We start from the raw sequence: 57,671 nt of genomic DNA, 5'->3' as shown, positions 1-57,671 counted from the left end.
GCCTGTTTCAGCTGTAACCGGAGTGTATCTGTTCCGGCTGCCAGTTGTGCATCCTGCAACTGTGTTTGCAGTGTTATCAGTTGTGAGCGCAGCGGTGCGGTAGTCTGCTGTTTTACTGTGTAGTTATCTGATAATTGGCTGAGTGTGGCGATCAGTGTTTTCTGTTGTTGTTCGTTAGCCCGTTGTTTCTCAGAAATAAGGCGTATTTGTTCACTGTTTTTATACCTGTCCTGCAACTGATGCTGCCATTGTGCTATTGCTGCCGGAAGCGTTTCTCTCTGATGGTTTTCATTGTGCCAGAGCAGGTTGCGTTCGTGTGTACTGCGTATCAGTGCCAGCTTTTCCTGTAACTGAATCGTTTGAGATTGCAGTTCCTGCTGTTCAGTCTGTGAGTTCTGATGTTGCTGTTGCTGTGTACTCAGTTGGTTACTGAGCAGCTGTAATTGATTATCCAGCGGACGAATTTCATTTTCTGCCAGTGTTTCCAGTTCCTGGCAGTGCAGGCGATGCGCATTTAATGCAGTTTGTTGTGTTTCATACTGTGCGCCCAGGGCCGAAAGTTCCGGGATTACCGTTTCCGTTATTTGCTGCAACTCCTGTAAACGGGCATCCAGTTGTGCGTTCATTTCCCTGCTGCGTATCAGTGCGTCCCTTGCGGGGCGCAGTTTTTCTGCCGGTCGCCCTCTGTGTAATACAATGAGCTGTGGCTGTGCGTCCTGAACCTGTTGCATGACAGCGGCATGCTGTTGTTGGTGCTGTGTGGTTTCTGTATTAAGCTCATTTTTTTGCTGCCACCAGCGGAGTACAGTTTGTATCTCCGTTTGCAGATTACGCTGTGTTTTTTTCTTCCGTTTGCAGAGAATCAAGTTCATCGCGACACTGCTGATATTGTTCAGGTGTCAGCAGACGGATGGCCGATGCCTGTGCTTCCAGCCTGTCCAGTTCATGGCGGGCTTCTTTGTGTTGTTCAAATACCTGGCGGGAGATAATCCGGTAGATTTCAGTCCCGGTTAGTTCTTCGAGTAAATCAGCCCGTTCATTATCATCAGCATTTAAAAAAGCGGCAAAATTTCCCTGTGATAACAGAACAGAACGGGTAAAACGGGCAAAGTCCAGCCCGGTTATCTGAATGATGGTTTCCCGCACCTGTGTCAGTTTATCGGACAATATTTTTCCGGTGGCGCACTCTGCCACTTCTGCTTTCGGTGCCTGGAGGTTGCCGTCAGCTTTATCTCTGGCGCGGCGCTGGCTCCAGAAGGCGCGGTAGGCTTTCCCTTTTACAGAAAATTCGACCTCAGCAAGACATTCTGCGGTATGGCGTGTCATCACATCATTGTGGGATGCGGACGTTTCCACCCGGGGAGTCCTGTGATAAAGCGCAAGGCAGATAGCATCAAGCAGTGTTGTTTTTCCGGCACCGGTAGGGCCGGTAATGGCAAATAAACCGTTACTGGCGAAAGGCTCTGCTGTGAAATCAATTTTCCATTCGCCCTGAAGGGAATTAATATTTTTGAAACGTAATGTCAGGATTTTCATTCGCTTTTTACCTTCTGATCCTCACTGACCTGCTGACAGACCTGCCGGAAAAGCGTGGTCAGGCGGGGAATAGCGTCTTCTTCAGTATCACTGAGCGCCAGTCGGCGCGCAAAAACCTCTTCTGTGGTGAGCTCATTCAGGGTTTCTTTGAGAATATCACTCTCCTGCCACTGTTGTTTGCGGCGCTCCCGGCGCAGAAGTACCACTTCTGCGGCGTAAGGTTCAGTCAGTGCCTGAATGCGTTTCTGTATATCCGGCAGATAATCCCGCCCGGCAATTTCGATATCCAGCCAGACCGGTTGTATTTTTTCATCCCGCAAAGGAAATTGTGACAGCGCGCGGCTGATAGTATCAAGATCGCCTTTCAGGCAGACCATCGGCTGAAAACAGGGAACCGTAACCGGCTCAATATTGGTGATTTGTGTGTCATTTAAGGTCAGCAGAAAGACACTTTTTTCCTGCCCTGTTTCATCAAAACTCAGCGGAACCGGTGAGCCACTGTAGCGGACAGTGCCGCTGTCACCGATATTCTGAGCGCGGTGAATATGACCGAGTGCAATATAATCAGCAGGCGGAAATGCCCCTGCCGGAAATGCTTCCAGGGTGCCGATGTAAATATCCCGGACTGAATCTGTGGTTTTGGCTCCCACGGTGGTCAGATGCCCGGTCATAATGATCGGGACATCAGCACTCAGTTCTGTACGTTTTGCCATAGCTTTGTCATAAAGTGACTGATAATAAAGCTGTATCGCGTTCAGCAGTGCCTGCTGTTTTTCACTTTCTGATTGTCCTGCCTGACTCAGCAGAATATCGCGGGGACGCAGAAACGGAATTGCACAGACAATCGCACCGGGTCGTTTTTGCTTGTTATACAGTACGATAAGATCCTGCTCCGGATCAGGGCGGGCGACGACATTCACATTCAGGCAGGCAAGTAATTCACGGGACTCATTAAGTGTTGCCACCGCATCATGATTACCGGCAAGTACAATCAGATGACAACCGGTACGTTGCAGTTTTGCGACAAATTGATTATAGAGTTCCCGGGCGTAGCTCGGTGGTGAGGCGGTATCAAAAATATCACCGGCAATAATAAGCGCATCAACCTGTTGTTTTTCAATCAGGTTGATCAACCAGTCTGAAAACTGCTGATGCTCATGCAGCCGGTTTTTGGTGTAAAAATATTGCCCCAGATGCCAGTCTGATGTGTGAATTATCTTCATTAATTATTGATCCCTGTCCGGAAAACGACCCGTGTGTGCAGTTTGCTGCCCACGGAAAACAGAGTATAACGGAAATCCGTCTGCAAAAAGAGATGCTGGACATTTATCCAGCTTTTTTCGATACCCCTCGCATTTTTTGTGTAATGTGTCATTTTGGGGACATCACCTGTGCGGTACAGTCAGACGTATCGGACGATATTCATAAATCTGTCACAAAAGTGACGCATAATCGCGGCACTGTCTGATGAAATGAAATTAACGGTAAACAGGGGTAGTCATGGCAAGACGGATTTTAGTCGTTGAAGATGAAGCACCTATCCGTGAAATGGTCTGTTTTGTGCTGGAACAGAACGGGTATCAGCCAATTGAGGCTGATGATTATGACGCGACAATTGCCCGTCTGGTCGAGCCGTTTCCGGATATGGTGCTGCTTGACTGGATGATCCCGGGCGGCACCGGTATCCAGATTATCAAATATATGAAGCGTGATAATCAGCTGCGCGATATACCGGTAATGATGCTGACCGCCCGCGGAGAAGAGGAAGATCGCGTGAAGGGGCTGGAAACCGGCGCGGATGATTATCTGACTAAGCCGTTCTCACCAAAAGAGTTGGTTGCCAGGGTTAAAGCTATTCTCCGCCGTATTTCCCCGATGGCGGCAGATGATCTCATCGCTATGAACGGGCTGACACTCGATCCCGCCTCTCACCGCGTGACAAGTAATGATAATCCGCTGGATATGGGGCCGACAGAATTTAAATTGCTGCACTTTTTTATGACACACCCGGAGCGGGTTTACAGCCGGGAGCAATTGCTGAACTATGTCTGGGGTGAAAATGTTTATGTTGAGGATCGTACTGTGGATGTGCATATCCGCCGGTTGCGTAAGGCACTGGAAACAGGCGGTCACGACAAAATGATACAGACTGTCCGTGGTACGGGTTACCGTTTTTCCGTGCGTTACTGATTATAAACCGCAAGAGGATTGCGCGTGCTAGAGCGTCTTTCGTGGAAAAAAATTGTGCTGGAATTACTGGTTTTCTGCCTGCCGGCACTTATTTTGTCGCTTTTTTTCGGATTTACCGGTTGGTTTCTTGCCGCAGCGTTATTTGCGGTAACACTCTGGCATGGATATAACTTACTGAAATTATCGGACTGGCTGTGGCTGGATCGCAGTGTGTTGCCACCGCCCGGACGTAGCAGCTGGGAGCCGATTTTTTACGGTATTTATCAGCTGCAGCAACGTAACCGCAAGCGCCGCCGGGAACTCGCCACATTAATTAAACGTTTTCGCAGTGGTGCAGAATCGCTGCCTGATGCGGTAGTGATGATGACAGAAGACGGCAATATCTTCTGGTGTAACCGTCATGCTCAGAATTTATTAGGTTTCCGCTGGCCGGATGATAACGGGCAGCACATCTTTAACCTCCTGCGTTATCCGGATTTCAGCCGTTACCTTACACACGGTGATTTTTCCCTGCCGCTGACCCTGGAACTGAATAACGGCACCATGGTGGAGCTGCGCATCATGCCGTATGCTGAGGGACAGATACTGATGGTGGCGCGTGATGTAACAGAAAAACGCCGCCTCGAAAATTCCCGCCGTGACTTTTTTGCCAATGTCAGCCATGAGTTGCGCACTCCGCTGACTGTTTTACAGGGCTATCTTGAGATGCTGGCTGATCAGGATTTTGATAACCCGATGAATAAAAAGGCCATTATAACCATGCAGGCACAAACCCGCCGTATGGACGGAATGGTGAAGCAGTTATTGCAGTTGTCAAAAATTGAGGTGGCGGTTAAAACAGAGTTTGATCAGCCTGCAGATATTCCCGGAATGCTGATGATGCTGCAACAGGAAGCGCAGACGCTGAGTCACGGACTGCATGATATCCGCTTTGATACAGATGAAAAACTGAAGATTTTCGGTGATGAGGATGAACTGCGCAGCGCCATGTCGAATCTGGTGTATAACGCCGTGAATCATACTCCGGAGCATACCCGGATTGATGTCAGCTGGGCGGTACGTAACGGAAATGCTGTTTTCAGTGTTAAAGATAATGGTCCGGGAATTCCGGCGGAGCATTTGTCCCGTCTGACAGAACGTTTTTACCGGGTGGATAAATCCCGTTCCCGGCAGACCGGCGGTTCGGGGCTGGGGCTGGCGATTGTCAAACATGCGTTACAGCATCATCACAGCCATCTGGATATTGTCAGTAAACCCGGACAGGGTGCGGAGTTCAGTTTTACTATCCCGGCTAAATTTATCGTTAAATCCTCTCACTGAAAGCGGCTCCGGCCGTTTAGTGCTGTAATTGGTGTAATATTCAGCATATATTAACCTGCTGTTTAAATTTTAAACAAATCATATAGTGTTTATTGAAGCTTACATAACAGCAATCGCTGCTTTGGAAATAGAGTGCGGCAGAAAGTTCTGGTTTTAGCTTTGACTCTTGCCTTTTTCCGCTATAAACGCTCTACTTGTAGTGCGTTATTGGCTAATATCACTGTTTTTTAATTATAATCACTATAGTTATTTATTTTAAATGAATAATGTTTTGCTAATGATTTGTTAAACCAGCAGGAGATATCGTCAGTGGCAAATCAGGGGGTTGGATTTTATTTTCCGATATTTTCATTAAATAGTTAACATTAAACTAACAATAACAGACAAAAATAATATGGCGCATCGTTTAACTTCGAGAGATATTTTAGCCTTAGGTTTTATGACCTTTGCGCTCTTTGTCGGGGCAGGGAATATTATATTTCCGCCAATGGTCGGATTACAGGCCGGTGAAATGGTCTGGACGGCAGCAGCCGGCTTTCTGATAACCGGCGTCGGCTTACCGGTACTGACTGTAGTTGCACTGGCAAAGGTCGGTGGAGGCGTTGAGGCGCTCAGTTCGCCTGTGGGGAAATATGCCGGGCTGTTGCTGGCATTTGTAGCGTATATGTCTGTCGGTCCGCTTTTTGCGACACCACGCACAGCAACCGTATCTTATAAAATCGGGATCGCGCCGCTGGTCGGCGGGGAATCTGATATTTCACTGCTTATCTACAGCCTTGTCTATTTTGCCTGTGTGATCGGCATTTCATTGTATCCGGGTAAATTGCTGGACAGCGTCGGGCACGTACTTGCACCGGTAAAAATGCTGGCGCTGGCAATCCTGGGTATTGCGGCTGTGATGTGGCCTGCCGGTGACCCGATTATGGCAACGCCGGAATACAAAGAAATGGCGTTTTCCAACGGATTTATCAATGGTTATCTGACCATGGATACTCTGGGTGCGATGGTTTTCGGTATTGTGATAGTGAATGCCGCACGTTCGCGCGGAGTGGAAAACTCCTCTCTTCTGACCCGTTACACCATGTGGGCGGGGCTGATTGCCGGTGTTCTGCTGACCTTGGTTTATCTGGCACTGTTTAAGTTAGGGGAAAACAGCGGGTCAATTATCCCGAATCCGGCAGATGGCGCAGAAATTTTACATGAGTATGTGCAGTATACCTTCGGCAACTACGGCAGTTTCTTCCTTGCGGTACTGATTTTTGTCGCCTGTATGGTAACGGCGATTGGCCTGACCTGTGCCTGTGCGGAGTTCTTCAGTCGTTATCTGCCCATTTCGTACCGGCCACTGGTGTTGATCCTCGGCGGTTTCTCTATGGTGATTTCAAACCTGGGACTGAGCAAACTGATTGCATTTTCCTATCCGGTACTGGTATCGATTTATCCACCATGTATTGTGCTGATTTTACTCAGCTTCACATTGAGATTCTGGAAGAAACCGGGCCGTGTGGTTGCACCTGCGATGCTGGTCAGCGTGATTGTCGGCACGATGGGCGCACTGAATGCGACCAAGATATTCAACCCTTATATACCGTCATGGATTGAGTCATTGCCGTTTTATAAATATGATCTGGCATGGCTTGCGCCGACACTCGCAGTACTGGTTGTGTCCATTGTGATTGACCGGGTGATGGGTGCGGAGCCGGAGACGGTTCAGAAACACGCCTGACAAAATGATGACTTACAGAAAATACTCTGCTCCGGCGGAGTATTTTTTTATCCGAATTTAGGGCATAAAAAAACCAGCCCTGAGGCTGGTTTTTTGTATCTTTTAACTGCCGGAAATTACAGCTTGCCGGAGTTCTTTTTCAGGTAGTCAGCAACGCCTTTCGGAGACGCGCTCATACCTTCCTGACCTTTTTCCCACTGTGCAGGGCACACTTCGCCATGCTCTTCGTGGAACTGCAGCGCATCGACCATACGGATCATTTCATCAACGTTACGGCCCAGCGGCAGGTCATTGATAACCTGGTGGCGGACAACACCATTTTTGTCGACCAGGAAAGAGCCGCGCAGTGCAACACCCGCTTCAGGATGTTCAACACCGTAAGCTTTCATGATGTCGTGTTTGATATCTGCAACCATCGGGTACTGAACCTGACCGATACCACCCGCATCGATAGCGGTGTTACGCCATGCGTTATGAACAAACTCTGAGTCCATAGATATGCCGACCACTTCCACACCACGTTTTTTGAACTCTTCATAGCGGTGATCAAATGCGATCAGCTCTGAAGGACAAACGAAGGTGAAGTCCATTGGCCAGAAAAAGATAACAGCCGGGCGGCCGTTCAGGTGTTTTTTCAGATTAAAATTATCAACAATCTCACCGTTACCAAGAACGGCTGCAGCTGTAAAATCGGGGGCTTGACGGGTTACCAGAACCATAATTTACTCCTGTAAGATTAATAGAGTATGGCAAAAAACAGCAGATAGAATAAGGAATTTGAGACAGGTATTAAAGTGCATAATACCGATTAATATAATAGGTTTTACCTATCAATACTTCCTTGTTCTATCTGTTACCTAAATAAGATAGAGCTATTTGGGTAAAGTTCAAGTGCTAATTGTGTGAATGAACGTAAAAACCGTTACTGTGATGTAGAGGACTTTGTTACAGACTCCATCATTTGTGGATAGAAGCGGAAGAAAATATCCTCAAGAGACTGATAGTTATTAATAAAATCGTAATCGGTCTCTTTGAGTGCCGCCAGTTTCGGGCGACGGCGTGCCATACCTGCCAGCACTTGTCCGATATACGGCACTTCCTGATAGCGGATTAGCCAGCGCTGCGGCCACATAAATTCATTCATTTCCTGAAATTTCAGCGGTGTAAAAGCGAGCTGCGGCTCAATAACGGTACGGACATGCTGTGTGAAATCAGTGAGTGGGATGCCCGGTACAATGTCAGACCAGTGGCGTGACAGAAAGTGATCCCAGACAACATCCAGGGTTATCGGCGCATAGCGGCGCAATTCCGGTCTGAACAATTGCCGGGCTTCTCTGACCAGCGGGTGGGAATCTGTCAGTGTGTCCACCCTGCGGTGCAGGCGGATCCCTTGTGCTACCGCAGCACTGTACTGATCTTCCGGTGCACCGCGGACAAAATCAGCCATCAGATTACCGAGAAGACTACTATTTGCCAGTGAGGCAAGGTGAAGATGAGCGAGAAAATTCATATACCGCAACCTCTTATTCTGTCATCCGACGGGTTATTTCTTGCACCCCGGCCTTGCTGGCACTAGACTGTTGCGCCTGTTTTTCATTTTTAAGACACAATGAAGAAGCCGAGATTTTATGCGTGTTGCCGATTTTACTTTTGAACTGCCGGACGAACTGATTGCCCGTTACCCGCAAGCGGAGCGGAGCAAGTGTCGTTTGTTATCACTCGATGGCGTCAGTGGTGAACTGAACCACGGTATCTTCACCGATGTGCTCGATAAACTCAATCCCGGTGATCTGCTGGTATTTAATGATACCCGTGTAATACCTGCCAGGATGTTTGGCCGTAAAGCCTCCGGCGGAAAGATTGAAGTGCTGGTGGAGCGGATGCTGGATGATCATCGCGTTCTGGCGCATGTCCGCGCATCCAAAGCCCCGAAGCCCGGCACAGAGCTGCTGCTGGGTGACGATGAAAGCGTGAAAGCGACAATGACAGTGCGCCATGATGCGCTGTTTGAAATCCGGTTTGATGATGAGCGGGATGTACTGACTATTCTGAATCAGATTGGTCATATACCGCTGCCGCCTTATATTGACCGCCCGGATGAAGCCTCTGATCGCGAGTTATACCAGACTGTGTATAATGACCGCCCGGGAGCCGTGGCAGCACCGACAGCCGGACTGCACTTTGATGAACCACTGCTGGCGGCACTGCGCGAAAAAGGCGTGGAAATGGCATTTGTCACGCTGCATGTCGGCGCAGGCACATTCCAGCCGGTCCGTGTGGATAAGATAGAAGAACACATCATGCATTCCGAATATGCGGAAGTGCCGCAGAATGTAGTTGATGCTGTGCTGGCGTGTAAGGCGCGGGGTAATAAAGTGGTCGCGGTCGGTACGACCTCGGTGCGCTCGCTGGAAAGTGCGGCGAAAGCCTCACCGGATGCACTGATTGCACCGTTCTTTGATGACACGCAGATCTTTATTTATCCGGGGTATGAATATCAGGTGGTTGATGCCCTGATAACCAATTTCCATCTGCCGGAATCAACTCTGATCATGCTGGTATCTGCTTTTGCCGGTTATCAGCACACGATGCAGGCGTATGATGCGGCGATACAGGAACGTTACCGGTTCTTCAGCTACGGGGATGCGATGTTTATCAGCCGCGACCCGCAGGCGAAATTTGAAAAAGTCGGTCACGACGACTGATATACTGTACATTTGTACTATACGTGACGTGCAACATACATCCGGTAGATTTCAGCGACTGCTGACTGACTGCCGAAAATTACACACCATCAGACTGTTTTTCTGATGCCGGAGGTTTTGTGAAATATGAACTGCAAACGACAGACGGCCGTGCGCGCCGTGGTCGCTTAATTTTTGATCGTGGCGTTGTTGAAACGCCGGCGTTTATGCCGGTGGGTACATACGGCACAGTGAAAGGGATGACACCGGAAGAAGTAAAAGAAACCGGTGCGCAAATTTTATTAGGTAATACTTTCCACCTGTGGCTGCGTCCCGGTCAGGAAGTTATGAAACTGCACGGCGATCTTCATGACTTTATGCAGTGGAAAGGTCCGATTCTGACTGACTCCGGCGGTTTCCAGGTCTTCAGCCTGGGTGCGACGCGTAAAATTAAAGAAGAAGGCGTTCATTTCCGTAATCCGATCAACGGGGAAAAAATCTTCTTAAGTCCTGAGAAATCGATGGAAATTCAGTACGATCTCGGGTCTGATATCGTGATGATTTTCGATGAGTGCACACCGTACCCGGCTGATTGGGATTATGCGAAGCAATCCATGGAAATGTCTCTGCGCTGGGCACAACGCAGCCGTCAGCGCTTTGATGAACTGGAAAATCCGAATGCATTGTTTGGTATTATCCAGGGCAGCGTTTACGAAGATTTACGTGATGTCTCCGTGAAAGGGCTGGTGGAAATCGGTTTTGATGGGTACGCTGTCGGCGGTCTGGCTGTCGGCGAGCCGAAAGAAGATATGCACCGTATTCTTGAGCACGTCTGTCCGCAGATACCGGAAGACAAACCACGCTACTTAATGGGCGTGGGTAAGCCGGAAGATCTGGTTGAAGGCGTGCGCCGTGGTATAGATATGTTTGATTGCGTGATGCCGACCCGTAACGCCCGTAACGGACATTTGTTTGTGACGGACGGTGTGGTTAAAATCCGTAATGCCAGGTATAAATCTGATGTATCCACGCTGGATGCAGAATGTGATTGTTATACCTGCCGCAATTATACGCGTGCTTACCTGCATCATTTGGATCGTTGTAATGAAATCCTTGGCGCACGCTTAAATACCATTCATAATCTACGCTACTATCAGCGTTTGATGGCGGGTATCAGACAGGCTATCGAAGAGGGTCGTCTGGAAGCATTTGCCGCTGAATTTTACCAGCGGATCGGGAAACCCGTTCCGCCGTTAAGTGCGTGATTTCCCCGAAACGGGATCACCTGACGATGCATAACATAGGCGATGTATCGTCAGCAGGTTTATCTGCCTGATAATTATGTGAATAACAAGAGGATAGTTTGATGAGTTTTTTCATTTCTGACGCAGTAGCATCGACAGGTGCGGCAGCTTCACAGGGCAGCCCGATGTCCCTGATTATCATGCTGGTCGTGTTTGTCCTGATTTTCTACTTCATGATCCTGCGCCCGCAGCAAAAGCGCTCCAAATCGCACAAGAGCTTAATGGACTCTATCGCCAAAGGCGATGAAGTGTTAACTACCGGTGGTCTGATCGGTCGTGTGGCTAAAGTGTCTGACACCGGCTACATCGTTCTGGAACTGAACGAAACAACTGAAGTAACCATCAAACGTGATTTCGTCGCAGCAGTTTTACCGAAAGGTACGCTGAAAGCGCTGTAATCTTTTATCTCTGATTTTCCCGAAGGGACTGCCGTGTTAAACCGTTATCCTTTGTGGAAGTATCTGATGCTGATCGCTGCGATCCTCATCGGTTTGCTTTATGCACTTCCAAACCTGTATGGTGAGGATCCGGCTGTTCAAATCACTGGCGCGCGGGGAACCGCCGCCAATGAACAGACCCTGGATCAGGTCCGAACCATCTTAGAAAAAGACCAAATTGCGAGTAAATCGATTGCACTGGAAAATGGTGTAATTCTTGCCCGTTTCTCAAATCCGGATATTCAGTTACGTGCCCGCGAAGAGCTGATGAAAGGCTTAGGTGAACAATACGTTGTTGCACTTAACCTGGCAGCCGCGACACCGAAATGGCTGAGCGCCGTCGGTGGTGAGCCTATGAAACTGGGTCTCGACCTGCGTGGTGGTGTTCACTTCCTGATGGAAGTGGATATGGAAACCGCGCTGGGTAAACTGCAGGAGCAGAATCTCGACAGTGTCCGTTCGATGCTGCGTGAGAACAATATTCCGTTTGCCTCTATCCGTAAAGCGGCTGATTACGGCGTGGATGTCCGCTTCCGTGATGATGAATCACGTTCTGAAGCCAGTTCTGTTTTATCAAAACGCCTGCGTGATCTCGTCTTTAAAAACGGACCTGATAATACGCTGAGTGCCGTGATGAGCGGTGAGCGCCTGAGTGAAGCGCGCAGCTATGCTGTCATGCAGAATATCACTATCCTGCGTAACCGTGTGAACCAGCTGGGTGTTGCTGAGCCGTTAGTTCAGCGCCAGGGTGCGGATCGCATCGTGGTCGAATTACCGGGTATTCAGGATACCGCCCGTGCGAAAGAAATTCTCGGGGCGACTGCCACACTGGAATTCCGTCTGGTAAACAGTACGGTGGATCCGGCGGCGATTGAAGCCGGTCGTATTCCGGGTGACAGTGAAGTGAAATACACCCGTGACGGGCGTGCGGTTGCAATGTACAAACGTGTGATTCTGACCGGTGACCATATTACGGACTCCACTTCTCAGAGTGATGAATACGGACAGCCGCAGGTCAGCATCTCGCTGGACAGTGCCGGTGGTAACACCATGTCCAATTTCACCAAGGATAATCTGTATAAGCCGATGGCAACGTTGTTTGTTGAATACAAAGACAGCGGACGCAAAGATGCCAACGGGCGATCTATCCTTGAGAAAAGTGAAGAAGTCATCAATATCGCGAATATTCAGTCCCGCTTAGGGTCGAGTTTCCGTATCACCGGGATTGATGACGGTAACGAAGCGCGTCAGTTATCACTGTTACTGCGTGCAGGTGCTCTGATTGCGCCGATTCAGATTGTGGAAGAGCGGACTATCGGCCCGACCTTAGGCCTGCAAAATATCGAGCAGGGTCTGGAAGCGTGTCTGTGGGGGCTGATGGCCTCAATTTGCTTCATGGTGATTTACTACCGCAAATTTGGTCTGATCGCGAGTAGCGCGTTAATGGCAAACCTTGTCCTGATTGTAGGGGTGATGTCGCTGTTACCGGGTGCGACGCTGACCATGCCGGGGATTGCGGGGATCGTCTTAACCCTTGCCGTTGCCGTCGATGCGAACGTACTGATAAATGAACGTATCAAAGAGGAACTGCGCAACGGACGCTCTGTCCAGCAGGCTATCCACGAAGGGTACAAAGGCGCGTTCTCAAGTATTATCGACGCAAACTTAACCACACTGATTACGGCGGTTATTCTCTACGCAGTCGGTACCGGTTCGATTAAAGGGTTTGCGATTACGACAGCCATTGGTGTGGCAACCTCCATGTTTACAGCAATTATCGGAACACGCGCCATCGTGAACCTGCTGTATGGCGGTAAACGTATTAATAAGCTGTCTATTTAAGGAGCACGTTGTGGCACAGGATTATACTGTTGAACAATTAAACCATGGTCGCAGAGTCTATGACTTTATGCGCTGGGACAACGTGGCATTTACGATATCGGCTCTGCTGCTGATTGCATCAATTGCAATTATCGGCGTGAAAGGGTTCAACTGGGGTCTGGATTTCACCGGGGGGACGGTCATTGAGGTTAATTTCACTCAGCCGGCTGATCTCGATAAAATCCGTGAAACAGTCGCTCAGGCTGGTTTCAAAGATCCGCTGATTCAGAACTTTGGCAGCAGCCGCGATATTATGGTGCGTCTGCCTCCTGCAGAAGGGACAGCAGGACAGGAACTCGGTAAAACAATTATCAATGTCATTAATACAAACATTGATGAAGGCGCGGTTGTTAAGCGTATCGAGTTTGTCGGCCCGAGCGTGGGTGCGGAACTGGCTCAGACCGGTGCGATGGCACTGATCGCCGCTCTCATTTGTATCCTTCTTTATGTGGGGATGCGCTTTGAGTGGCGTCTGGCGATGGGTGCGGTTATCGCACTGGCGCATGACGTTATCATCACGCTGGGTATCTTGTCGCTGTTTCATATTGAGGTGGATCTGACCATTGTGGCATCGTTGATGTCGGTTATCGGTTACTCCCTGAATGACAGTATCGTGGTATCTGACCGTATCCGTGAGAATTTCCGTAAAATTCGCCGTGGTACGTCTTATGAAATTATGAACGTCTCGTTAACTCAGACATTAAGCCGTACGATCATGACATCAGCAACAACACTGTTAGTGGTTCTGATGCTCTATATCTTCGGTGGTGCGATGCTGGAAGGCTTCTCACTGGTGATGTTGATCGGGGTTTCTATCGGTACGATTTCATCAATCTATGTTGCATCGGCACTTGCCCTGAAACTGGGGATGAAGCGCGAGCATCTGATTATCCAGAAAGTCGAAAAAGAAGGCGCAGATCAGGAATCCCTGCTGCCGTAACTTCTGTCGCAAAAAATAGAAAACACCCTGTATGTGTATGCATGCAGGGTGTTTTTTATATATAAACAGGGTAAACTACCGTAACAGTTCATTGACCCGCAGGATAATTTATGCATTGCCCATTTTGTTCCGCCGTTGATACAAAAGTCATCGACTCCCGTCTGGTGGGTGATGGTTCTCAGGTACGCCGCCGCCGTCAGTGCCTGGAATGTCACGAACGTTTTACGACATTTGAAATCGCCGAACTGGTGATGCCGCGCATCATTAAAAGTGATGACAGCCGCGAGCCTTTCGATGAAGAAAAATTGCGCAGGGGAATGCAGAAAGCCCTGGAAAAGCGCCCTGTCAGCTCTGACAATATTGAAGATTCCCTCAGCCACATCAAATCACAGCTACGCGCTACGGGCGAGCGGGAAGTCTCTGCTAAGTTTGTCGGCGAACTGGTGATGGGTGAGCTGAAAAAACTCGATAAAGTGGCTTATATCCGTTTTGCGTCTGTTTACCGCAGTTTTGAGGATATCCGTGAGTTTGGCGAAGAGATCGCGCGGTTACAGGACTGAAAATATGATGCAATCTGATGAGTTTTATATGGCGCGGGCGCTTGAATTAGCGGCGCTCGGGCGTTTTACCACGGCACCGAATCCGAATGTCGGGTGTGTGATTGTCCGCGATGGTGAGATTGTTGGCGAAGGGTATCATCAGCGTGCCGGAGAGGCACACGCAGAGGTGCATGCGCTGCGCATGGCGGGTGAAACGCCCGTGGTGCGACCGCTTATGTCACACTGGAGCCGTGCAGTCATCACGGTCGTACGCCGCCGTGTGCCCAGGCTCTGGTTAATGCGGGCATTTGTCGTGTGGTGGCTGCCATGCAGGATCCGAATCCGCAGGTTGCCGGGCGCGGGCTGTATAAATTGCGTGAAGCCGGAATTGAGGTCAGTCACGGCGTATTGATGCAGGAAGCGGAAGCGCTGAACAAGGGCTTTTTTAAGCTGATGCGTACCGGTTTTCCGTATATTCAGCTGAAAATGGCGGCATCTGTTGACGGCAAAACGGCACTGGCAAATGGTAAGAGTCAGTGGATCACCTCGAAAGCCGCGCGGCAGGATGTGCAGCAGTTCCGCGCGCAGGCAGGGGCGATTCTGTCGACCAGCGCCACGGTACTGGCAGACGATCCCGGTCTGACGGTCCGTTATGATGATTTCCCTGCAGCATTACAAAAAGCGTATCCGCAGGAAGATATCCGCCAGCCGGTACGGATTATTACAGATAGTCGCCAGCGCGTAACAGCACAGCACCGCGTAACACAATTGCCGGGTAGTTGCTGGCTGGCGCGGACACAGTCTCAGCCGGATGAGTGGCAGGGTAATGTGGAAGAGATTATTCTGCCGGAGAACGGCACCGGGGTTGACCTCGTGCTGCTGATGATGCAACTCGGCAAGCGCGGTATTAATACTGTCTGGACAGAGTGCGGATCGCATCTGGCAGGGGCATTACTGAAAGCCGGGCTGGCAGATGAAATTGTATTATATCTGGCACCGAAAATTCTGGGCAGCGGTGCGCAGGATCTCTTTACCCTGCCGCCGCTCACCCATCTGCGGGATGCACCGGAGTTCAGAATTGACGATGTTACGCAGGTGGGACCGGATATCCGCCTGCGGTTGATCCCTGTATATTAATCACTGAATTTACGCCGGAATTTAATTTTTATACCGGAGTTTGAAAAACACAGGCGCGGTAGTGCAAAGAATGTGGTAAAATCCGCGCCCCACAGTATGAAACTCGTAAGAAGGAAAGGCTATGAACGTCATTAAAGGTGTTGTCAGTGCGCCCGGTGCGCGTATCGCTATCGCAGTCGCCCGCTTTAACAACTTCATCAACGACAGCCTGTTAGACGGCGCGGTTGATGCCCTTGAGCGAATCGGTCAGGTCTCCTCTGAGAATATTACAACGGTCTGGGTACCGGGTGCTTATGAACTGCCGCTGGCAGTCAAAACACTGGCTGAAACCGGAAAATACGATGCCATTATTGCACTGGGAACCGTGATCCGCGGTGGTACAGCGCATTTTGAATATGTCGCCGGTGAATGCAGCTCCGGATTATCGGCTGTCGCCATGAACAGTGCGATTCCGGTAACGTTCGGGGTTCTGACCACCGAAAGTATCGAACAGGCCATTGAACGTGCGGGAACCAAAGCCGGTAACAAGGGAGCGGAAGCTGCCATGACCGCGCTGGAAATGATCAATGTGATTAAAGCCATCAAAGGCTGAATTTAGATTTAAGTCAAGGGGATATGTGTGAAACCAGCAGCTCGTCGTCGTGCTCGTGAATGTGCCGTTCAGGCGCTTTATTCGTGGCAGTTATCCGGCAATAATATTGCGGATGTCGAAGTGGAATTTCTGTCAGAGCAGGATGTCAAAGACGTTGATGTCGCCTATTTTCGTGAGCTGCTTTTCGGCGCAGCAACGAATGCAGTGCGTCTTGATGCACTGATGGCACCGTTCCTTTCCCGTCAGCTTGAGGAATTAGGTCAGGTCGAAAGAGCCGTTTTACGCCTGGCGATGTATGAATTAAGCTACCGTGAAGATGTCCCTTATAAAGTGGTTATCAATGAAGCTATCGAGCTGGCAAAAGTGTTCGGCGCGGAAGACAGCCACAAATTTGTGAATGGCGTGCTGGATAAAGCAGCACCCAATGCCCGTAGTAAAAAGTGATCATCTGACGCTTTCATGAACGGACATACATGAACTGATATAAAGAAGGCCGGTAAAACCGGCCTTTTGTCTTTTATCTGACCGTGGAATTTCTGATTATGGCCTGTGGTGAATTTGATCTCATCCGACGTTTTTTTGACCGGCAGCACTATTACCGCCGGGACGTCGAGCTGGGGATTGGCGATGACTGCGCACTGATGTCAGTGGCGGAAAAACAGCAGCTTGCTGTCAGTACCGATACCCTGGTCAGCGGCATTCATTTTCTGCCTTCTGTCTCTGCCCGCGACCTGGCGTGGAAATCCCTTGCTGTGAATTTAAGTGATCTCGCCGCCGTTGGCGCTGATCCGGCATGGGTTTCACTTGCGCTGACATTACCCACCGTTGATGAAGACTGGCTGGGCGAATTCAGTGACAGCTTCTTTGAGCAGCTTAATTATTATGGCATGCAACTGATTGGCGGCGATACCACGCGCGGACCGATGAGTCTGACCCTGACTGTTCATGGTCTGGTGCCTGCCGGACGCGCCCTGAAACGTGCGGGTGCGCGTAACGGTGACTGGATCTATGTGACCGGTACTCTGGGTGACAGTGCCGCCGGGCTGGCTATTTTGCTGGAGCAATTACAGGTGACAGATCCGGCTGCCCGCGAGTTTTTCCTGAAACGCCATCTGCGCCCGCAACCCCGGATTTTGCAGGGACAGGCATTACGTAACCTGGCAACATCGGCGATTGATCTCTCAGACGGATTGATTTCTGACCTTGGTCACATTCTCAAAGCCAGTCGCTGCGGGGCAAAAATCGATTTGGATATGCTGCCGTTGTCGCCTGAAATGAAAGCGAATGTTGACCCGGAACAGGCACTGACCTGGGCACTGTCAGGCGGGGAAGATTATGAACTTTGTTTCACTATCCCAGAGATAAACCGGGGCGCGCTGGAAATGGCACTGGCTCATACGGGGGCGCCGTTCCGCTGCATTGGTCAGATGAAACCGGAAAGTGACGGGATACGCTATTTCAGTCAGGGCAAAGAAGTAACGCCATCACTGAAAGGGTTTGATCATTTTGCTGAGAAAGTGACGGCGGAATAATATAAAACGCGGTATACCGATAGTTACCTATAGTTATCAAAACCAAAAAACCTGCGAAAGCAGGTTTTTTGGTTTCAACTAACTGCTACTAATCAGGCTTTCGCCAGATAGGCTTCAATTGATTGCTGAATATGCTCAGCATCCAGCCCCATATCGCGGCGGATCTCTTCCTGATCGCCCTGCGGAACGTAGATATCAGGTAGTCCGATATTCAGCACCGGCACCGGTTTGCGCTGTGCCATCAGAAATTCATTCACACCACTGCCCGCGCCACCCATAACCGCATTTTCTTCAATGGTAACGAGTGTGCCATGGCGTGCTGCCATTTCCAGGATCAATGCTTCATCCAGCGGTTTGACAAAACGCATATCAACGACAGTTGCATTCAGGTTTTCAGCGGCCTTCAGGGCTTCTTCCAGCAATGTACCGAATACCAGAATAGCTGTTTTTTCACCTTCACGGCGGACAACACCTTTGCCGATTTCAAGCTCGGTAAAAGGTTGCAGAGTCGCACCACAGCCACTGCCGCGCGGATAGCGGACAGCAACCGGACCTTTACTGTAGTGATGACCGGTGTGCAGCATCTGGCGGCACTCGTTTTCATCGCTCGGGGTCATTATGACCATATTTGGCAGTGTGCGCAGGAAAGAGAGATCAAACGCGCCCTGGTGAGTAGGACCATCGTTGCCGACAATCCCTGCACGATCGATAGCAAACAGCACCGGCAGCTTCTGAATCGCCACATCATGAATAACCTGGTCATACGCGCGTTGCAGGAAGCTGGAGTAAATTGCCACCACCGGTTTGTAGCCACCGATAGCAAGACCTGCCGCAAATGTGACGGCGTGCTGCTCGGCAATCGCCACATCAAAATATTGTTCCGGGAAGGATTTGGAAAAGCGCACCATGCCTGAGCCTTCACGCATGGCAGGGGTGATCGCCATCAGTTTCGGGTCGTGCTCTGCTTCTTCACATAACCAGTCCCCGAATATTTTGGAAAAACCCGGTTTTGAGGATTTGCTTTTCGGCAGTGCGCCGGTTGACGGATCAAACTGCGGCACAGCATGCCAGCTGATTGGATCTTTCTCGGCGGGTTCATAACCACGACCTTTCTTGGTCATAATATGCAGAAATTGCGGCCCTTTCAGGTCGCGCATATTTTTCAGGGTCTGGATAAGTGACACCACATCATGACCATCGACCGGGCCGATGTAATTAAAGCCCAGCTCTTCAAAGAAGGTGCTCGGAACAACCATTCCTTTAATGTGTTCTTCCGTTTTTTTTCAGCAGATCTTTGATAGGCGGCAGACCGGAGAAGACTTTCTTTCCGCCTTCACGCAGCGTGGTGTAGAGCTTGCCGGAGAGCAGTTGCGCCAGATGATTATTCAGTGCGCCGACATTTTCGGAAATCGACATCTCATTATCATTGAGAATAACCAGCATGTCGGATTTGATATCCCCGCCGTGATTCATTGCTTCAAATGCCATACCTGCCGTAATCGCACCGTCACCAATCACACAAACGGTTTTGCGGTTGCGGTTTTCGCGGGCAGCCGCAACAGCCATCCCGACACCGGCACTGATCGAGGTCGAAGAGTGCCCGACACTCAGCACATCATATTCGCTCTCTTCCCGCCACGGGAACGCATGCAGCCCGTTTTTATGGCGGATAGTGTCAATGCGGTCGCGCCGCCCGGTCAGAATTTTATGCGGATATGCCTGATGACCGACATCCCAGATCAGATTATCAAACGGCGTCTGATAAACATAATGGAGTGCCACAGTCAGTTCAATCGTGCCCAGACCGGATGCAAAGTGCCCGCTGGAACGGCTGACACTGTTTAACAGATACTGGCGGAGTTCGTCACAGAGCTTGGGTAAAGTCTCTTTCGGTAACAGACGCAAATCATCAGGCGTCTCAACGAGTGCCAAAGTCGGATATTTAGCGATATCAATACTCATGTAATGCTCACTAATTCTTATTAAAGTTTCTGAAAATGCCGGAACGTACCAGCAGTATTAGCTGTTGCGTTCAATCACAAAGTTAGCAAGTTCACGCAGGGTTGCTGTGTTGTAATGATGTTCTTCAAGTTGTGAAAGCGCAGTCAGTGACTCTTTATAAAGCGCCTGTGCTTTATTCTGAGCCTCTTTTAAACCAAGCAGTGACGGATAGGTACTCTTTCCGTGAGCGGCATCACTACCCTGGCTTTTTCCGATAACATCGGTATGACCGATGACATCGAGGATGTCATCCTGAACCTGAAACGCCAGACCGATAGCCCGGGCGTAAGTATCAAGAGCCGGTAATACAGTATAGCCTGCTTCACCGGCGCTCATAGCACCCATGCGGACAGACGCACGGATTAAAGCACCGGTCTTGTGGTTATGTATTTGTTCCAGCGCATAAATATCGACATTTTTACCTTCGGCTGCCAGATCAAGCGCCTGTCCGCCGCACATTCCGCCTAAACCGGCAGCATCTGCCAGTTCAGCAATCATTGCAAGACGATCAGCAGGACGGACATCGGGCATCGGGCGGCGGGCGAGAACAGAGAATGCCAGGGTTTGCAGTGCATCGCCTGCCAGAATGGCATTAGCCTCACCGAAAGCAACATGGCAGGTCGGTTTACCACGGCGCAGAGTATCATCATCCATTGCCGGTAAATCGTCGTGGATCAAAGAATACGCATGGATACACTCGATGGCCGCTGCCGGTGCATCCAGGTTTTCGGTGGTAACACCAAACATCTCTCCCACCGCATACACCAGGAAAGGGCGCAGGCGTTTTCCGCCGAGCAGTGCGCCGTAGTGCATGGCTTTTCCCATGTCTGTTGCGGCGAAAGGCAATGTGGTCAGAATATCGTCGAGGACACTGTCAATGTGCTCCCTGGTATGCGCCAGTTGAGTGCGGAATGTGTCGGGTGTTTGTTCAGGCATGATTATTCTCATTCACACAGGTTGCAGCCGGAAACCGGGTTGTCAGTCTTCATCAGATGAAAAGTCGCTCAGCGGCGTATTTTCATCATCATTAAGCAGGATTTGCACCCGCTGTTCCGCCGCCATCAGGGTTTTCTGGCTGGTGCGGGTCAGTGCGATACCGCGCTCAAATTCACCGAGTGCCTCTTCAAGCGGCAGATTACCGGCTTCCAGGCGGGTGACAATCCCCTCAAGCGCATCAAGTGAGGCTTCAAAGGTCAGAGCGTCTGTTTTTGCAGCAGATGTTTTCTTTGTCATAGTCTGTTTTTCGCTGATGTTACATTTATGTCGCAAATAAATTCCAGTTTACACTTTCCGGTGAAAATTGTGGCCCTCATTTACGATTTTTACGGGGCAGATCGGGATATAGTGATATACTGCCGCCTTTCAAATTCATCAACGGAGATTGCCGTTTATCTGATACCGGCCGCTCTGTCCCTTGCAAATCAATATGATAGCCATTAAACCGTTATGAAGTTTATCATTAAATTATTTCCTGAAATTACCATCAAAAGCCAGAGTGTACGCCTGCGCTTTATTAAAATTCTGAACAGTAATATCCGCAATGTGCTGAAAGATATTGCAGACGATGTGGCTGTTGTCCGTCACTGGGATTTTATTGAAGTCCGCGTGAAGAAAGAAGAGCTGGGCGAAGGGGTTGCTGACCGCCTGACCCGCATTCCGGGCATCCACCATATTTTACAGGTGGAAGATCGCGCATTTACAGACCTGCACAATATTTATGAACAGGCTTTTGAGATGTATGGCGCGTCACTGGAAAACAAAACATTTTGTGTTCGTGTGAAGCGCCGGGGCAAACATCCGTTTACCTCCAGTGAGGTTGAGCGTTATGTCGGCGGTGGTCTGAACCAGCATATTGCATCAGCAAAAGTGAAACTGACCCATCCGGATGTCACTGTGAATCTGGAAGTGGAAGACGATAAGCTGATCCTGGTGGTTCGTCGTCTGGAAGGTATCGGCGGTTTCCCTATCGGGACACAGGAAGAGGTATTGTCGCTGATTTCCGGCGGGTACGATTCCGGGGTTTCCAGCTACATGCTGATGCGCCGTGGCTGTCGTGTGCATTACTGCTTCTTTAATTTAGGCGGTGCCGCACATGAAACGGGCGTGAAACAGGTGGCTTATTACCTGTGGAACCGTTTCGGCAGCTCGCATAAAGTCCGTTTTGTGGCGGTGAATTTCGAGCCGGTCGTGGCAGAGATTCTGGAAAACGTAGATGACGGTCAGATGGGCGTGGTACTCAAACGCATGATGGTGCGCGCGGCATCTGCTGTGGCACAGCGCTACGGCGTGCAGGCGATTGTTACCGGTGAGGCACTGGGGCAGGTATCCAGCCAGACCTTAACCAATCTGCGCATGATTGATAACGCGACAGACACCCTGGTGCTGCGTCCGCTTATCTCTCATGATAAAGAAACCATTATTAATGTTGCCCGCGAAATCGGTACGGAAGATTTTGCCCGCGTCATGCCGGAATTCTGTGGCGTTATCTCGAAAAACCCGACAGTCAAAGCCATTAAAGAAAAAAATCGAAGCGGAAGAAGAAAAATTCAACTTTGCGATCCTTAATGATGTTGTCGCTGCCGCGCAAAATATTGATATCCGGGAAATTACAAAAAATCCGCCGCAGCAGGTAACAGAAGTTGAGATGGTTTCAGTGCTGTCTGCCGCTGACGTGGTTCTGGATATCCGCTCGCCGGAGGAACAAGAGTCACATCCGCTGGTAATTGAGGGCGTGGATGTCAGATTACTGCCATTCTATAAACTCAGCTCACAGTTTGGTGATTTACCAAAAGAGACAGATTACCTGTTGTACTGTGACCGGGGTGTGATGAGCCGCCTGCAGGCACTTTATTTGCTGGAGCAGGGTTTCACGAATGTGAAAGTATATCGTCCCTGAACCGTGAATAAATGAAATATCTGACCCTGTGCGTGAAAACACGGGGTTTTTTATACCCTTATTCATTCAAACTGCAGGTGTGTTGGCCGCACTCAGCTAACCGGGTCACATACTTGTGTATGCTCCCCGGCTATCTTCCCTTGCCGCCTGCCTGCATCTTGAATGACGTTGGGTATAACTATGTAAATAATCATTTTCAGAATAAAATGATACTCGTTTATGCATAAGCATATTATGTTCTTTCGACATGCGATATTTTTTTACTGACCAGGGATCCGGGATGAAAAACGCTATACAGCAGACGTCGTTCAGCCGTTATATTTATCTTTTTATTATTATCATGGCCATTTTACAGGGCGTTGTTCTGTATGCGGCGACGGATTATACGCTGCGAAATTATATCGGGTTGCCTGCTCCTGTTGTTTATCTGCCGATGTTACTGGCAATATTTGTGCCGTCAGTGAGCAGCTATCTGGTCACGAGCCTGAAATCAGCACTGTTTTATCTCTTTCTTGCATGTGCTGTTCTGCTTATTGTCTGGATTAACTTCTGGTACGGCGGAGAGGCAAAATTAGCAAGTGAGTCTAATTCATTCACTGCAATAGTGATGCTGACCCTGCTGTTTTTCTTTCTGCTGCCGTGGCTGCAATTACGCCTGAGTACCGGGGTTCGCAATCCTGACTATCTCAGCTTAATTAACAGTTATATCCGGAACGCGGTATTAGGTGTCCTTGCCTGTGTGATTGGTGGGATCGTTGCCGGGATCATTAAACTGGCCGGTTTTTTGTTTGGCATTGTGAATCTCACCTATCTCAGTGAAATATTTGATAATGCACTGATTTACTGGGTTGGTTTTTGTCTGGGTTTTAATATCAGCCTGGTCTTTATGCGCTCAGCCTTTGATTTTCAGGCAGGAAAAATCGCCGGTTATGTTGCCCGGGTTCTGTTACCGGTACTGAATATTATTGCTGTGATATTTATTGCAGGGCTTATATTCTCTGCCGGTACAGGGGCACGGATAGGCGGGCTGGATTCATTTACCATGCTTTGGTTCCTGATCCTGAATATTATTCTGCTGAATCTGGTGTATGGTGCAGGCCCGGAGCCATTCCGTTTCCGGAGCTGGCTGAATCATTTTGTGTTGTTCAGTATCGTGTTACTGAATATTTTCTCTGTACTGTCGCTGTACGGGATCCTTACGCGCGTCAATCAATACAGCTGGAGCATGAGCCGGTTGTATGCATTTACCCTTGCGCTGTTTTTAACCGCGATTATCCTCGCATACAGCATTGCTGTACTCAGCCGCCGCAGTAACTGGGCTGGATTATTAGGCACTATCAATAAAGCAGGGATATTAGTTTTGATTGCCGGAATACTGGTGATCAGCAGCCCGCTGGCTGATTTTAACCGTATTTCAGTGAACAGCCTGATGACGGCAATCGGTGACGGAAAAATCAAGATAAATTCTGATCTGAAATACCGGCTTGAATCCCTGGGTCGTCGTGGTGAAGCAGCGCTTGCCACACTGGAGGCTTCCCCGAAATACAGTACGGAACTGGAGCGTTCGCCTTATGAGCAAAGCGAAACCGTTACCCTGAAAGAAGTTCTGCTTATTGCCAAAAACAGCCCGGCACTGCCGGACAGCTGGTGGACGGGTAAGCCTGATTTCCCGGACAGTTGGTACTGTAAGCAGGAAAAAACAGAATCTGAGTGCCTCGGATTTATGGCAGATGTGAATAAAGACGGGGAAAATGATGTGGTTGTCTGTTATTACGAGCCGCGGATATCTTCGTTTTCCTGCTATGTCTGGCAGAGGATAACCGTGGTGACGGAAGAAGGGACAGAAACGGATGAGTGGCAGCGGGTGGATTCGCAGGAGAGTAAATTTATGTCTTCAGAAGTGCGGAAAAATAACTGGGATGCACTCAAAGAAGGGCGTTTTTCACTGAAACCGAAAGAGTGGCAGCAGATAGAGACATACTGATTTTATTTCAGACAGTAAAACGCCCGGCAGGATAAATGCCGGGCGTTTGTTATTTTAATCAGTGATCACCCGATATCGGTTAAGTAGGATCCTGATAGTTCCAAATCCCCGGAGGCAGAACCAGTTCGCCGGCAACACGCGCCGCTGTTTCCTGTCCGCACAGGCGCTCAATCAGGCGCAACGCGAAATCAATCGCGGTCGCAGGTCCCTGGCTGGTCAGCAGATTTACCCGCTCATCAAAATAAACGCGTTGGTTAATCCACTGATTTGCAGGAATTTTATCCTGTAATGCAGGGTAGCCGGTCATATTGCCGAGGGGAAACAGTTGGTGAGTCACCAGGATAACGGAGGGTGCCGCACAGATGGCCGCCACAATTTTCTCTTCACACTGCATCCGGCGGATTTTTTCAATCACCAGCGGGCTGTCCCGCAGGTTTTCCGCCCCTTTTAATCCGCCCGGCAGCACAATGGCATCAAATGGCTCATCGGCAACACGCACCAGCGGCAGGTCTGCCTGTAAGCGAATCCCCCGTGAGCCGGTGATAAGGCAACCGCCATCATTATTGGCACTGGCCAGTGTTACCTGAATTCCAGCCCGGATGAGTAAATCAGCCGTGGTGACGGTTTCAATTTCTTCGCAGCCGTCAGCGAGACAAATGAGAACTGAAGGGGGCATTGTGTTCCTCTTTCTGTTTTACGAGGCTGTAAACGTGAATGTTTTCCGGCAGTAAGATTCCGTGATAACGGGCGCGCTGCAACAGATAGCCGGTAATATAATCAATTTCAGTATAGCGGCCATAGAGAATATCCTGGCGCATTGATGAACTGCTGTCTGCTGTTTTTTCAATTACATGCAGGATATATTCATAGATATCAGTACTGTCGGTATGAATACCTTCCCGCTGCATCACAAGGGCGACTTCATCACACAGTTCGCGGATCTGTGGCAGATGCGCCATCAGCCCGCCATTTTTGCAGTCATAGATGACTGTCAGCGGGGAAATAACACAATTCACCGCCAGTTTTTGCCAACTGGCAGCATCAATTTCGTTATGCCAGGCAACGTCAGGCAAGGCATCATGCAGAATATCAGCCAGATAACCGTAGTTACGGGCGCGATCATTGACCGGACCAATGTGGGTCATGCCACGGCGGGTGTGATGAAGTAAGCCATTTTCTTCAAATGCACCATGAGAGGTGACACCGGTCAGCAGTGGATTGGTTACCCGGGATAATTCACGGGCAACGCCCATGCCGTTATGAAGTAACAGCACAGGGCAGGATTCGGGGATTTGCGGCAATAACTGGTTGACAGCCTCTGAAGCCTGCCAGGCTTTCAGACAAACCAGCAGTAATTCGGTTTCAGCCAGGAATTCCGGGTCATTCGTGGTAAATTGACCGTAGAAAGGTTCTCCGTTAAGAGAATCAATATTTACATTCAGATAGGGTTGGGGAATGCGCAGCCATCCCTGCACCTCATGATTGCCGGACAGTGCAGCAAGCCAGAGTTTCCCGATTGCGCCACAACCCAGTACTGTTATTTTCATAAGGACTCCGGACAGTGAAAAAGATGTGAGCAACATCACTGAATAGTACCACTTTTATATCGGTGCTGCCTTAGTAAATACAGCGGTAAATATAGTGCTTTTGTTGGTTTGATAAACCCGGTATTATGCCGGTCAGTTGAATATAGGGAGATCATACAATGCCATCATTTGATATTGTTTCTGAAGTTGAATTACATGAAGTGCGTAACGCCGTGGAAAATGCGCAGCGTGAAGTGACCAGTCGCTTTGATTTTCGTAATGTGAGCGCCACAATTGAACTCAATGAAAAAAAATAACAGTGTTAAAGTGACCAGTGAGTCCGATTTCCAGGTTAACCAATTGATTGATATTGTTCGCGAAAAACTGGCAAAGCGCGGAATTGAAGGCGCATCCCTGACAGTTCCGGATGAATTGGAACACAGCGGAAAAATGTACAGTGTGGAAGCCACATTGCTGCAGGGTATTGATACAGTGCTGGCGAAAAAAATCGTCAAACTGATTAAAGACAGTAAGCTGAAAGTTCAGACGCAGATTCAGGGCGAAGAAGTCCGTGTTACGGGGAAAGCCCGTGATGATTTGCAGGCTGTTATGGCGCTGGTGCGTGGAGGAAAATTGGGGCAGCCGTTCCAGTTTAAAAATTTCCGCGATTAAGCATTGCCCGGCAACCCGTTTTACAGGTTGCCGGTTTTTGATTATCCCTGTAGCACGGCTTCCAGTTGGCTGCGGTTCGATAATTTTGTGTCAGTCTTGATATACGCTGCCCGTTCCTCTTCAATAATCACCACATCACTGACCCCGGGTTGCCCGCGCAATATATCTGCGATTAATTGATAATTAGTATCATTTTTGGGTAAGTCCAGCCGAATGCTGCTGACATACGGCGGTTGACGCAGTGTAATACTGACTGCCAGCCAGATAAGTGTCAGAACAAGCCCGCCGCCGAACACAGCGAAAGCACCGTTTATGTTATACAGCAACCCGCCGAGGCTGCCGCCGAGCGCAACGCCGAGAAACTGACTGGTGGAGTAGATCCCCATTGCCGTACCTTTATATCCGGCGGGGGCTTCTTTACTGATAAGGGAGGGTAAAATAGCTTCCATCACATTGAATGCAATAAAGAAAATTTGCAGCCCGAGATAAAGTAACCAAAGGTTTTTCCCGGCCAGCAAAAAGGTGACTTCTGCCAGCATCATCATCACGACACAACAGATAAACACCTGCTTCATTTTCCGGTATTTTTCTGCGTAAATAATGAACGGCAGGACGGAAACAAAGGCAATCAGCATGGTATAGAGATAGGCTTTCCAGTGTAATGCACGATCAAGTCCCGCATCGCTCATGACCAGCGGAAGAGCAACAAAGGTTGCCATCAGCAGAGTATGGAGTGCCAGGATCCCGAAATTCAGCCGTGTGAGTTGTTTATCAAGCAAGACCTGCTTTATTGCACCTTTAACAATAGCGGTTTCGCGGTTTTTCCGGTGCTCCGGATTATCCGGCACAACATACAGCGTGACGATAATGCCGAGAAACGCGAGCAGGGCAACGCCCTGAAATAATCCGCTCAGACCGACGATATCCGCGAGGATCGGTCCCAGAACCAGCGCAACAGCAAAGGTGATACCGATACTTATCCCGATAAAAGCCATCGCTTTTGTGCGGTTTTGCTCGCGGGTAACATCAGAAAGAAGAGCCATTACAGCCGCAGAAATAGCCCCCGCGCCTTGCAGGGCACGACCGGCAATGATGCCGTAAATAGAATCACTGAATGCGGCGACAAGGCTGCCGGCAATAAAAATAATCAGCCCGGCGATTATCAGCGGCTTGCGTCCGATCCTGTCTGAGAGCAGACCGAAAGGGATTTGAAAGATAGCCTGAGTCAGACCATAAACACCAATAGCAAAGCCTGTCAGGGTGCTGGTGGCATCTTTAAGATCAAGACCGAAAGTGGTGATAACGGGGAGTACCATGAACATGCCGAGCATGCGCAAAGAAAATACCGAGCCTAACCCCCAGGTCGCACGACGCTCGGACGGGGTCATTTTATTATCGTTCATGGAGTAACCTCAAAAAGACAGACACCACATTCTAATGAGATTTGCGGTTTTTGCTAAACACAAAATGGCAGGGGAACCCTGCCATTTTGTTATTACAGAGAACGGGTATTAGCGGACGTAAGCCAGCAGAGTCTCATTAGCGACACCCGGGTCCACTGACATCATGACACTGAGTGACGTAATGGCGACGATGGAGAATACAAACAGCTTACGCGCCCACAGGCGATCGTTAGTTGTTTTATAGCCCGACAGCGCCATTCCCAGCCACCACACACTGACTGCCGCCGCGACAATCAGGTATTTATATCCCGCGTAACCACTGATGGCGAGCATCAGAGTGGCAAACATAAAGGCGATGATGTACAGGATAATGTGGTTTTTCGCCACAGAGATACCTTTAATCACCGGCAATACAGGGATATTGGCCGCCTGGTAATCTTTGAAACGGAAGATGGCAATTGCATACGAATGCGGCATCTGCCATAAACTGAAGATTAACAACAGGATAAGCGCACCGGTATCAAACTGCCCCGTCACTGCACAGTAACCGATGACCGGCGGAGCGGCACCGGATAAGCTACCGACCAGCGTACCGTAAACGGATTTGCGTTTCATATAGAGGCTGTAAACCCCGACATAAATAACAAACCCGACAACCGCAATCAGCATAGCAACCGCATTGGCAGCGACCAAAAGCAGCACCATACCGGCAATACCCAGTACAGAGGCATATACCAGACTGACTTTAGGGTCAATCAACCCCCTGACCAGAGGGCGGTTTTTAGTGCGCTCCATGACCGAATCAATATCGCGGTCAATATAATTGTTAAATACACAACCGGAGGCCACGACCAGTGAAACACCGAGCAATGTTGCCATGAACAGAGGGTAATCAATATCGCCTTTGGAGGCGAGCAGGAATCCCCCTATCACGGAAATCAGGTTTCCGAAAATAATTCCCGGCTTGGTGACCTGCAGGTATTGCTTAATCATATAGGCAACCTTTAATCAACCATCATATTGATGTTCAGGTTGTACATAATCCACAGCGAACCAATTACCACGATACCGATAATGAGGAGAGTGAACAGGAACGCAATCAGGTTCCAGCGCTCTTCAGAGGCGGTATTCATGTGTAAGAAGCACACCAGGTGAACCAAAATCTGTACAACGGCGCTAATGACGACGGTCGCCAGAATCACGGATGGTGATGCTGTGCCCTCGATAACCATGTAAAACGGCACTACTGTCAGAATGACGGACAGAATAAAGCCAATCAGATAAGTTTTCACACTACCGTGGCTTGCACCGGTATTTGCTGTATTTGAATGACCCATTACAGTGCCCCCAACAGATAAACAACGGTGAACACACAAATCCAGACAACGTCCAGGAAGTGCCAGAACAGGCTCAGGCAGCTCAGGCGCGTCTTGTTCACTTCCGTGAGTCCGCGGCGGCTGTTCTGGATAATCATGATAATTATCCAGATAAGACCGGCGGTAACGTGAATACCGTGTGTTGCGACCAGGGTGAAGAAGCCGGACAGGAAGCCGCTGCGATCAGGACCATAACCTTCACTGATTAATTCATGGAATTCATAGATTTCCATTGCCACGAAACCGAGGCCGAGCAGGAAAGTAACGAATAACCACAGATTAACCTGACTGACCTTGTTACGGTTCATCGCCAGCATGGCAAAACCATAGGTAATACTGCTGAATAACAGCAGGAAGGTTTCAACCAGAACGAACGGCAGATTAAAGATATCTTTGCCGGCCGGGCCGCCCGCAGTACCGTCTTTCAGTACCACGTAGATGGCGAAAAGACTCGCAAACAGAATAAGGTCACTCATCAGGTAGATCCAGAATCCGAAGACTTTGGTCGCGCCTGCATCGTGATGCCCATGATCATCATGGGCGTTATTATGTTGAGTCAGGGTATTAGTTGACATTATCCGCACCTGCCTTGCTCAGTTGTTCGTAGTGGGCGTTCTCGATTTTTTTCGACTTCCGCCACAGGAACATAGTAATCCACATCTTCATCGAAGCTTTTTACAATCCAGGTCACGATCATACCGGCGAAACCGACAATCGCGAGCCACCAGATATGCCAGATCATGGCGAAACCAAAGATCAGGCTGAAACCGGCGATAATCACACCTGCTGCCGTATTTTTCGGCATATGGACATCTTCATATTTTGCAGGGCGTTTGTAAGCGGTACCTTTTTCTTTCATGTCCCACCATTCATCGCGGGACTGAACATCCGGAACTTGCGCAAAGTTATAGAACGGCGGTGGTGATGATGTCGCCCACTCCAGTGTACGTCCGCCCCAAGGGTCACCGGTCAGGTCACGGTTCAGGTCACGATCACGGATACTGACGTAGAACTGAATAACCTGGCACAGAATACCGACACCGATAATCGCCACACCAACGGCTGCAATAACCAGCATGGTATGGAATACCGGGTCAATGTTCTGGCTGATGCGACGGGTCATTCCCATAAAGCCCAGCACGTAGACCGGCATAAAGGCAACGAAGAAACCGATGAACCAGCACCAGAATGCGCGGACACCCCATTTTTCGTTCAGCGTGAAACCGAAGGCTTTAGGGAACCAGTAAGCCGTACCGGCAAAGCATCCGAAGACCACACCGCCGATAATCACGTTATGGAAGTGTGCAATCAGGAACAGGCTGTTATGAAGTACAAAGTTTGCACCCGGCACTGCCAGCAGAACCCCGGTCATACCACCGACAGAGAAGGTGATAATGAAGCCGATAGTCCAGAGCATAGGTGTTTTCAGTTCAATGCGGCCCTGATACATGGTGAACAGCCAGTTAAATATCTTCACGCCTGTCGGAATGGAGATAATCATCGTGGCAATACCAAAGAAGGCATTGACGTTTGCACCGGAACCCATGGTAAAGAAGTGATGCAGCCAGACGATAAAAGAAAGCACGGTAATCGCGATGGTTGCCCACACCAGTGAGGTGTAGCCGAACAGACGTTTTTTCGAGAATGTCGCAGTGACTTCAGAGAAGACCCCGAATACCGGCAGAACCAGGATATACACTTCCGGGTGACCCCATGCCCACACCAGATTGATGTACATCATCATGTTGCCGCCCATATCGTTGGTAAAGAAATGGGTGCCCATGTAACGGTCAAGCGTCAGGCCGGTTAAGGTAACAGTCAGAATCGGGAATGCAGCGATAATCAGGATGTTGGTACAGAATGCCGCCCAGGTAAAGACCGGCATTTTCATCATCGACATACCCGGTGCGCGCATACGCAGCACGGTGGCAAAGAAGTTAACCCCGGTCAGCAATGTACCTATACCGGAAATCTGAAGACTCCACAGCCAGTAATCCACCCCGACACCCGGGTTATATTCAAGCCCGGATAATGGCGGATAAGCCAGCCAGCCGGTCTGTGCGAACTCACCGACACCCAGTGAAATATTCACTAACAGGACGCCGACGACAAAGAACCAGAAACTCAGGGAGTTCAGGAACGGGAAGGCAACATCACGCGCACCAATCTGCAGTGGCACAACCAGGTTCATCAGACCAACAACAAATGGCGTAGCCACAAAGAAGATCATGATAACGCCGTGAGCGGTAAATATTTGATCGTAATGCTCAGGCGGAAGGAACCCAGCTTCACCGGCGGAAGAAAGTGCCTGCTGGGCGCGCATCATAATGGCGTCCGCGAAACCACGGATTAACATCACCAGTGACACGATGATGTACATAATACCAATTCTTTTATGGTCAACAGTCGTTAACCATCCGGTCCATAACCACGTCCATTTACGGAAGTAGGTGATTAAACCGAGGACTGCAAGACCACCTAATACGATACCGAGTAACGTCACAACGACAATCGGTTCATGCAGGGGAACTGCATCCAGTGTTAATTTTCCGAACATGCTTTACCCCTTATTCCCGGTATGAGTTGCCGCAGGCATATGACCGCCATGCTCATCTGCACTCATATCCATCATTGAATGGCTTTCGCCTTCCTGCATTTTCGCGCTGCCATGACCGGCATGACCAAATTTGTTAATGGTGTCCACAAACAGGTTTGGCTTGACGGTTGAGAAGTAGGCGACCGGGTTATTAACGCTCGGTTTTGCTAATGCATTGAACGCGTCAGTGGTGTTCAGGGTATCCGGTGAAGCTTTCACTTTGGCAACCCATTCATCAAAGGCTTCGCGTGTCGGGGTGGCGGTTGCGGTAAATTTCATGTCAGAGAAACCATGACCGCTGTAACTCGCGGAAATCCCCTTATACACACCCGGTTCATCAGCAATAAGATGCAGTTTGGTTTGCATGCCGGCCATTGCGTAAATCTGGCCGCCTAACTGCGGAATGAAAAATGAATTCATTACAGAGTCAGAGGTGATTTTGAAATTGACAGGAACACCGACCGGGAATGCAATCTCATTCACAGTGGCAATACCTTGATCCGGATAGATAAATAACCATTTCCAATCCATAGAAATAACCTGAATAGTGACAGGTTTCTGATCACTGACCAGGGGTTTGTAAGGATCCAGTTCGTGGGTGGTTTTCCACGTAATTGTTCCCAGAATCAGAATGATAATGATTGGAACGGTCCAGACGACAAGTTCAATTTTGTTTGAATGTGCCCAGTTAGGACGGTAAGTTGCTTTTTTTGCTTCCCGGTAGCGCATGGCAAAAACAATTGTCATGATAATGACCGGAATGACCACAATAAGCATCAGACCAATTGCAGTTAAGATCAGCGTTTTCTGCTGCGCTCCGATAGTGCCTTTTGGATCCATCAACACCATGTCGCACCCGCCTGATAAAAGCGTGGCTGCGAGCAGCATGACTATCCCGATACTCTTTTTGTAGTTCATAAGCTCATCCAACGACCCCAAAAATAAAGGTGCTCAGTACTATTGTCGTTTCATCAGTCCGCACATATTACGGCAAGGTAGGATTAGTGTAAATATATGTAATAGAATTACATCAGTTGTTGGCTCTTTATGTTAAAAGGATCACAAGTAGGTAATTCTTTGTGTAAAAGTAAAATAAAAAACTTACTTTTAACAAACACGGGACAAGTTGATGTTTAAGCTTAGATTAGGGAGTGCAATACCGAAAGGAGATGACACTAATTATTACACTTTATATGACAGATTAGTGAAAATTTTCTATTCAGAAACAAGTTTTTAGTAAGAATACGGGGGCTTTTTTCCCCCGTGGTCTGAAAATATGATCTAGAAGTTATATTTAATACTATAAACTATTGCCTGCTGATAGAAATCTTCACCTAATTTATTATCAGCATAGCGGTACTGGATACCGGTCGTGACAGACGGAACCGGTGTCCACCACAAGGCGAGCGCCCCATTGATACCATTTCGTCCGCCATTGCCGTAACGTTCGTTGCGGTTAAATTCCATTTCATGCCAGTTGGTGACACTGAATTTTTCATTCCACAGATTGAAGTCATATCCGGCAACCCAGCCAAGTACATAGCCGTTGTTACCACTGTAAAACGTTTGATCAACATAGTGGAGTGCCGCGAATGGCTTGAGCCATAAACCGTGGAAATCGGTGTTGTACCCGATCCCGTAGAGTGTATTTACTTCATGGAAATTGCCGCCGTTACCCGGCAGGGAATAGGTGCCGTAAACATGTCCGTAGGCGTTAAAACCGCTGTCACCCAGATAGAAGCGACCCGTGGTTTTGAACGTGTAGCGTTGATTATCACCGGCATCAGAATCTGTTTTACTGTTAAACGGGTTTTCCAGATCGAAGAAGCCGTAAAGTTCGCCCCAGGAGTAACCGGCACCGCCTTCAAGTTCCAGGTAAGCAAAGTCGTCTTTATGCGAACTGTTTCCGCTCTTATGCGTCGTGTGCGAAGTCCAGTCCAGGTAGTTCATACTGACGTTTGCAAATCCCCATTGATACTCAGCCTGCGCAGAAAACGCGGCGGTTGCAGCGATGATGGCCGCAATAGTCGTTTTTTTTCATAATTTGTCAGCTATTTATTTTGTAGTTAAAGAGTTAAGAAGTCAGAAATAACAACGGAGAATATAGGGTGAAGAGGTGAAAAGGAGAACCCAGGATGTGATGCATTTGTGGTTTTGAATGTAATTTCAGGAAATAAATTATATTAAATGTGATTAATATCTAAAAAATGACAATAAAAAAGCCAGTCTAAACTGGCTTTATAAACTATTGATTGAATTTTTTCCGGTATTAGTAACAGCCTCAGGTCAGCTTATCCCGGCGAAGTGCGCAATAATCAAGCAGCCCGCCCAGGAATAAACCGGCAATCCCGATATTCAGTCCGTAAATAAATATGTCACCTTTCAGTGTGTCGGGAATGAATTCAGGGGTGAGACTGAAGACACCGGTAAGCAGCAGGATCAGGCTTGCTGTAAACAGGGTGGCGGTGATCCCGAGTAATGAGAGAGCCAGGCGGTAACCGGCACGGAAATGGCGTCGTGGCAGGAATTGTTCTGTTTCCTGGGTGTAGCGTAGCGTCTGCCTGCATAGTAACAGCAACAGCAATCCCGGAACGGCGGCAACGACGGTGAACATATAGAACCAGCTCCAGCCGTAGAACTCAACCATCCATCCGGCGAATGGTCCGGTATACACGCGCCCGACGGCTGAGAGCGCTGACAACAGGGCAAATTGTGTCGCTGAGAATGACCGGTTGCACAGTGTCATCAGCAGCGCCACAAAGGCGGCAGTTCCCATCCCGCCACAAATATTTTCGATGAATACAACGGCACCCATCATATAAATATTTTGTGGTGTAACGGTCAGTACCCAATAGCCGAGATTCGAAAATCCCTGAATGATCCCGAAAAACATCAGTGATTTAAACAGGCTCCAGCGCTGCATCAGATAACCGCCGTACAGCGCGCCGATAATTGTTGCTGCCAGACCCAGGGTTTTATTGATAAGCCCGACTTCATCAGGGCCGAACCCGGCACCGCGGATCAAAAATGGCGTACTGAGTGTTAATGCAAATGCATCCCCCATTTTATAGAGGACGATCAGCAGTAACAGCAGCCAGGTATTATTACGGCCAAAAAACTCAGCCAGCGGATCACGCACTGCTTCCCGCAGTGTCCGTGGTGGCGGAGCGCCTGTTTCCGGCTCTTTTGCCATCAGGGTGGCAAATACCCCGACAAGCATAATGGCCGCCATCAGCAGATACATATTCTGCCAGCCGGTGTAGCGGTGTGCTATCAGCAGCGCCAGCCCGCCGGAAACCAGCATCGCCAGCCGGTAACCTAATGTTGATATTGCAGCCCCGGTGCCGCGCTCTTTGGCGGAAAGCAGATCCGTTTTATAGGCATCGAAAATAATATCCTGCGATGCGGAACAGAACGCAACAACAGCGGCAGCAGCAGCCAGCCACCAGAGGTGCTCTGACGGCTTCATCATGCTCATCGCGATAATACTGATGATCAACATGATCTGTGTGGTCAGCATCCAGCCGCGGCGGCGTCCGAGAAACGGCAACTGGTAGCGATCCATAAAGGGCGCCCACAGAAATTTGAAGACATACGCCTGGCTGACCAGCGAGAAAAATCCGATCGTTTTAATATCGACATTTTCGATCGTTATCCAGGCCTGGAGTGTTCCGCCGGTCAGTGCCAGCGGCAACCCGGAAGCAAACCCGAGCAATAAAAGAATACGGGCATTCCGCTGACTGTAAGTCGCCCAAATACTCCGGAACATTATTATCCTTACGCATCACCGGCGGTGACACTCTTTGTTATTAAAAGAAAAGCGATATGTATCAAAAGAAAAACACTATAGGCAGAAAAACAACCGGGCAGCCCTGTACCTGAAAGTGCAGGGCTGTTCGGACAAATTAATAGCGGGCGTTTTGTTTGATGAACTGACTGATTTGTGTATCTTGTGCCATGTCGGCAACAATATCACTGAGCGCACGGTTAAAGGCATCGGTCACTTTTGCATTGCTGGCGCTGAACGGTCCCTGCACATTGTAGCTGGTGCGGAATGTTCTGCTTTTTGTACTGTTATTTTGCGCGGTGGCGAGTACGGTAACCTCAATGTTAGCGGTAATGTTATGGCGGACACTGCCTTCCTGAACATTCGCCTTAAAGGTATTTATCGCTATCTGAACGTTTGCTGTCGCCGGAGTACCAATCATAAATCCGCGTGCAACCATTTGTTTTTCCAGTGCTTCCTGCAACAGGAAACGCAGGTCGCGTGACGGGCGCAACTGTGCGAGCTGACCGTTGCGACTGAATTCAGCCAGTATCTGAGACGAGCGCTTATCGACACCGGTAATTGAGATGGTTGTTGCGCCGAGTGTCGGATCCGCCGGTGGTAATTTCATCACAGGCTCGATGGATAAGGTGTTCGACGGTGCCTGACAACCAGCTAATAATATCAGCGCGAACAGCGGAAAGAGGTATTTTTTCAACATAATATGAATCCGTTATAAGTTGTTGAAGTCAGTCACAGCACCGGATTGTCGTCGGGGGGGTGTGAGTGTTCAGGTTAACGCATGATGATAATCGGCTTTATCGCGGATTGGTATGGATTTTGATAAAAAACTCACTACACTGGGCATTCACCGCAAGTATATATTGACCTGAAGGATAGCTATGTCGGCATCATTTCCTGCTGTGATGCAGCAACGCATCACTGAAAAACTGAATTTGGCACTGACGCCTCATCATATAGATGTGATGAATGAAAGTGGTCAGCATAATGTCCCTGCCGGATCTGAAACTCACTTTAAAGTCGTGGTGGTCAGTGATGTCTTTGATGGCATGCGCCTGGTCGGGCGTCACCGCCACCTTTATACATTGTTGGCAGATGAGCTTTCAGGCGGGGTTCACGCCCTGGCGCTGCATACTTACACGCCGGATGAATGGAACCGTGCTCAGGGAAGTGTGGAGGCGTCGCCGCGCTGTCATGGTGGCGGTCAGTGAGCCGCTGATTGTACAAAAAACCGGCTCATCGCACAAATTTTGATATAAAAAGAATGAATTTCAGGCTCTTTTGCCTGCGCTCCTCGACGCGGAGTGTCTGCATCGCTATAATGTCGCGTCTGAAATTCCGTATGGTTTCGGGACGCTTCTGAATATAAGGGAACTCGGTTTTTAAATGCGACCACCCCGGTTCATTATCGTTTCACGCGGGCAAAGTGCCGTGCGTGGGATCTGGAGTTGACCGAGCAATAGACTTTTTTGAGGTAATAAGATGCAAGTTTCTGTTGAAACGACTGAAGGCCTTGGGCGTCGTGTATTAATCACCGTTCCTGCCGCCGAAATTGACAAAGCAGTAAATAAAGAATTAGCTGAAATCGCCAAGAAAGCACGTATTGACGGCTTCCGTAAAGGCAAAGTGCCACAGAACATCATCAAGCAGCGTTATGGCGCGATGGCTGTTCAGGATGCACTCGGCGAGATGATGTCACGTAACTTCGTCAGCGCTATCATCGAAAACAAAATCAACCCTGTCGGCGCACCGGACTACAAAGTAGACGAGCCGTATCAGGAAGGTCAGGACTTCAAATATACTGTTGAATTTGAAGTGTTCCCTGAAGTTGAGCTGAAAGGTCTGGAAACAATCGAAGTTGAAAAACCGGTTGTTACCGTCAAAGATGCTGACATCGATGGCATGGTTGAAACTCTGCGCAAGCAGCAGGCTGAATGGAAAGTGATTGAAGATGCAGCGAAAGCTGATGATCGCATCACTATCGATTTCGCAGGTACTGTTGACGGCGAAGCGTTTGACGGTGGTAAATCCTCTGATTTCGTTCTGGTCATGGGTCAGAACCGTATGATCCCGGGCTTTGAAGACGGTGTTGTCGGTCATAAAGCCGGTGAAGAATTCGAAATCGATGTGACTTTCCCTGAAGATTACCACGCTGAAAACCTGAAAGGGAAAGCAGCGAAGTTTGCTATCACACTGAAAAAAGTGGAAGAGCGCGAACTGCCGGAAATGACTGAAGAGTTTATTAAGCGCTTCGGTATCGGCGACGGTTCTCTGGATGGTCTGAAAGCAGAAATCCGTAAAAACATGGAGCGCGAGCTGAAAAATGCTGTGCGCAACCGTGTTAAAACTCAGGTTATCGACGGTCTGCTGAAAGCAAACGAAATCGATGTACCGAAAGCGGCTGTTGATACTGAAATCGAAGAACTGCGTAAGCAGGCAGCACAGCGTTTTGGTGGTTCAGAGCAACAAGCGATGGAACTGCCGCGTGAACTGTTCGAAGAACAGGCTAAACGCCGCGTGATGGTTGGCCTGCTGTTAGGCGAAGTCATCTCTCTAACGAACTGAAAGCCGAAGACGATCGCGTTAATATGCTGATTGAAGAAATGGCTTCTGCGTATGAAGATCCGTCAGAAGTTGTAGAATACTACAACAAAAACAATCAGATGATGGAAGGTATCCGCAATCTGGCACTGGAAGAGCAGGCAATTGAAACTGTTCTGGCGAAAGCGAAAGTGACAGATAAAGAAACCGGCTTTACTGAACTGATGAACCAGGTTCAGGCAGCAGGTTAATCCTCTCTCTGTAAACAGCACGTTGCTGTTTATCTGATCAAAACCGCAGACAATATGCATTGTCTGCGGTTTTTTCGTTATTTATGACAATATTCCTTGAAAAAAGCCGGGGTTATCCCCCATATTTGCCATATCAGGTAATTACCGGGCGGGATATGCCGATTATATGGCCGAATCACCGATAGCACATGGTCATCTTACCGGATCTCAAGTAAAATAGACCTATTCGGCAGGCACCAATAAAATTCAATCAGGAGATGGACATGTCATATCACGACAATCAGGATACTTTCGCACCCAACATGGCGCTGGTGCCAATGGTTATCGAGCAGACAGCACGCGGTGAACGCTCCTATGATATCTATTCACGCTTATTAAAAGACCGTATTATCTTTTTAACCGGTCAGGTTGAAGATCATATGGCAAACCTGGTCGTGGCACAATTACTCTTCCTGGAAGCTGAAAACCCGGAAAAAGACATCAGTCTTTACATTAATTCACCGGGTGGGGTTATCACCGCCGGGATGTCAATTTATGACACCATGCAGTTTATCAAACCACAGGTCAGCACAATTTGTGTGGGCCAGGCCTGCTCTATGGGCTCCTTCTTACTGACAGCGGGTGAGCCGGGCAAACGTTATTGCCTGCCTAACTCCCGTGTCATGATCCACCAGCCGCTGGGTGGCTATCAGGGACAAGCTACTGATATTGAAATTCATGCTCAGGAAATTCTGAAAGTGAAAGCGCGCATGAATGAATTATTAGCCCATCACACCGGTAAATCCGTTGAGGAAATTCAGCGTGATACCGAGCGTGATCGCTTCCTGTCCGCTAAAGAAGCACAGGAATACGGCTTGGTTGACCATATTTACACACGCCGATAACAGGTAACGCAGGCGTTGCCCGTATCCTGCCCACAGGCAGGGTACTGCGGTGTCGTGACATTTTTTGCGGCTCACCAATGATGAGCTGTACTGATTAAGTGAGGTTTACTGATGACAGACAAACGCAAAGACGGTTCAGGAAAGCTGCTGTACTGCTCTTTCTGCGGGAAAAGTCAGCATGAGGTTAAGAAACTGATTGCCGGCCCGTCAGTGTATATCTGTGACGAATGCGTTGATTTATGCAATGACATTATTCGTGAAGAAATTAAAGACCTGATCCCGGCACAGCGCGGTGATCGCAATGAATTGCCGACACCGCATGAAATTCGTCAGCACCTTGATGACTATGTTATCGGTCAGGAACTGGCGAAAAAAGTGCTGGCGGTTGCGGTATACAATCACTACAAACGTTTACGCAACGGCGATAAAACAGCCGAAGGCGTAGAGCTGGGTAAAAGTAATATTCTGCTTATCGGACCAACCGGCAGCGGTAAAACATTACTGGCAGAAACCCTGGCGCGTTACCTGGATGTTCCGTTTACCATGGCGGACGCCACCACACTGACCGAAGCCGGTTATGTGGGCGAAGATGTTGAAAATATCATTCAGAAGCTTTTACAGAAATGCGACTATGATGTAGAGAAAGCACAGCGCGGTATCGTGTATATTGATGAAATTGATAAGATTTCCCGTAAATCTGATAACCCGTCAATTACCCGTGATGTGTCCGGCGAAGGTGTTCAGCAGGCTCTGCTGAAACTGGTCGAAGGAACTATCGCGGCAGTACCACCGCAGGGCGGACGTAAGCATCCGCAGCAGGAGTTTTTACAGGTTGATACCTCGAAAATTCTGTTCATCTGTGGCGGGGCATTTGCCGGTCTTGATAAAGTAGTGGGACAGCGTCTGAACACCCGTTCAGGTATCGGTTTCGGTGCTGAAGTGCGTGGTGATAAAGATAAAGCAACTGAAGGCGAATTACTGGCACAAGTGGAGCCGGGCGATCTGATTAAATTTGGTCTGATCCCTGAATTCATTGGTCGTCTGCCGGTAGTGGCAACACTCGGTGAGCTGAATGAAGACGCATTGATCCAGATTTTACAGGAACCAAAAAACGCGTTAACGAAACAGTATCAGGCACTTTTTAATATTGAAGGTGTCGAACTGGAGTTCCGCCGCGAAGCCCTGACTGCCATCGCGGAAAAAGCGATGAAACGTAAAACAGGCGCCCGTGGTCTGCGTTCTATCGTTGAAGCGGCATTACTGAATACGATGTACGATTTGCCGTCAATGGAAAACGTTGAAAAAGTTGTTATCGATGAAAATGTGATCACGAATCAAACAGAACCTATGCTGATTTACCGTAAACCTGAAGCACAGGTTTCCGGCGAGTAACGAAAAGTTAGCGGATTTGTTATCAATATTATAAAAATGAGGGGATTTTCCCTCATTTCGCTTTTCTTACTAAATAAAGTATTGAATGTAAGAAATGCATCCCCATATATTGATCATTCTATGGAGTGGAACCTGTAAAAAACGTGTTTCACGACGTTCCTAACAAGGCGTAAGCTAAACGAAGAGAGTGCTCTATGAATCCTGAGCGTGCTGAACGCATTGAAATCCCGGTACTGCCTTTACGCGATGTGGTGGTTTATCCCCACATGGTTATTCCTTTATTTGTCGGGCGCGAAAAGTCCATCCACTGTCTGGAAACAGCCATGGATATGGATAAAAAAGTGCTGTTAGTCGCCCAGAAAGAAGCGTCAACGGACGAACCGGGCGTCAATGATTTATTCTCAGTCGGGACAGTCGCATCGGTATTACAGATGCTGAAACTGCCGGACGGCACTGTGAAAGTGCTGGTGGAAGGTCTGCAACGTGCGCATATCAAAACATTAAGCGACAACGGTGATTTCTTCTCAGCCCAGGCTGAACTGATGGAATCTCCGGTTGTGGACGAGCGTGAACAGGAAGTTCTGTTACGCACTGCGACCAATCAGTTTGAAGGCTACATCAAACTGAATAAAAAAAATTCCGCCGGAAGTCCTGACTTCTTTGCACAGTATCGAGGATGTCGCCAAACTGGCTGACACTATTGCCTCCCACATGACATTGAAATTACAGGATAAACAATCTGTATTGGAAATGCCGGATGTGGTTGAGCGCCTCGAATATCTGATGGCGATGATGGAATCGGAAATCGACCTGTTACAGGTGGAAAAACGTATCCGTAACCGCGTCAAAAAACAGATGGAAAAAAGCCAGCGCGAGTACTATCTCAACGAGCAGATGAAAGCTATCCAGAAAGAGCTGGGTGAGATGGACGACGCACCGGATGAAGCTGAAGCGCTGAAACGTAAGATTGAAGAAGCGCAGATGCCGAAAGAGGCAAAAGAAAAAGCCGAAGCCGAGCTGCAAAAACTGAAAATGATGTCCCCGATGTCTGCAGAAGCGACAGTTGTCCGCAGCTACATCGACTGGATGATTCAGGTTCCGTGGGTTAAGCGCAGCAAAGTTAAAAAAGATTTGCTGAAAGCTCAGGAAATTCTCGATTGCGACCATTATGGTCTGGATCGGGTTAAAGAGCGGATCCTTGAATACCTCGCGGTCCAAAGCCGTGTCAGTAAAATTAAAGGGCCTATCCTGTGCCTGGTCGGACCGCCGGGGGTGGGTAAAACCTCTCTGGGGCAATCTATTGCCCGCGCAACCGGACGTAAATATGTCCGTATGGCGCTGGGTGGCGTGCGTGATGAAGCGGAAATCCGTGGTCACCGCCGCACTTACATCGGCTCTATGCCGGGTAAATTAATCCAGAAAATGGCAAAAGTCGGCGTAAAAAACCCGCTGTTCCTGCTGGATGAGATCGATAAAATGTCTTCAGACATGCGCGGTGATCCTGCGTCCGCACTGCTTGAGGTGCTGGATCCTGAACAAAATATCGCGTTTAACGATCACTACCTGGAAGTGGATTACGACCTGTCTGATGTTATGTTTGTGGCAACATCAAACTCCATGAACATTCCTGCGCCGTTACTGGATCGTATGGAAGTTATCCGTTTGTCCGGTTATACGGAAGATGAAAAACTCAACATCGCGATTCGCCATCTTCTGCCTAAGCAGACAGAACGCAACGCGCTGAAGAAAACAGAACTGACTATCGATGACAGTGCGATCCTCGGGATCATCCGTTACTACACCCGTGAAGCGGGCGTGCGCGGACTGGAGCGTGAAATCTCCAAACTGTGCCGTAAAGCCGTGAAACAGTTGTTAATGGACAAAACCCTCAAGCACATCGAAATTAACCAGGAAAACCTGAAAGAGTACCTGGGTGTGCAGAAAGTGGACTACGGTCGTGCTGACACGGAAAACCGTGTGGGTCAGGTTACCGGTCTTGCGTGGACAGAAGTCGGCGGGGATCTGCTGACTATCGAAACCGCAGCGGTTCCGGGTAAAGGGAAGCTCTCCTATACCGGTTCACTGGGTGAAGTCATGCAGGAGTCTATCCAGGCGGCATTAACCGTTGTCCGCGCCCGCGCTGATAAATTAGGGATCAACAACGATTTCTATGAAAAACGCGATATTCACGTCCACGTTCCTGAAGGGGCAACCCCGAAAGACGGACCGAGTGCCGGTGTGGCGATGTGTACCGCGCTGGTCTCTGCGCTGACGGGTAACCCTGTACGTGCGGATGTGGCAATGACCGGGGAAATCACTCTGCGTGGTCTGGTGTTACCTATCGGCGGACTGAAAGAAAAATTGCTGGCAGCACATCGCGGCGGGATTAAAACGGTCCTTATTCCGGAAGAAAACCGCCGTGACCTGGAAGAAATTCCGGACAATGTGAAAGCTGATCTGGATATTCATCCGGTTAAAACAATAGATGAAGTTCTTTCACTTGCACTGCTGAATCCTGTTTCAGGTATGGAAGTTGTAAGTAAAAACGCGTAGCAAATAGTGACCTGCATCAAGAAATAAAGATAAATTAAGGGCTGACAGATACTTTCGGACTTGTCAGCCTTTTTTTTATCCCGCTAATTTAGCGAACATTCTTACGAAACTTGCGCAGTTTACAATCTTGCCAAGAAGAGTAAGGCTTGATATAACGGCTGTGGCTGTCAGGAACATACTTCGTTGATCCGGGCAGAAAATTCTGAAAGGGGATGATAATAGTGAATAAGTCACAATTGGTCGATAAAATTGCTGCGGATGCTGATATTTCAAAAGCTGCGGCCGGACGCGCGTTAGATGCAATTATTAGTTCTGTAACTGATACCCTTAAAGTGGGTGATGATGTTGCACTGGTTGGTTTCGGTACTTTCACTGTCCGTGAGCGCGCAGCGCGCACAGGCCGTAACCCGCAGACCGGTAAAGAGATCAAAATTGCTGCGGCAAAAGTACCTGCTTTCCGTGCAGGAAAAGGTCTGAAAGACGCAGTAAACAGCTGAGTACTGACTCAGGCTCCGGGACAATTTAGTCCTGAGGGCTTAAAAACAGTGCAAAGGTAAGCAGGAAGCGCATCAGAGTGATGCGCTTTTTTTTGTTTTAGGGCATAATTTACCCTGACCTGATTTTTATTTTACCAAAAGCGGAGTTTGGATTTCTTATGATGGAAAATCTACGCACAGCGGCGAATAACCCTGTGATAAAAATTATCTTCGCCATCATTATCCTGTCATTTATTCTGACAGGTGTCGGTGGTTACCTCGTCAGCGGTTCTAATTATGCTGCCAAAGTGAATGATACTGAAATATCATCACAGCAATTAGAACGCGCCTTCCAGGAAGAGCGTAATCGCCAGCAGGCTCAGCTGGGTGACATGTTCTCGCAGTTAGTCAGTACTGAACAGGGCGTGAAACAAATTCGCACCCAGGCATTGAATCAGTTAATTGATACTATTTTGCTTGAACAGTATGCGATGAAATTAGGTATCACTGTCAGTGATAACCAAATTATTAATGCTATCCGTGAAGAACCCGGATTCGCGGTTGACGGACAGTTCAGCCAGCAGGCGTATGATACGTTCCTTGCCCGTAACAGTATAACCGGCGAAAGCTATGCGAATTATCTGCGCAAACAGATGATCCAGGGGCAACTGGTACAGCCTTTTGTCCGTGACTCTTTTGTGCTCGACAACGAAGTCACTAATGCCGCCGCTATTTTACTGCAGGCGCGTACTATCCGTCAGGCAACGCTGACGCTCTCTGCTGCTCAGGCAAAACAGAGCACCACTGACGAAGAGTTACAGGCTTACTACGCGAAAAACAAAAATAATTTTATCGCCCCTCAGGCGATAAAAATCAGCTTTGTTGAGTTGGATGCCGCAAATATCCAGGATAATACCGGGGTAAGTGAGCAGCAGATTCAGGATTATTACGATAAAAACACAGCACGCTTTACGGCGCCCGGCAAAGGTGAATACAGTCAGATTACTGTTGCAACGCAAGATGATGCCAACGCCATTCTGGATGCACTGAAAAGTGGCGCTGATTTCAGTACGCTGGCTAAAGAAAAATCAACCGATAAACTGACTGCACGTAACGGCGGTGTTATCGGCTGGATGGAAGATGCTGCATTAGTGCCTGAAATTAAATCGGCTAACCTGAAAAGTGCGGGACAGGTTTCAGAGATTGTGAAGCTGGATAATGGCTATGCTATTTTCCGTCTGGATGTGTATGAGCCGGAAACACTCAAACCACTGGCTGCGGTGAAAGATGAAGTCACTGCTCTGGTAAAAGGTGAAGCAGCAAGTAAAGCCTTCTTTGATTTACAGCAAAAAGCCAGTGAAGCGGCAGCAAATGATAATGAATCTCTGGTCGGTGTTGAGCAGGCCACAGGTGTTAAAGCTGTGCAGACAGATTGGTTCGCGCTGAGCAAACTGCCTGATGCGGTTAATTATCCGGAACTGCTGAAAGCCTTATCTGATAACCTGCTGTTTGATGAAAAAGGCTCATCCGGCGCTAACTCTGACATCATTACCGTATCCGGTGACCGTGCCTTTGTTATCCGTGTTGATGCGTATCGCCCGGAAGCTGTTGAACCGTTTGAGAAGGTCAGAGGGGAGATTGAAGCCCTGGTTAAACGCAGCAAGGCAGAAGCCGCTCTGAATGCGCAGGCAGATACATTAATTGCCGCACTGAAAGAAGGCAAAGGTGATGCTGCACTAGCCGCCGCCGGTGTGAAATTTGGTGAAGCGCAAACTATCCAGCGCCTTAACCCGACAGATCCTGTGATTAACGCAGCGTTTACTCAGGCTCATCCTGTTGACGGTAAACCGACATACAGCCGCACAATTGATGCACAGGGTAATATTGTGCTGGTACAGCTGGATAAAGTCATTGCCGGTAATGCAACAGATAAGGAAAAAACGGAACTGCGCGAGGTATTACGTCAGCAAATGGCATCAACGGAGCTTGAATCATTACTGATCAACCTGCGTTTGAATGCTGATATTGATGTGAAAAGTATGGACTAGCATTTCAGAGCGTATACCGTAAATTATAAAGCCAGTTAACCCGCGGGGTTACTGGCTTTTTTGTTATCAGAGGATTGCATAACGCTTATGCTGGCGGCTCTGGCTGTCCGGTAATCTAAGAATATTCTGGTATGGGTAATTAAGGTCTGCTATAGAATACATTGTCATATAAACCAAGCTAAATTTCCTGTAATGTTAAATTACGTTTCCCTGTCAGAAATATATAAAAATATTATTTTATAGTTATTGCTCTATTTTTAATTAGAAAAAGAAAGGAATCAATATTAGTGAATAATAAAATAAACTTAATGATTATTATTTCCTCGGTGATGATGCTAAGCAGTTGTACATCGGGTGAAGTGGCTTCCTTCTTAGAAACCACGAATAAGGTGCTTTCCGGTGGCAAAAGCAATGAAATAGATATGGGATTTAAACCCTCAAAGCCAGATCCTAAAAAAGAGGCAGAATACGAAGAAAACAGAAAGAAATTTAAAGAAAAAAGAGAACGCTGGGTTGGTAAATCTGCTGATGATCTTGTCAGTAGTTGGGGCGCACCGGATAAGACATACCAAAGAACAGACGGAGGTAAGCAATATACATGGGAATGGAGACAAAAAGACACGCCCGGCCTGTATGCTATGTCCATTGAATGTAATACCGAGTTTATTTCCAATAACAAAGGTATTATTAAATCATGGGATTACTCAGGATGCTTTCCTCATCTCAAGCCGTATTATTACTAGTTCTTGTATTAAGTAATCTATCATCAGATTTATCGTTAACTGTTAAAAAATGACATTATAATAATGGTGCTGTATTTTTTGTTACCATAAAATCCTTTGTTTTAAATGGGCAGGTTAGCTAGTCAAAACCGCCCATTAATTTCCACCGAAAAAAACAGATATGTATATTAATACTTAAATTCAGTGAATCCGGTATTCGTGCGGCTTATGTACTCGCATGTCTGTATTGGCGTGAAGAATGTGGACTAAATTTTTTCGATACGGATCGAAAAACTGAATGTCATTTACATTCAGGAAAAGGCGACGCTCGTAGCCTTTCGCATTTCTCTCCCAAAAATTCCCCGGCGTTAAAAAATTTTGCGACACTCCGTTTTGTGCTAAACACCAAAAGGAGATATCAGCATGAAAACGAAATGGACCTCAGCATTACTCTTAACATCAGCACTGTTAACCGGCGGTATGTTCAGTACATCCGTACTCGCGCAGTCAGCGCAAACGGAGAACGCTCAGACTCAGCAGGTTGTGACTCAGGATACTGACAGCAGCCGGATCAGTATCAATACCGCATCTGCGGAAGAACTGGCGCAGAATCTCAGTGGGATCGGACCGAAAAAAGCACAGAGTATTATCGAGTATCGTACTGATCACGGGCCATTTACGTCCGCCGAGCAACTGATGGAAGTTAAGGGGATCGGTGAACGTATTTTTAGTATAAATAGCGATAAGATAGAGTTATAACATCTGCAGATGTTTACTCTTTTTCCCTCCCTCGTCTGTTGCGGGGGAGGGAAAGAAAAATCCGGTTCAGCGGGCTGGTGTGTTTTTCAAACCGGAAATGTATGAAACCGGAAATGTATTAAAGGGAGAGATATTATGAGCACCAAAATTAAAGTGCTTGGCTACCATATTGATGCCTTCGGACATGTTAACAATGCGCGTTATCTGGAGTTTCTGGAAGCGGCACGCTGGGACTGGCTGGAAAGCTATGATGCTTACCGCTGGTTTAAGCAGATGGATATCGCGGTTGTTGTGGTTAATATTAATATCAATTACCGGCTGCCGGTGCATCTGGGGGAGCGCCTGATTATTGACAGTTACCTGCAACACTCAGGGCAGAAGAGCGGCGTTCTCAAACAGATAGTGACCCGGCAGGAAGATAAACAGGTTGTGGCAGATGCCGAAGTGACCTTTGTCTTTATTAATTTAAAAACAGGCAAAGCCCTTCCGATTGAAGGCGAGATCCGCGATAAATTTGAACTGCTGACCGCGCCGGAGTAATTAGCCCGGCAGAACGAACAGATAATCCGCCCGGTCATTATGACCGGGCGGATTATCGAAGAACCGGTTCAGTCAGGAAAGCCCGGTGAGTTTTTTCATCGAGGACATGACGGCATCGCGGTTGGCAAGGTAATGTGCTAATCCGTTTTGTCGCAGATGACAGGCGGCACATTCACCACAGCCATCGCCCTGAATGCCGTTATAGCAGGTCAGTGTTTCCCTGCGGACAGTATCCAGTTGCCCGTAATACTCCGCCAGCGCCCAGGTTTGGGCTTTATCAAGCCACATCAGCGGTGTTTCAAAACGGATTTCACGGGCAATACCCAGGTTTACCGCATGGTTAAGTGCTTTGACAAATTCATCACGGCAGTCCGGATAGCCGGAAAAATCCGTTTCACAGACACCGGTGATAATCGCTTCAGCACTGACCTGGTACGCATAAATCGCTGTCAGGGTGAGAAACAGGATATTACGACCGGGAACAAACGTATTCGGAATATCACTTTTTTCACTTTCACTGAACCCGGGAACCGGAATATTATCGCGGGTCAGGCTGCTGACGGCGAGTTCACTTAATAAGGTGACATCCAGAACCTTGTGCGCTGCTGCGCCCAGTTTCAGGCTCAGCCTGCGGGCAACCTCTATTTCCTGACTGTGACGCTGACCGTAGTCAAACGTCACACAATGCACTTCGTCATAATTGCGGAGCGCCTGAATCAGGCAGGTAGTGGAATCCTGACCACCACTGAATACGACAACAGCACGTTTCATCTGTAACCCTCACAATAAAAAAGATTGGGTATATGGTAACGGCTGCATCACCATTTGGGTAGTGTTGCAAGTGCGTCGGTCAGATCGCCGATATTGTCTGCCACCCACTGCGGATTGTAATAGGTGTCCGGATAGCGCTCGCCGCTGTCACAAATCAGGGTAACGATAGAGCCGCTCTGCTGCTCTGCATGCATTTGTGCCGCCAGTTGCAGCGCACCCCAGACATTGGTGCCGGTTGATGCGCCGACTCTGCGTCCGAGCAGTTTTTCCAGCCAGTAAAGTGTGGCGATACTGCATTTGTCGCTGACTTTCATCACATCATCAATAACGCCGGGAATAAATGAAGGCTCTGCACGCGGACGACCGATCCCCTCTATTTTACTGCCGGTTTCACAGCGTAAATGTGAGCATTTCTGGTGATAACAGTCATGGAATACAGAGTTTTCAGGGTCAACGACAATTAATTTTGTATTGTGTCCCTGATAGCGGATAAAACGTCCCAGTGTGGCAGAAGTACCGCCGGTACCTGCACTCATCACCAGATACTGTGGCACAGGGTGTGCTTCCCGTGACATCTGACGGAAAATGCTTTCAGCAATATTGTTGTTGCCGCGCCAGTCAGTTGCCCGCTCGGCGTAGGTAAACTGATCCATATAATGACCGCCGGTTTCACGGGCAAGGCGCTCGGATTCGGCATAAATTTGTGCGCTGTTATCGACAAAATGACATTGTCCGCCGTAGAACTCAATTTGTTCCACTTTGCGCCGGGCAGTGCAGCGCGGCATCACGGCGATAAACGGCAGACCGAGCAGGCGGGCAAAATAGGCTTCAGATACGGCAGTGCTGCCGGATGAGGCTTCGATAACCGTTGTACCTTCACGTATCCAGCCGTTACACAGCCCGTATAAAAAAAGTGACCGTGCCAGGCGGTGTTTCAGACTACCGGTCGGGTGCGTACTTTCATCCTTGAGGTATAATGAAACCCCCGGGAAGACGGGTAATTCCACCGGGATCAGGTGGGTATCCGCGCTGCGTTGATAATCGGCCTGAATAGCATTAATGGCGAATGTCGTCCATTGGGTTGTCATACATTATCTCCTCACTGTCAGTTGCTTAATCTTAGCAATTCTGTGAGAGAAAAGGCTTTTTCTATTTTCTTTATCATGCATGATATGGAGAAATATATTCTCCCGGGTGAGCAAATGATAGATAAAATAGACCGTAAGTTACTGCAACTCTTGCAGGAAGATGCCTCGTTATCACTGAATACGCTGGCAGAGGCGGTTAATCTGACCTCTACACCGTGCTGGAAACGTCTGAAAAGGCTGGAAGATGATGGCTATATCCGCAAGCGGGTGGCGCTGCTGGACCCGGAGAAGCTCGGGCTGGGGCTGACCGTGATTGTGATGATAAAAACTCAGTGTCACAGCAGCGAGTGGTATACTGAATTTGTTGAATTTGTTCAGCAAATGCCGGAAGTGGTGGAGTTTTACCGTATGGCCGGGGAGTTTGATTATATGTTGCAGGTCGAAGTGGTGGACATGAAACGCTTTGATCATTTTTATAAAAGGCTGGTTACCGGTGTACCCGGTTTAATTGATGTGACTTCCAATTTTGCGATGGAGCGCATAAAGTACACCACCGCGTTGCCTATCCCTGAGAAAGGTGCCGCGGATTAACGATTAACTTCAGATACTATACCCAACGTCATTCAAGATGCAGCCAATGAACCTGCAGTTTGAATGAATAAGGGTATATACGGGATCCCGTGAGATTATTTTCCCAACTAAAATGGTATTTCCTCAGTGAATGGCGGCGCTATACAGGGGCTGTTTTTTTTTCTGATCCTTATCGCCGTTTTACAGGTTTTGCCACCGCGTTTTGTCGGTATTATTGTCGATGGCGTAACAAAAAAAACACTGACGATGCCGACGTTGTGGGGCTGGATAGGCATTATGCTGCTTATCGCGCTGGTTATTTATGTCCTGCGCTATATCTGGCGTGTCTGGCTGTTTGGGGCATCGTATAAACTGGCGGTGCGCTTACGGCAGGATTTTTATCAGCAGTTCAGCCGCCAGTCTCCGGCCTTTTATCATCACTACCGGACGGGTGACCTGATCGCCCGCAGTACCAATGATGTTGATAAAGTGGTGTTTGCCGCAGGCGAAGGCGTCCTGACACTGGTGGACTCCCTGGTCATGGGCTGCGTGGTGCTGCTGGTGATGAGTATTGAAATCAGCTGGCAGCTTACACTGCTGTCTTTGCTGCCGATGCCGCTGATGGCGCTGGCGATAAAACGCTACGGACAGCAGCTCCATCACCGTTTTAAAACGGCGCAGGGTGCATTTTCATCTCTGAATAACCAGGCGCAGGAAAGTCTCAGCAGTATCCGTATGATCAAAGCATTTGGTCTTGAAGCACATCAGTCAGCTCAATTTGAATCTGTTGCCGCCGAGGCGGGACGAAAGAATATGCATGTGGCTGAGGTGGATGCGCGGTTTGACCCTACCATTATTATGGCGATAGGCATGTCAAACCTGCTGGCGGTTGCAGGCGGCAGCTATATGGTGATGCAGGGCACGCTGACCCTCGGGGAACTGACCAGCTTTATTATGTATCTCGGGCTGATGATTTGGCCGATGCTGGCACTGGCATGGATGTTTAATATTGTTGAGCGCGGCAGTGCCGCTTACAGCCGCATCCAGGTTCTGCTGGAAACCCCGCCGGTACTGGCTGACGGAACAGAGGCGCTGCAACCGGAGCGCAGTGAGCTGGCCGTTGCAATTACTGAATTTTGTTACCCGGATACCACGCGACCGGTACTGAATGATATCCGTTTTACGTTGAAACCCGGTCAGTTACTGGGGTTGTGCGGGCCGACGGGCTGCGGGAAATCCACGTTGCTGGCACTTATTCAGCGCCATTATGATGTGACGCAGGGCGATATCTGCTTTCAGGGTAAGCCACTTAATTCACTGATTTTTTCAGACTGGCACAGCCGGCTTGCTGTGGTGAATCAAACACCGTTTCTGTTCTCCGATACAATTGCGAATAATATTGCCCTCGGACGCCCGCAGGCAACCCGTGAGGAGATTGAGCACGTGGCGCGTCTGGCGAATGTGCATGATGATATTGAACGCCTGCCGCAGGGCTATGAAACAGAGGTTGGTGAGCGGGGTGTTATGCTGTCGGGCGGACAAAAACAACGGATTTCGATTGCCCGCGCTTTGCTGCTGGATACCGAAATTCTTATCCTGGATGATGCACTTTCTGCCGTTGACGGACAGACCGAGTATCTTATCCTGCAAAATTTACGTCAGTGGGGCGAAGGACGGACAGTGATTATCAGCGCACACCGGCTTTCCGCGCTGACAGAGGCAGACAATATTCTGGTTTTACAGCAAGGCAGCATTACCGCACAAGGGCGTCACCAGGCGCTGATTAACCAGAACGGATGGTATAGCGAAATGTATCATTATCAGCAGTTAGAGGCCGCGCTCGATGAATGATCAGACACCGAAAAACCTGTGGCCGTCACTGAAACGTCTGCTCGGGTACGGACGAAATTACCGCCGTCCGATGCTGACGGCTATCCTGATGCTGTGGCTTACCGCGATTGCTGAAGTCACGGCGCCGGTACTTGTCAGTTATTTTATTGATAATATGGTGGCTAAGGATCAGATAGTGCTCTCTGTGACACTGCTGCTGATTGCCGGGTTTATCGTGCTTCAGATTGCGGCATCGCTGCTTCACTATTTTCAGCTTATCTATTTTAATCAGGCCGCCGTCGGTGTGGTGCAGACATTGCGGGCTGATGTCATGAATGCCGCTTTGCGCCAGCCATTGAGTGCGTTTGATACTCAGCCTGTCGGTCAGCTTATCTCGCGTGTAACAAATGACACTGAGATGATTAAAGACTTGTTCGTCAATGTGTTACCGACACTGTTCCGCAGTGTGGCGCTGATTATTGTTATGCTGATTGCCATGTATTCTCTGGAGTGGCGGATGGCGCTGGTGGCAACGGCGATGTTTCCTGTCGTGCTGTTGGTTATGTGGATTTATCAGCGTCTGAGTACGCCGATTATCCGCCGGATCCGTGTTTATCTGGCTGATATTAATGACGGGTTTCATGAAATCATCAGTGGTATGACGGTTATTCAGCAATTCCGCCAGCAGGCACGTTTCGGAGAGCGGATGTTTGCCGCAAACCGCCGTCACTATGACATGAGGATGGCAGCACTGCGCCTTGACGGTATTTTGTTGCGTCCGTTACTCAGCCTCGTTTCTGCCGTTATTCTCTGCGGGATGATGTTGCTGTTTGGTGTTGAGGGAACCGGTGTTATCGGCGTTGGGGTGCTGTATGCCTTTATTACGTATCTGGGGCGGCTGAATGAGCCGCTGATCACCCTGACATCCCAGCAATCCGTGTTACAGCAGGCGGTTATTTCCGGCGAGCGTGTTTTTGAGCTGATGGACAGTCCGCAACAGAAATACGGTACGGATAATGAGCCACTGGCGACCGGGCGCATTGATATTTCGCATCTGACCTTTGCGTATCAGCCCGGAAAACCGGTGTTGCGTGATATCAGTATGCAGGTGGCGGAGCACAGTTTTGTGGCATTTGTCGGGCATACCGGAAGCGGGAAAAGTACGCTGGCAAATCTTCTGATGGGGTATTACCCGTGGCAGGCAGGCGAGATAAGCCTGGACGGACGTCCGCTTGAACAGTTATCTCACAGTGTTATCCGCCAGGGTATTGCGATGGTACAGCAGGACCCGGTTATTCTCGCTGCATCATTTCGGGACAATGTTACCCTCGGGCGGGATATTGATGATGCCCGTATCCGGCAGGTGCTGGAGACAGTACAGCTTGGTGAGCATGTTTCACGGCTTGAAAACGGACTGGATACGGTATTGGGCGAGCAGGGTAAAACATTATCAGATGGTCAGAAACAGTTACTCGCTATGGCGCGCGTACTGGTACAGACACCGAAAATATTAATTCTCGATGAAGCGACAGCAAATATTGATTCCGGCACTGAGCAGGCAATTCAGAAGGCCCTGCAACGGATCCGCCGGGAAACCACATTGGTGGTGATCGCACACCGCCTCTCCACTATTGTGGATGCGGATACCATTTATGTGCTCAACCGTGGCGAAATGGCGGAGTCCGGCGCGCATCAGACATTACTGGCGGAAAAAGGCCGGTATTATCAGATGTATCAGTTACAGCAGGTCGGGGAATCACTGAATACACCTGAAGAGGATAGTATCGCTGCACTATAATTGTGAAATCAGTCACATAAACAGCGTGTTTTGCCATAAGTTGGTGCAATTCTCTTCCTGCCGGAAAGGCGTCTGAATAAACAGACGCCTTTTTTTTATTGTAATCTCATGATTTTTTTTATCGTTATTTTTAATTTTTCACACTGGCATTACTTTTGCAGTTTTCCGTGAGGGATGAACATCACCTGAAACGGAGAATGTAATGAAACAGATAACCGCAATTATAAAACCTTTTAAGCTGGATGATGTAAGAGATGCACTGAATACAGAAGGAATTCAGGGGTTGACCGTACAGGAAGTAAGAGGTGCGGGAAGGCAGAAGGGGCATACAGAGTTATATCGCGGGGCAGAATACAGCGTGGATTTTCTGCCTAAAGTGCAGATTATGCTTGTTGTGCCGGATAAAGATCTGGAGCGCATTATTGATGTAATTTGCCGGACGGCATACACCGGGAGTATCGGAGACGGAAAGGTATTCGTTTCGGAAATATCACAGGCGGTGCGGATCCGTACCGGCGAACAAAATGATGACGCACTCTAAACCGCGCAGAGGTGATACAGATGACAATGAAACAAGGGATCATTTACAGGGGCCTCACCGGCGCAATATCTGCCATGCTTCCTGTCTTCGGTTACAGTGAAACCGCAGGCGCCGATCGCGCGGATAACGGTTTTATGCTGATTTCAGCTGCATTGGTTTATTTTATGACACTTCCGGGGATCGCTTTATTTTATGGCGGACTGGTTCGCCGTGAAAATGTCCTTTCAGTTATGACCCAGGTTATCGTCAGCTTTTCACTGGTTTTGCTGCTGTGGGTTTTCTATGGCTACAGCATGGCATTTTCCGGAGGAAATGGTTTTACCGGTTATCTTTCATACGCCTTTCTCAGCGGGATAACAATTGAGAGTACCAGCGGCAGCATAAGCCTGCTGACGCATGTACTTTTTCAGGGTTCATTTGCGGCAATCACAGTCGCACTTATTACCGGCGCACTGGCTGAGCGCATCAGGTTCACTGCGTTTTTACTCTTTGTGGTGATATGGTTTTCACTGGCCTATGTTCCGATGGCTCATATGGTCTGGGGCGGAGGCTGGCTGGCAGAAAAAGGGGCACTGGATTTTGCCGGCGGGACGGTTGTTCATATTAATGCGGCAGTTGCGGGGTTAGTTGGTGCTTACTTATTAGGACCGCGGCTGGCACGGGGAAAATCGGCGGCAAAACCACACAGCCTGCCGATGGTCTTTACCGGCACCGCGATTTTGTATGTCGGCTGGTTCGGGTTTAATGCCGGATCGGCCGGTAAAGCGGACGGCACGGCTGCGCTGGCATTTATCAATACGGTTCTTGCTGTTGCCGGCGGCGTGCTTGCCTGGGTTGTGGCCGAATGGAGTATCCGGGGTAAGCCCTCACTTCTCGGCGCCTGCTCCGGTTGTATCGGCGGGTTGGTCGGGATCACGCCTGCCGCAGGAACGGTCGGGGTATGCGGGGCGATAGTTATCGGGCTGGTCAGCGGTGTTGCCGGGTATTGGGGAGTGACCGTCCTGAAGCGCCGGCTGAAAGTGGATGATGTCTGTGATGTGTTCGGTATCCATGGTGTCTGCGGGATTATTGGCTGCCTGCTGACGGGGGTTTTTACCGCAGAGGCTCTGGGCGGCACCGGTTATGCAGAGGGGGTGACGATGCTCAGACAGCTTTGGGTACAGACTGAAAGTATCGTTGTGACAGTTATCTGGAGCGGAGTGATTGCTTACATCGCATTTAAACTTGCCGCACTGACAGTCGGGCTTCGTTGTACTGCTGATGATGAAATCAGCGGGCTGGATATCAGCTCTCACGGAGAGCGGGCGTATAACCGGTCGTAAGTTATAAAAAACAGGCCCCCGCTCATGATGTGATGCGGGGGCTTTTTTGTAGCAGCGGAGTCACTGTCTGTCAGCTTCGCAATCTCAGAACGCCTTCCTGAACAGTTGATGCGACCAACTCACCCGCCTGATTATAAAAATGTCCGCGGACAAATCCGCGCCCGCCGGAAGCAGTCGGACTTTCTACGGCGTACAGCAGCCATTCATCCAGCCGGAACGGGCGGTGATACCACATAGAATGATCGAGGGTGGCAATCTGAATTTCCGGCTGCATAAAACCATAACCATGTGGTTGCAGAGCGGTCGGCAGAAAATTGTAATCTGAGGCGTAGCCGAGCAGATATTGATGAACAGCCGGATCGGCAGGCATCGCACCATTTGTTTTAAGCCAGGTATAACGCTCAGGCGGACTTTCCGGGTTATTAAACGGACTGTAAAAGCGTATCGGACGCCATTCGATAGGCTGTTCGCGCAGAAACAGTGCCTGCATTTTTGGTGGCAGGTTTGCCGCGATTTTTTTGGCAATGTCGGACTCGGATGGTAATCCTTCCGGACCCGGAACGTCCGGCATGGTGTTCTGATGCGCGAAGCTGCTCTCTTCCCCCTGGAAAGAGGCGGTCATATAGAAAATTGGCTCGCCGTTCTGAATCGCACGAACCCGGCGGGCGCTGAAGCTTTTACCGTCACGCAGGTTTTCCACATCATAGATAATGGGTTTGTGACTGTCACCAGGGCGTAAAAAATAGCTGTGAAATGAGTGGACACAACGCTCTGCAGGAACAGTTTGTCCCGCAGCGTACAGTGCCTGACCGGCAACCTGTCCGCCAAAGACCTGCGGCAGACCGAGATCTTCACTTTGTCCCCGGAATAACCCGTCTTCCAGTTTTTCGAGGGCCATCAGGTTTATCAGGTTTTCTAATGCCAGGCTCATAGTTACCCTTATTAAGTATTTTCAACAGGAATCCGTCATTCTAATCGCTGAATGTACAATTGAAAAATGATAAACCATCATTGTGTGCGGTTTCAGAACAGTCAGGATTGCTCAGCCTGCGACCATACGGCACCGGGGTGGGTAAAAATACGGCGGTCAGCACCGGGCGCCTTGCTATTTCATCGCTGATCCCTGATAATGACCCCGCCTCATTATTGAGGGTTCCTATGGGGGCTTTGTTGGTTCTCCCGCAACATGAACTTGTTAACCAGGTCAGATCCGGAAGGAAGCAGCCATAGCAGGGGAATTGTGTGCCGGGATGTCGCTGGCAAGGCCCCCACCCATTTCTGCCATCTGCCCTTATCTTCGTTATCTCCCTGTTTATTCTGTTACGACTATTCTGTCGGCGGGTATTGTTGCGTGTGTTTGTTCAGGCACATATTACAGACTTATATACCCTTATTCATTCAAACTGCAGGTGCGTTAGCTGCACAACGCCCGCCGGGTCACATACTGATGTATGCTCCCCGTCTGTCTTCCCTTGCCGCCTTCCTGCATCTTGAATGATGTTGGGTATACATAACCCGGCGTTATC

The 57,671-nt window shown here is 48.9% G+C and carries 43 protein-coding genes, 1 other RNA gene and 9 pseudogenes (1 of these 53 only partly in view); 32 read left to right on the top strand and 21 right to left on the bottom strand.

The annotated features are described in order from the left end of the window. Together AYY16_RS21840 and sbcD are read right to left on the bottom strand one after the other, a co-directional pair. A pseudogene (locus AYY16_RS21840) lies at positions 1-1,536 on the bottom strand (AAA family ATPase); it reaches 2,152 nt to the left of the window's first position. After that, positions 1,533-2,759: an exonuclease subunit SbcD gene (sbcD, locus tag AYY16_RS18105; protein WP_067369902.1), complete on the bottom strand. Its 1,227-nt coding sequence runs from the start codon at positions 2,757-2,759 to the stop codon at positions 1,533-1,535. The pseudogene AYY16_RS21840 and the gene sbcD overlap by 4 nt, the downstream one beginning before the upstream one ends. Positions 2,760-3,036: 277 nt before the next feature. On the opposite strand from sbcD, the gene phoB reads away from it, so the two are divergent. The 3 genes from phoB to brnQ all read left to right on the top strand — a co-directional run bounded on the left by phoB (position 3,037) and on the right by brnQ (position 6,772). Next, positions 3,037-3,726 (top strand): phosphate regulon transcriptional regulator PhoB, encoded by a 690-nt coding sequence (gene phoB, locus AYY16_RS18100; protein ID WP_067369899.1) that lies wholly within the window; start codon positions 3,037-3,039, stop codon positions 3,724-3,726. A gap of 24 nt (positions 3,727-3,750) precedes the next feature. Beyond that, positions 3,751-5,046: a phosphate regulon sensor histidine kinase PhoR gene (gene phoR / locus AYY16_RS18095; protein ID WP_067369896.1), complete on the top strand. Its 1,296-nt coding sequence runs from the start codon at positions 3,751-3,753 to the stop codon at positions 5,044-5,046. Between the two features lie 394 nt (positions 5,047-5,440). Beyond that, positions 5,441-6,772, top strand: coding sequence for a branched-chain amino acid transport system II carrier protein (gene brnQ, locus AYY16_RS18090; protein ID WP_067369894.1), 1,332 nt, complete (start codon positions 5,441-5,443; stop codon positions 6,770-6,772). A 116-nt stretch (positions 6,773-6,888) separates the two neighbouring features. Here brnQ and AYY16_RS18085 read toward each other — a convergent pair whose 3' ends face one another. Both AYY16_RS18085 and AYY16_RS18080 read right to left on the bottom strand, forming a co-directional pair. After that, positions 6,889-7,491, bottom strand: coding sequence for a peroxiredoxin C (locus tag AYY16_RS18085; protein ID WP_067369892.1), 603 nt, complete (start codon positions 7,489-7,491; stop codon positions 6,889-6,891). A 203-nt stretch (positions 7,492-7,694) separates the two neighbouring features. Continuing rightward, complete coding sequence (locus AYY16_RS18080; protein ID WP_067369888.1) at positions 7,695-8,282, bottom strand: acyl carrier protein phosphodiesterase; 588 nt, start codon at positions 8,280-8,282, stop codon at positions 7,695-7,697. Between the two features lie 118 nt (positions 8,283-8,400). Between AYY16_RS18080 and queA the strand changes: the two genes are divergently transcribed. The 10 genes and pseudogenes from queA to thiL all read left to right on the top strand — a co-directional run bounded on the left by queA (position 8,401) and on the right by thiL (position 17,818). Further along, positions 8,401-9,477 (top strand): tRNA preQ1(34) S-adenosylmethionine ribosyltransferase-isomerase QueA, encoded by a 1,077-nt coding sequence (gene queA / locus AYY16_RS18075; protein WP_067369885.1) that lies wholly within the window; start codon positions 8,401-8,403, stop codon positions 9,475-9,477. Between the two features lie 119 nt (positions 9,478-9,596). Then, a complete protein-coding gene (gene tgt / locus AYY16_RS18070) occupies positions 9,597-10,721 on the top strand; it encodes a tRNA guanosine(34) transglycosylase Tgt (RefSeq protein ID WP_067369882.1) in 1,125 nt (374 codons plus the stop codon). Between the two features lie 101 nt (positions 10,722-10,822). Beyond that, positions 10,823-11,158 carry a preprotein translocase subunit YajC gene (yajC, locus tag AYY16_RS18065; RefSeq protein ID WP_067369879.1) on the top strand — a complete coding sequence of 112 codons (336 nt, stop codon included), beginning with the start codon at positions 10,823-10,825 and terminating at the stop codon, positions 11,156-11,158. Between the two features lie 33 nt (positions 11,159-11,191). Further along, positions 11,192-13,039 (top strand): protein translocase subunit SecD, encoded by a 1,848-nt coding sequence (gene secD, locus AYY16_RS18060; RefSeq protein WP_082970801.1) that lies wholly within the window; start codon positions 11,192-11,194, stop codon positions 13,037-13,039. A gap of 10 nt (positions 13,040-13,049) precedes the next feature. Beyond that, positions 13,050-14,018, top strand: coding sequence for a protein translocase subunit SecF (gene secF / locus AYY16_RS18055; RefSeq protein ID WP_067369876.1), 969 nt, complete (start codon positions 13,050-13,052; stop codon positions 14,016-14,018). Positions 14,019-14,128: 110 nt separating this feature from the next. Next, positions 14,129-14,578, top strand: coding sequence for a transcriptional regulator NrdR (gene nrdR, locus AYY16_RS18050; RefSeq protein ID WP_067369869.1), 450 nt, complete (start codon positions 14,129-14,131; stop codon positions 14,576-14,578). Between the two features lie 7 nt (positions 14,579-14,585). Continuing rightward, a pseudogene (gene ribD / locus AYY16_RS18045) lies at positions 14,586-15,694 on the top strand (bifunctional diaminohydroxyphosphoribosylaminopyrimidine deaminase/5-amino-6-(5-phosphoribosylamino)uracil reductase RibD). 121 nt (positions 15,695-15,815) lie between these two features. Then, positions 15,816-16,286: a 6,7-dimethyl-8-ribityllumazine synthase gene (gene ribH / locus AYY16_RS18040; RefSeq protein ID WP_067369864.1), complete on the top strand. Its 471-nt coding sequence runs from the start codon at positions 15,816-15,818 to the stop codon at positions 16,284-16,286. Positions 16,287-16,313: 27 nt separating this feature from the next. Beyond that, the gene (gene nusB / locus AYY16_RS18035; protein ID WP_067369861.1) at positions 16,314-16,730 is read left to right on the top strand and encodes a transcription antitermination factor NusB; all 417 of its coding nucleotides are present in this window, start codon (positions 16,314-16,316) and stop codon (positions 16,728-16,730) included. Positions 16,731-16,828: 98 nt separating this feature from the next. Beyond that, positions 16,829-17,818 carry a thiamine-phosphate kinase gene (gene thiL / locus AYY16_RS18030; protein WP_067370001.1) on the top strand — a complete coding sequence of 330 codons (990 nt, stop codon included), beginning with the start codon at positions 16,829-16,831 and terminating at the stop codon, positions 17,816-17,818. A gap of 92 nt (positions 17,819-17,910) precedes the next feature. On the opposite strand, the pseudogene dxs reads toward thiL, so the two are convergent. The 3 genes and pseudogenes from dxs to xseB form a co-directional block, all read right to left on the bottom strand. Beyond that, positions 17,911-19,780 (bottom strand): annotated as a pseudogene (dxs, locus tag AYY16_RS18025) (1-deoxy-D-xylulose-5-phosphate synthase). A 57-nt stretch (positions 19,781-19,837) separates the two neighbouring features. Further along, positions 19,838-20,755 carry a (2E,6E)-farnesyl diphosphate synthase gene (gene ispA / locus AYY16_RS18020; RefSeq protein WP_067369858.1) on the bottom strand — a complete coding sequence of 306 codons (918 nt, stop codon included), beginning with the start codon at positions 20,753-20,755 and terminating at the stop codon, positions 19,838-19,840. Positions 20,756-20,797: 42 nt separating this feature from the next. Beyond that, a complete protein-coding gene (xseB, locus tag AYY16_RS18015) occupies positions 20,798-21,052 on the bottom strand; it encodes an exodeoxyribonuclease VII small subunit (RefSeq protein WP_067369999.1) in 255 nt (84 codons plus the stop codon). A 213-nt stretch (positions 21,053-21,265) separates the two neighbouring features. Here xseB and thiI point away from each other — a divergent pair. Together thiI and AYY16_RS18005 are read left to right on the top strand one after the other, a co-directional pair. Further along, positions 21,266-22,715 (top strand): annotated as a pseudogene (gene thiI / locus AYY16_RS18010) (tRNA uracil 4-sulfurtransferase ThiI). 280 nt (positions 22,716-22,995) lie between these two features. Next, a complete protein-coding gene (locus tag AYY16_RS18005; protein WP_067369855.1) occupies positions 22,996-24,699 on the top strand; it encodes a DUF7057 domain-containing protein in 1,704 nt (567 codons plus the stop codon). 79 nt (positions 24,700-24,778) lie between these two features. Here AYY16_RS18005 and yajL read toward each other — a convergent pair whose 3' ends face one another. Together yajL and panE are read right to left on the bottom strand one after the other, a co-directional pair. After that, positions 24,779-25,375 (bottom strand): protein deglycase YajL, encoded by a 597-nt coding sequence (gene yajL / locus AYY16_RS18000; protein WP_067369852.1) that lies wholly within the window; start codon positions 25,373-25,375, stop codon positions 24,779-24,781. Further along, positions 25,344-26,246 (bottom strand): 2-dehydropantoate 2-reductase, encoded by a 903-nt coding sequence (gene panE / locus AYY16_RS17995; RefSeq protein WP_067369849.1) that lies wholly within the window; start codon positions 26,244-26,246, stop codon positions 25,344-25,346. The genes yajL and panE overlap by 32 nt, the downstream gene beginning before the upstream one ends. Before the next feature lie 158 nt (positions 26,247-26,404). Between panE and AYY16_RS17990 the strand changes: the two are divergent. Then, positions 26,405-26,897 (top strand): annotated as a pseudogene (locus AYY16_RS17990) (YajQ family cyclic di-GMP-binding protein). Positions 26,898-26,938: 41 nt separating this feature from the next. On the opposite strand, the gene AYY16_RS17985 reads toward AYY16_RS17990, so the two are convergent. The 9 genes and pseudogenes from AYY16_RS17985 to AYY16_RS17945 form a co-directional block, all read right to left on the bottom strand. Next, on the bottom strand, positions 26,939-28,300 hold the full coding sequence (locus tag AYY16_RS17985) for an MFS transporter (RefSeq protein ID WP_067369845.1): 1,362 nt from the start codon (positions 28,298-28,300) through the stop codon (positions 26,939-26,941). Between the two features lie 108 nt (positions 28,301-28,408). After that, entirely contained in the window at positions 28,409-29,293 is an 885-nt protein-coding gene (gene cyoE / locus AYY16_RS17980) for a heme o synthase (RefSeq protein WP_067369843.1), read from the bottom strand. A gap of 11 nt (positions 29,294-29,304) precedes the next feature. Beyond that, positions 29,305-29,637, bottom strand: coding sequence for a cytochrome o ubiquinol oxidase subunit IV (locus AYY16_RS17975; RefSeq protein WP_067369840.1), 333 nt, complete (start codon positions 29,635-29,637; stop codon positions 29,305-29,307). Then, on the bottom strand, positions 29,637-30,251 hold the full coding sequence (locus AYY16_RS17970; protein WP_067369837.1) for a cytochrome o ubiquinol oxidase subunit III: 615 nt from the start codon (positions 30,249-30,251) through the stop codon (positions 29,637-29,639). Before AYY16_RS17970 ends, AYY16_RS17975 begins: the two co-directional genes overlap by 1 nt. Continuing rightward, positions 30,241-32,233, bottom strand: a pseudogene (gene cyoB / locus AYY16_RS17965) (cytochrome o ubiquinol oxidase subunit I). Before cyoB ends, AYY16_RS17970 begins: the two are co-directional and overlap by 11 nt. Before the next feature lie 3 nt (positions 32,234-32,236). Further along, on the bottom strand, positions 32,237-33,190 hold the full coding sequence (gene cyoA / locus AYY16_RS17960) for a cytochrome o ubiquinol oxidase subunit II (protein WP_067369835.1): 954 nt from the start codon (positions 33,188-33,190) through the stop codon (positions 32,237-32,239). Positions 33,191-33,553: 363 nt separating this feature from the next. Continuing rightward, positions 33,554-34,297, bottom strand: a complete 744-nt coding sequence (locus AYY16_RS17955) for a nucleoside-specific channel-forming Tsx family protein (RefSeq protein ID WP_067369833.1) — start codon at positions 34,295-34,297, stop codon at positions 33,554-33,556. Positions 34,298-34,553: 256 nt separating this feature from the next. Next, a complete protein-coding gene (gene ampG, locus AYY16_RS17950; RefSeq protein ID WP_067369830.1) occupies positions 34,554-36,041 on the bottom strand; it encodes a muropeptide MFS transporter AmpG in 1,488 nt (495 codons plus the stop codon). A 136-nt stretch (positions 36,042-36,177) separates the two neighbouring features. Beyond that, complete coding sequence (locus AYY16_RS17945) at positions 36,178-36,759, bottom strand: YajG family lipoprotein (protein ID WP_067369827.1); 582 nt, start codon at positions 36,757-36,759, stop codon at positions 36,178-36,180. A gap of 181 nt (positions 36,760-36,940) precedes the next feature. Between AYY16_RS17945 and bolA the strand changes: the two genes are divergently transcribed. The 10 genes and pseudogenes from bolA to AYY16_RS17895 all read left to right on the top strand — a co-directional run bounded on the left by bolA (position 36,941) and on the right by AYY16_RS17895 (position 48,225). Beyond that, positions 36,941-37,270: a transcriptional regulator BolA gene (bolA, locus tag AYY16_RS17940; protein ID WP_067369824.1), complete on the top strand. Its 330-nt coding sequence runs from the start codon at positions 36,941-36,943 to the stop codon at positions 37,268-37,270. Between the two features lie 271 nt (positions 37,271-37,541). After that, positions 37,542-38,851, top strand: a pseudogene (tig, locus tag AYY16_RS17935) (trigger factor). 263 nt (positions 38,852-39,114) lie between these two features. Next, a complete protein-coding gene (gene clpP / locus AYY16_RS17930) occupies positions 39,115-39,735 on the top strand; it encodes an ATP-dependent Clp endopeptidase proteolytic subunit ClpP (protein ID WP_067369821.1) in 621 nt (206 codons plus the stop codon). Between the two features lie 111 nt (positions 39,736-39,846). Beyond that, positions 39,847-41,127 (top strand): ATP-dependent protease ATP-binding subunit ClpX, encoded by a 1,281-nt coding sequence (gene clpX / locus AYY16_RS17925; RefSeq protein ID WP_067369818.1) that lies wholly within the window; start codon positions 39,847-39,849, stop codon positions 41,125-41,127. Positions 41,128-41,321: 194 nt separating this feature from the next. Continuing rightward, positions 41,322-43,680, top strand: a pseudogene (lon, locus tag AYY16_RS17920) (endopeptidase La). A 221-nt stretch (positions 43,681-43,901) separates the two neighbouring features. Beyond that, positions 43,902-44,177, top strand: a complete 276-nt coding sequence (gene hupB / locus AYY16_RS17915; protein WP_067369814.1) for a nucleoid-associated protein HU-beta — start codon at positions 43,902-43,904, stop codon at positions 44,175-44,177. A 158-nt stretch (positions 44,178-44,335) separates the two neighbouring features. Beyond that, positions 44,336-46,204, top strand: a complete 1,869-nt coding sequence (gene ppiD, locus AYY16_RS17910; RefSeq protein ID WP_067369811.1) for a peptidylprolyl isomerase — start codon at positions 44,336-44,338, stop codon at positions 46,202-46,204. A gap of 287 nt (positions 46,205-46,491) precedes the next feature. Further along, positions 46,492-46,947: a hypothetical protein gene (locus AYY16_RS17905; RefSeq protein ID WP_150385083.1), complete on the top strand. Its 456-nt coding sequence runs from the start codon at positions 46,492-46,494 to the stop codon at positions 46,945-46,947. Between the two features lie 402 nt (positions 46,948-47,349). Next, positions 47,350-47,685 carry a ComEA family DNA-binding protein gene (locus AYY16_RS17900; RefSeq protein WP_067369805.1) on the top strand — a complete coding sequence of 112 codons (336 nt, stop codon included), beginning with the start codon at positions 47,350-47,352 and terminating at the stop codon, positions 47,683-47,685. A gap of 135 nt (positions 47,686-47,820) precedes the next feature. Then, positions 47,821-48,225, top strand: a complete 405-nt coding sequence (locus AYY16_RS17895; protein WP_067369803.1) for an acyl-CoA thioesterase — start codon at positions 47,821-47,823, stop codon at positions 48,223-48,225. Positions 48,226-48,297: 72 nt separating this feature from the next. Here the strand turns inward: AYY16_RS17895 and queC are convergent, their stop codons facing one another. Both queC and AYY16_RS17885 read right to left on the bottom strand, forming a co-directional pair. Next, entirely contained in the window at positions 48,298-48,996 is a 699-nt protein-coding gene (queC, locus tag AYY16_RS17890; RefSeq protein ID WP_067369800.1) for a 7-cyano-7-deazaguanine synthase QueC, read from the bottom strand. A 47-nt stretch (positions 48,997-49,043) separates the two neighbouring features. Next, positions 49,044-50,084 (bottom strand): PLP-dependent cysteine synthase family protein, encoded by a 1,041-nt coding sequence (locus AYY16_RS17885; protein WP_067369797.1) that lies wholly within the window; start codon positions 50,082-50,084, stop codon positions 49,044-49,046. 114 nt (positions 50,085-50,198) lie between these two features. Here AYY16_RS17885 and AYY16_RS17880 point away from each other — a divergent pair, with 114 nt between their 5' ends. The 5 genes and pseudogenes from AYY16_RS17880 (at position 50,199) to amtB (ending at position 56,145) form a co-directional block, all read left to right on the top strand. Further along, positions 50,199-50,675, top strand: a complete 477-nt coding sequence (locus AYY16_RS17880; protein ID WP_067369996.1) for an Lrp/AsnC family transcriptional regulator — start codon at positions 50,199-50,201, stop codon at positions 50,673-50,675. Between the two features lie 89 nt (positions 50,676-50,764). Next, positions 50,765-52,505: pseudogene (locus AYY16_RS17875) on the top strand (SmdA family multidrug ABC transporter permease/ATP-binding protein). After that, entirely contained in the window at positions 52,498-54,282 is a 1,785-nt protein-coding gene (locus AYY16_RS17870) for a SmdB family multidrug efflux ABC transporter permease/ATP-binding protein (protein WP_067369794.1), read from the top strand. Before AYY16_RS17875 ends, AYY16_RS17870 begins: the two are co-directional and overlap by 8 nt. A 202-nt stretch (positions 54,283-54,484) precedes the next feature. After that, positions 54,485-54,823, top strand: coding sequence for a P-II family nitrogen regulator (locus AYY16_RS17865; protein WP_067369791.1), 339 nt, complete (start codon positions 54,485-54,487; stop codon positions 54,821-54,823). 26 nt (positions 54,824-54,849) lie between these two features. Further along, positions 54,850-56,145, top strand: coding sequence for an ammonium transporter AmtB (amtB, locus tag AYY16_RS17860; RefSeq protein ID WP_067369993.1), 1,296 nt, complete (start codon positions 54,850-54,852; stop codon positions 56,143-56,145). 70 nt (positions 56,146-56,215) lie between these two features. On the opposite strand, the gene tesB is transcribed toward amtB, so the two are convergent. Continuing rightward, positions 56,216-57,076 carry an acyl-CoA thioesterase II gene (tesB, locus tag AYY16_RS17855; RefSeq protein WP_067369787.1) on the bottom strand — a complete coding sequence of 287 codons (861 nt, stop codon included), beginning with the start codon at positions 57,074-57,076 and terminating at the stop codon, positions 56,216-56,218. A gap of 237 nt (positions 57,077-57,313) precedes the next feature. On the opposite strand from tesB, the gene ffs reads away from it, so the two are divergent. After that, an RNA gene (gene ffs, locus AYY16_RS17850) (signal recognition particle sRNA small type) lies at positions 57,314-57,410 on the top strand. The last annotated feature ends 261 nt before the right edge of the window (positions 57,411-57,671 follow it).

The sequence above is a fragment of the Morganella psychrotolerans genome, from assembly GCF_001676155.1.
In the GTDB taxonomy this organism is placed as follows: Bacteria; Pseudomonadota; Gammaproteobacteria; order Enterobacterales; family Enterobacteriaceae; genus Morganella; species Morganella psychrotolerans.
The sequence above is the reverse complement of the archived record's forward strand: the minus strand, read 5'-3'. Positions and strand labels throughout refer to the sequence as shown.

Excerpts from the sequence above, each read along its gene's own strand:
- AYY16_RS17870 (WP_067369794.1), top strand. The coding sequence starts at position 52,498 with ATGAATGATCAGACACCGAAAAACCTGTGGCCGTCACTGAAACGTCTG.
- cyoE (WP_067369843.1), bottom strand. The coding sequence starts at position 29,293 with ATGATTAAGCAATACCTGCAGGTCACCAAGCCGGGAATTATTTTCGGA.
- thiL (WP_067370001.1), top strand. The coding sequence starts at position 16,829 with ATGGCCTGTGGTGAATTTGATCTCATCCGACGTTTTTTTGACCGGCAG.
- cyoA (WP_067369835.1), bottom strand. The coding sequence starts at position 33,190 with ATGAACTACAAAAAGAGTATCGGGATAGTCATGCTGCTCGCAGCCACG.
- AYY16_RS17885 (WP_067369797.1), bottom strand. The coding sequence starts at position 50,084 with ATGACAACCCAATGGACGACATTCGCCATTAATGCTATTCAGGCCGAT.
- queA (WP_067369885.1), top strand. The coding sequence starts at position 8,401 with ATGCGTGTTGCCGATTTTACTTTTGAACTGCCGGACGAACTGATTGCC.
- ribH (WP_067369864.1), top strand. The coding sequence starts at position 15,816 with ATGAACGTCATTAAAGGTGTTGTCAGTGCGCCCGGTGCGCGTATCGCT.
- bolA (WP_067369824.1), top strand. The coding sequence starts at position 36,941 with ATGTCGGCATCATTTCCTGCTGTGATGCAGCAACGCATCACTGAAAAA.
- AYY16_RS17895 (WP_067369803.1), top strand. The coding sequence starts at position 47,821 with ATGAGCACCAAAATTAAAGTGCTTGGCTACCATATTGATGCCTTCGGA.
- clpP (WP_067369821.1), top strand. The coding sequence starts at position 39,115 with ATGTCATATCACGACAATCAGGATACTTTCGCACCCAACATGGCGCTG.
- brnQ (WP_067369894.1), top strand. The coding sequence starts at position 5,441 with ATGGCGCATCGTTTAACTTCGAGAGATATTTTAGCCTTAGGTTTTATG.
- ampG (WP_067369830.1), bottom strand. The coding sequence starts at position 36,041 with ATGTTCCGGAGTATTTGGGCGACTTACAGTCAGCGGAATGCCCGTATT.
- yajL (WP_067369852.1), bottom strand. The coding sequence starts at position 25,375 with ATGCCCCCTTCAGTTCTCATTTGTCTCGCTGACGGCTGCGAAGAAATT.
- AYY16_RS18080 (WP_067369888.1), bottom strand. The coding sequence starts at position 8,282 with ATGAATTTTCTCGCTCATCTTCACCTTGCCTCACTGGCAAATAGTAGT.
- AYY16_RS17975 (WP_067369840.1), bottom strand. The coding sequence starts at position 29,637 with ATGGGTCATTCAAATACAGCAAATACCGGTGCAAGCCACGGTAGTGTG.
- queC (WP_067369800.1), bottom strand. The coding sequence starts at position 48,996 with ATGAAACGTGCTGTTGTCGTATTCAGTGGTGGTCAGGATTCCACTACC.
- AYY16_RS17985 (WP_067369845.1), bottom strand. The coding sequence starts at position 28,300 with ATGAACGATAATAAAATGACCCCGTCCGAGCGTCGTGCGACCTGGGGG.
- ppiD (WP_067369811.1), top strand. The coding sequence starts at position 44,336 with ATGATGGAAAATCTACGCACAGCGGCGAATAACCCTGTGATAAAAATT.
- AYY16_RS17970 (WP_067369837.1), bottom strand. The coding sequence starts at position 30,251 with ATGTCAACTAATACCCTGACTCAACATAATAACGCCCATGATGATCAT.
- AYY16_RS17865 (WP_067369791.1), top strand. The coding sequence starts at position 54,485 with ATGAAACAGATAACCGCAATTATAAAACCTTTTAAGCTGGATGATGTA.
- AYY16_RS18005 (WP_067369855.1), top strand. The coding sequence starts at position 22,996 with ATGAAAAACGCTATACAGCAGACGTCGTTCAGCCGTTATATTTATCTT.
- sbcD (WP_067369902.1), bottom strand. The coding sequence starts at position 2,759 with ATGAAGATAATTCACACATCAGACTGGCATCTGGGGCAATATTTTTAC.
- AYY16_RS18085 (WP_067369892.1), bottom strand. The coding sequence starts at position 7,491 with ATGGTTCTGGTAACCCGTCAAGCCCCCGATTTTACAGCTGCAGCCGTT.
- panE (WP_067369849.1), bottom strand. The coding sequence starts at position 26,246 with ATGAAAATAACAGTACTGGGTTGTGGCGCAATCGGGAAACTCTGGCTT.
- AYY16_RS17900 (WP_067369805.1), top strand. The coding sequence starts at position 47,350 with ATGAAAACGAAATGGACCTCAGCATTACTCTTAACATCAGCACTGTTA.
- clpX (WP_067369818.1), top strand. The coding sequence starts at position 39,847 with ATGACAGACAAACGCAAAGACGGTTCAGGAAAGCTGCTGTACTGCTCT.
- nrdR (WP_067369869.1), top strand. The coding sequence starts at position 14,129 with ATGCATTGCCCATTTTGTTCCGCCGTTGATACAAAAGTCATCGACTCC.
- yajC (WP_067369879.1), top strand. The coding sequence starts at position 10,823 with ATGAGTTTTTTCATTTCTGACGCAGTAGCATCGACAGGTGCGGCAGCT.
- amtB (WP_067369993.1), top strand. The coding sequence starts at position 54,850 with ATGAAACAAGGGATCATTTACAGGGGCCTCACCGGCGCAATATCTGCC.
- phoB (WP_067369899.1), top strand. The coding sequence starts at position 3,037 with ATGGCAAGACGGATTTTAGTCGTTGAAGATGAAGCACCTATCCGTGAA.
- AYY16_RS17880 (WP_067369996.1), top strand. The coding sequence starts at position 50,199 with ATGATAGATAAAATAGACCGTAAGTTACTGCAACTCTTGCAGGAAGAT.
- AYY16_RS17945 (WP_067369827.1), bottom strand. The coding sequence starts at position 36,759 with ATGTTGAAAAAATACCTCTTTCCGCTGTTCGCGCTGATATTATTAGCT.
- tesB (WP_067369787.1), bottom strand. The coding sequence starts at position 57,076 with ATGAGCCTGGCATTAGAAAACCTGATAAACCTGATGGCCCTCGAAAAA.
- xseB (WP_067369999.1), bottom strand. The coding sequence starts at position 21,052 with ATGACAAAGAAAACATCTGCTGCAAAAACAGACGCTCTGACCTTTGAA.
- ispA (WP_067369858.1), bottom strand. The coding sequence starts at position 20,755 with ATGCCTGAACAAACACCCGACACATTCCGCACTCAACTGGCGCATACC.